The sequence below is a fragment of the Micromonospora lutea genome (genome assembly GCF_016863535.1).
Lineage (GTDB): Bacteria > Actinomycetota > Actinomycetes > Mycobacteriales > Micromonosporaceae > Micromonospora > Micromonospora lutea.
In genome coordinates, this window is the sequence record NZ_BOPB01000026.1 from 115344 (window position 1) to 163561 (window position 48218).

The 48218-nt window shown below is 71.2% G+C and carries 45 protein-coding genes (1 of these 45 only partly in view); 20 read left to right on the plus strand and 25 right to left on the minus strand.

The annotated features are described in order from the left end of the window. On the plus strand, positions 1-436 hold the 3' portion of the coding sequence (locus tag Vlu01_RS21485; RefSeq protein ID WP_204002446.1) for a TetR family transcriptional regulator. It extends 362 nt beyond the left edge of the window; only the last 436 of its 798 coding nucleotides appear in the window; the start codon falls outside the window, past its left edge; it ends in the stop codon at positions 434-436. Positions 437-505: 69 nt separating this feature from the next. Here Vlu01_RS21485 and Vlu01_RS21490 read toward each other — a convergent pair whose 3' ends face one another. Together Vlu01_RS21490 and glpK are read right to left on the minus strand one after the other, a co-directional pair. Continuing rightward, positions 506-1831, minus strand: coding sequence for a metallophosphoesterase (locus Vlu01_RS21490; protein WP_204002448.1), 1326 nt, complete (start codon positions 1829-1831; stop codon positions 506-508). A gap of 142 nt (positions 1832-1973) precedes the next feature. Continuing rightward, the gene (glpK, locus tag Vlu01_RS21495; RefSeq protein ID WP_204002450.1) at positions 1974-3491 is read right to left on the minus strand and encodes a glycerol kinase GlpK; all 1518 of its coding nucleotides are present in this window, start codon (positions 3489-3491) and stop codon (positions 1974-1976) included. Between the two features lie 277 nt (positions 3492-3768). On the opposite strand from glpK, the gene Vlu01_RS21500 reads away from it, so the two are divergent. Beyond that, positions 3769-4272 carry an ATP-binding protein gene (locus Vlu01_RS21500; RefSeq protein ID WP_204002452.1) on the plus strand — a complete coding sequence of 168 codons (504 nt, stop codon included), beginning with the start codon at positions 3769-3771 and terminating at the stop codon, positions 4270-4272. Positions 4273-4293: 21 nt separating this feature from the next. On the opposite strand, the gene Vlu01_RS21505 is transcribed toward Vlu01_RS21500, so the two are convergent. Beyond that, the gene (locus tag Vlu01_RS21505) at positions 4294-4614 is read right to left on the minus strand and encodes a TraR/DksA family transcriptional regulator (protein ID WP_204002454.1); all 321 of its coding nucleotides are present in this window, start codon (positions 4612-4614) and stop codon (positions 4294-4296) included. 466 nt (positions 4615-5080) lie between these two features. Between Vlu01_RS21505 and Vlu01_RS21510 the strand changes: the two genes are divergently transcribed. From Vlu01_RS21510 to smpB, 5 genes are all read left to right on the plus strand, one after another. Beyond that, a complete protein-coding gene (locus Vlu01_RS21510; RefSeq protein WP_204002456.1) occupies positions 5081-5524 on the plus strand; it encodes an SCP2 sterol-binding domain-containing protein in 444 nt (147 codons plus the stop codon). Further along, complete coding sequence (locus tag Vlu01_RS21515) at positions 5521-7566, plus strand: amylo-alpha-1,6-glucosidase (protein WP_204002459.1); 2046 nt, start codon at positions 5521-5523, stop codon at positions 7564-7566. Before Vlu01_RS21510 ends, Vlu01_RS21515 begins: the two co-directional genes overlap by 4 nt. A 52-nt stretch (positions 7567-7618) precedes the next feature. Next, entirely contained in the window at positions 7619-8125 is a 507-nt protein-coding gene (locus Vlu01_RS21520) for an NUDIX domain-containing protein (RefSeq protein ID WP_204002462.1), read from the plus strand. A 127-nt stretch (positions 8126-8252) separates the two neighbouring features. Continuing rightward, complete coding sequence (locus Vlu01_RS21525; RefSeq protein ID WP_204002465.1) at positions 8253-10613, plus strand: hypothetical protein; 2361 nt, start codon at positions 8253-8255, stop codon at positions 10611-10613. Positions 10614-10659: 46 nt separating this feature from the next. Then, on the plus strand, positions 10660-11169 hold the full coding sequence (smpB, locus tag Vlu01_RS21530; protein WP_204002470.1) for an SsrA-binding protein SmpB: 510 nt from the start codon (positions 10660-10662) through the stop codon (positions 11167-11169). A gap of 82 nt (positions 11170-11251) precedes the next feature. On the opposite strand, the gene Vlu01_RS21535 is transcribed toward smpB, so the two are convergent. The 3 genes from Vlu01_RS21535 to Vlu01_RS21545 all read right to left on the minus strand — a co-directional run bounded on the left by Vlu01_RS21535 (position 11252) and on the right by Vlu01_RS21545 (position 15548). Next, on the minus strand, positions 11252-11665 hold the full coding sequence (locus Vlu01_RS21535; protein WP_204002471.1) for a type II toxin-antitoxin system Phd/YefM family antitoxin: 414 nt from the start codon (positions 11663-11665) through the stop codon (positions 11252-11254). Between the two features lie 41 nt (positions 11666-11706). Next, the gene (locus Vlu01_RS21540) at positions 11707-12603 is read right to left on the minus strand and encodes an MHYT domain-containing protein (RefSeq protein WP_204002473.1); all 897 of its coding nucleotides are present in this window, start codon (positions 12601-12603) and stop codon (positions 11707-11709) included. Positions 12604-12770: 167 nt separating this feature from the next. Then, positions 12771-15548, minus strand: a complete 2778-nt coding sequence (locus tag Vlu01_RS21545) for a DEAD/DEAH box helicase (protein WP_204002475.1) — start codon at positions 15546-15548, stop codon at positions 12771-12773. 86 nt (positions 15549-15634) lie between these two features. Between Vlu01_RS21545 and Vlu01_RS21550 the strand changes: the two genes are divergently transcribed. Then, complete coding sequence (locus Vlu01_RS21550) at positions 15635-16387, plus strand: HAD family hydrolase (RefSeq protein WP_239096038.1); 753 nt, start codon at positions 15635-15637, stop codon at positions 16385-16387. 131 nt (positions 16388-16518) lie between these two features. Here Vlu01_RS21550 and Vlu01_RS21555 read toward each other — a convergent pair whose 3' ends face one another. Beyond that, a complete protein-coding gene (locus tag Vlu01_RS21555) occupies positions 16519-17451 on the minus strand; it encodes a diacylglycerol kinase (protein ID WP_204002477.1) in 933 nt (310 codons plus the stop codon). A gap of 242 nt (positions 17452-17693) precedes the next feature. On the opposite strand from Vlu01_RS21555, the gene lanKC reads away from it, so the two are divergent. From lanKC to Vlu01_RS21575, 4 genes are all read left to right on the plus strand, one after another. Continuing rightward, positions 17694-20282 (plus strand): class III lanthionine synthetase LanKC, encoded by a 2589-nt coding sequence (lanKC, locus tag Vlu01_RS21560; protein WP_204002481.1) that lies wholly within the window; start codon positions 17694-17696, stop codon positions 20280-20282. A 13-nt stretch (positions 20283-20295) separates the two neighbouring features. Next, positions 20296-20415 (plus strand): SapB/AmfS family lanthipeptide, encoded by a 120-nt coding sequence (locus Vlu01_RS21565; protein ID WP_093405935.1) that lies wholly within the window; start codon positions 20296-20298, stop codon positions 20413-20415. Between the two features lie 73 nt (positions 20416-20488). Next, positions 20489-22216: an ATP-binding cassette domain-containing protein gene (locus Vlu01_RS21570; RefSeq protein WP_204002483.1), complete on the plus strand. Its 1728-nt coding sequence runs from the start codon at positions 20489-20491 to the stop codon at positions 22214-22216. Next, positions 22216-23985, plus strand: a complete 1770-nt coding sequence (locus Vlu01_RS21575) for an ABC transporter ATP-binding protein (protein WP_204002485.1) — start codon at positions 22216-22218, stop codon at positions 23983-23985. Before Vlu01_RS21570 ends, Vlu01_RS21575 begins: the two co-directional genes overlap by 1 nt. 27 nt (positions 23986-24012) lie before the next feature. Here Vlu01_RS21575 and Vlu01_RS21580 read toward each other — a convergent pair whose 3' ends face one another. The 7 genes from Vlu01_RS21580 to Vlu01_RS21610 all read right to left on the minus strand — a co-directional run bounded on the left by Vlu01_RS21580 (position 24013) and on the right by Vlu01_RS21610 (position 30883). Next, on the minus strand, positions 24013-24591 hold the full coding sequence (locus Vlu01_RS21580; protein ID WP_204002487.1) for a response regulator transcription factor: 579 nt from the start codon (positions 24589-24591) through the stop codon (positions 24013-24015). Positions 24592-24777: 186 nt separating this feature from the next. Further along, positions 24778-25383, minus strand: coding sequence for a response regulator transcription factor (locus Vlu01_RS21585; RefSeq protein ID WP_239096039.1), 606 nt, complete (start codon positions 25381-25383; stop codon positions 24778-24780). A gap of 1727 nt (positions 25384-27110) precedes the next feature. Further along, a complete protein-coding gene (gene tatC, locus Vlu01_RS21590) occupies positions 27111-28061 on the minus strand; it encodes a twin-arginine translocase subunit TatC (RefSeq protein WP_204002489.1) in 951 nt (316 codons plus the stop codon). 18 nt (positions 28062-28079) lie between these two features. Next, on the minus strand, positions 28080-28367 hold the full coding sequence (gene tatA, locus Vlu01_RS21595) for a Sec-independent protein translocase subunit TatA (RefSeq protein WP_204002490.1): 288 nt from the start codon (positions 28365-28367) through the stop codon (positions 28080-28082). Positions 28368-28615: 248 nt separating this feature from the next. Beyond that, positions 28616-28864, minus strand: coding sequence for a hypothetical protein (locus tag Vlu01_RS21600; RefSeq protein ID WP_204002492.1), 249 nt, complete (start codon positions 28862-28864; stop codon positions 28616-28618). Between the two features lie 10 nt (positions 28865-28874). After that, on the minus strand, positions 28875-29897 hold the full coding sequence (locus tag Vlu01_RS21605; RefSeq protein ID WP_204002494.1) for a helix-turn-helix transcriptional regulator: 1023 nt from the start codon (positions 29895-29897) through the stop codon (positions 28875-28877). Next, positions 29894-30883: a helix-turn-helix transcriptional regulator gene (locus tag Vlu01_RS21610; protein ID WP_204002496.1), complete on the minus strand. Its 990-nt coding sequence runs from the start codon at positions 30881-30883 to the stop codon at positions 29894-29896. The genes Vlu01_RS21605 and Vlu01_RS21610 overlap by 4 nt, the downstream gene beginning before the upstream one ends. 200 nt (positions 30884-31083) lie before the next feature. Between Vlu01_RS21610 and Vlu01_RS21615 the strand changes: the two genes are divergently transcribed. Beyond that, positions 31084-32181, plus strand: coding sequence for a DUF3866 family protein (locus Vlu01_RS21615; protein ID WP_204002499.1), 1098 nt, complete (start codon positions 31084-31086; stop codon positions 32179-32181). Positions 32182-32256: 75 nt separating this feature from the next. On the opposite strand, the gene Vlu01_RS21620 is transcribed toward Vlu01_RS21615, so the two are convergent. Genes Vlu01_RS21620 through rfbA form a run of 4 tightly spaced genes read right to left on the minus strand, consistent with a single transcriptional unit; the run spans position 32257 to position 35438 of the window. Continuing rightward, the gene (locus tag Vlu01_RS21620) at positions 32257-32442 is read right to left on the minus strand and encodes a hypothetical protein (protein WP_204002502.1); all 186 of its coding nucleotides are present in this window, start codon (positions 32440-32442) and stop codon (positions 32257-32259) included. Between the two features lie 54 nt (positions 32443-32496). Beyond that, a complete protein-coding gene (pafA, locus tag Vlu01_RS21625) occupies positions 32497-33855 on the minus strand; it encodes a Pup--protein ligase (protein ID WP_204002526.1) in 1359 nt (452 codons plus the stop codon). A 57-nt stretch (positions 33856-33912) separates the two neighbouring features. Further along, positions 33913-34530 carry a dTDP-4-dehydrorhamnose 3,5-epimerase family protein gene (locus tag Vlu01_RS21630; protein ID WP_204002527.1) on the minus strand — a complete coding sequence of 206 codons (618 nt, stop codon included), beginning with the start codon at positions 34528-34530 and terminating at the stop codon, positions 33913-33915. Then, complete coding sequence (rfbA, locus tag Vlu01_RS21635; RefSeq protein ID WP_204002529.1) at positions 34527-35438, minus strand: glucose-1-phosphate thymidylyltransferase RfbA; 912 nt, start codon at positions 35436-35438, stop codon at positions 34527-34529. Before rfbA ends, Vlu01_RS21630 begins: the two co-directional genes overlap by 4 nt. A gap of 84 nt (positions 35439-35522) precedes the next feature. On the opposite strand from rfbA, the gene rfbB reads away from it, so the two are divergent. Genes rfbB through Vlu01_RS21665 form a run of 6 tightly spaced genes read left to right on the plus strand, consistent with a single transcriptional unit; the run spans position 35523 to position 40820 of the window. Then, the gene (rfbB, locus tag Vlu01_RS21640; RefSeq protein ID WP_204002531.1) at positions 35523-36521 is read left to right on the plus strand and encodes a dTDP-glucose 4,6-dehydratase; all 999 of its coding nucleotides are present in this window, start codon (positions 35523-35525) and stop codon (positions 36519-36521) included. After that, positions 36518-37402, plus strand: a complete 885-nt coding sequence (gene rfbD / locus Vlu01_RS21645; RefSeq protein WP_204002533.1) for a dTDP-4-dehydrorhamnose reductase — start codon at positions 36518-36520, stop codon at positions 37400-37402. The genes rfbB and rfbD overlap by 4 nt, the downstream gene beginning before the upstream one ends. Continuing rightward, entirely contained in the window at positions 37387-37800 is a 414-nt protein-coding gene (locus Vlu01_RS21650) for a DUF2304 domain-containing protein (protein ID WP_239096040.1), read from the plus strand. The genes rfbD and Vlu01_RS21650 overlap by 16 nt, the downstream gene beginning before the upstream one ends. Beyond that, on the plus strand, positions 37793-38494 hold the full coding sequence (locus Vlu01_RS21655; protein WP_204002536.1) for a glycosyltransferase family 2 protein: 702 nt from the start codon (positions 37793-37795) through the stop codon (positions 38492-38494). Before Vlu01_RS21650 ends, Vlu01_RS21655 begins: the two co-directional genes overlap by 8 nt. Beyond that, complete coding sequence (locus Vlu01_RS21660; RefSeq protein WP_204002538.1) at positions 38491-39795, plus strand: lipopolysaccharide biosynthesis protein; 1305 nt, start codon at positions 38491-38493, stop codon at positions 39793-39795. The genes Vlu01_RS21655 and Vlu01_RS21660 overlap by 4 nt, the downstream gene beginning before the upstream one ends. Beyond that, a complete protein-coding gene (locus Vlu01_RS21665; protein ID WP_204002540.1) occupies positions 39792-40820 on the plus strand; it encodes a glycosyltransferase family 2 protein in 1029 nt (342 codons plus the stop codon). The genes Vlu01_RS21660 and Vlu01_RS21665 overlap by 4 nt, the downstream gene beginning before the upstream one ends. 82 nt (positions 40821-40902) lie before the next feature. On the opposite strand, the gene prcA is transcribed toward Vlu01_RS21665, so the two are convergent. The 6 genes from prcA to arc all read right to left on the minus strand — a co-directional run bounded on the left by prcA (position 40903) and on the right by arc (position 47074). Next, positions 40903-41733, minus strand: coding sequence for a proteasome subunit alpha (gene prcA, locus Vlu01_RS21670; RefSeq protein WP_204002542.1), 831 nt, complete (start codon positions 41731-41733; stop codon positions 40903-40905). A 61-nt stretch (positions 41734-41794) separates the two neighbouring features. Further along, positions 41795-42634, minus strand: a complete 840-nt coding sequence (gene prcB, locus Vlu01_RS21675; protein ID WP_204002544.1) for a proteasome subunit beta — start codon at positions 42632-42634, stop codon at positions 41795-41797. Further along, a complete protein-coding gene (locus tag Vlu01_RS21680) occupies positions 42553-43224 on the minus strand; it encodes an endonuclease VII domain-containing protein (RefSeq protein WP_204002546.1) in 672 nt (223 codons plus the stop codon). Before Vlu01_RS21680 ends, prcB begins: the two co-directional genes overlap by 82 nt. A 5-nt stretch (positions 43225-43229) precedes the next feature. Further along, positions 43230-43445 carry a ubiquitin-like protein Pup gene (locus Vlu01_RS21685; protein ID WP_092380345.1) on the minus strand — a complete coding sequence of 72 codons (216 nt, stop codon included), beginning with the start codon at positions 43443-43445 and terminating at the stop codon, positions 43230-43232. Positions 43446-43560: 115 nt separating this feature from the next. Next, positions 43561-45078 carry a depupylase/deamidase Dop gene (dop, locus tag Vlu01_RS21690; protein ID WP_373307487.1) on the minus strand — a complete coding sequence of 506 codons (1518 nt, stop codon included), beginning with the start codon at positions 45076-45078 and terminating at the stop codon, positions 43561-43563. A 214-nt stretch (positions 45079-45292) separates the two neighbouring features. Further along, positions 45293-47074: a proteasome ATPase gene (gene arc, locus Vlu01_RS21695; protein WP_204002552.1), complete on the minus strand. Its 1782-nt coding sequence runs from the start codon at positions 47072-47074 to the stop codon at positions 45293-45295. A 178-nt stretch (positions 47075-47252) separates the two neighbouring features. Between arc and Vlu01_RS21700 the strand changes: the two genes are divergently transcribed. Next, positions 47253-47546: a ferredoxin gene (locus tag Vlu01_RS21700; RefSeq protein ID WP_099851377.1), complete on the plus strand. Its 294-nt coding sequence runs from the start codon at positions 47253-47255 to the stop codon at positions 47544-47546. A gap of 59 nt (positions 47547-47605) precedes the next feature. On the opposite strand, the gene Vlu01_RS21705 is transcribed toward Vlu01_RS21700, so the two are convergent. Beyond that, a complete protein-coding gene (locus Vlu01_RS21705) occupies positions 47606-48178 on the minus strand; it encodes a hypothetical protein (RefSeq protein ID WP_204002579.1) in 573 nt (190 codons plus the stop codon). Between the last annotated feature and the right edge of the window lie 40 nt (positions 48179-48218).

Genomic DNA, 48218 nt, shown 5'->3' on the forward strand with positions numbered 1-48218 from the left:
GCAGATCGCGATGCGGGCCAACGAGATCGTCGCCGGCCCGGACGCCGGCCGTCGGGAGCGGGTCCGGGCGGTCCAGGCGATCGCCATGTGCAGCGACCCGGTGGTCTTCCTGATCGACGTGCCCGCGTCGGTGCTCCGGGCCGACATGCTCGACGGCGTCCGCCGCCTGCTGGGTGAGACACCGCCCGGCGAGCAGGAGAGGCCCGGCGAGCAGGAGACGGCCGGCGACGCCGTCGGCGCGCCGTCCGGACGGGTGGGTCGGCGACGGCCGGGCCGACCCCGGTCGATGAGTCCGGAGCAGGTGCGGGCCGCCCAGCGGATGCATCTCGCGGGCACTCACTCGGCTGACGAGATCGCCGCCGAGTTCGGCGTCTCGCGCGCCACCGTCTACCGACATCTTGACGCGGTCGACGATAACGAGATAGTTCTAAGATAGTTTCGAGACAGGGTGTTGGTGTTCATCGGCGGTGGCGCGCGACACGTCCGCGAGCCACCGCCGACGGCGTCACCGCACCAGGCCGATCCCGGCGTACGCGCGCTCGTGCGCCGGGAACTCCTCGTCGGTGTGTGGCGCGTAGATCCAGGTACGCAGCGAGTTCGCCGCCGCGTCGATCTCGACCAGCCGCACCGGGTTGGTCCGCCGGGAGTGGAACGTCTGCAGGAATGAGTGGATCCGGTTGCCGTGCACGCCGGTGTCCACCCGGGCCGCCGCCGTCCCGGTGTGGCCCGAGAAGACGAATCGGACGTTGGGGTACCGCGCCACGAGGTTGTCGAAGAGGTACTGCGGGCTGGTGGAGCCGTAACCGGGCGACTGCCCGATCGTGGCGTCGCTCTCCAGGTAGTGGTGGGTGACGATCACGACGTTGTGTCGGGGATGTGCGGCCACCACGGCCTGCGCCCAGGCGACGGCCGCCCGGCGCGGCCACAGTTCCAGGTTCAGTACCAGCCACCGCACCCCGCCTGCGGTGTAGGTGGCGTACGTGTTGTCCACCTTGCCCGCCTCGAACTGACCACCAACCGCCCCGAACCGTCCAACCGTGAAGTACCGGTTGAACACCGTCGTGTCGCGCAGCAGCTGCCCGGCGGGACGGCGCAGCTCCCCGCCCGGACCAGCCGCCTGGGTGTCGTGATTGCCGACCGCAAGGGTGTACGGCATCCCGGCCGCCTCCAGCGGACGTAGGGCGGCACGCGCGCGCTCGTACTGCACGTGGTCGGGGGTGTCGTAGTTGACCACGTCGCCGGAGTGCGCCACGAAACGCAGGTCAAGGGCGGCGCGTTGGGCGACCAGCCAGTCGACGCGCTGACGCAGCCGGGCGTCGTCGGCGGTCAGCACCTCCTCCTGCGTGTCCGGGACCACGGCGAAGGTGAAGCTCGTGTCGGCGGTCGGGGGCGGCTGCGTCCGCACGTAGGCCAGGTGCGCGTTGCGATCGCACGTGCCCGTGTACCGGTCGTTGACCAGCTCGATCCGGACGTCGTGCCGGCCCTCCGGCAGCTCCGCGCCGACTGGATAACTTCCGTAGTCGGTGGCGCTGGCCACGGTGACCTCGCCGGCCAGGTCCCCATCAACCCTGACCCGCAGGATCGGCCAACCGTCGCAGTGGTCGCCGATCGCACCGAGGACCAGGCGACCCGCGCCCTGTACCGGAATGGTGGCGTAGCTGGCGTTGTGCCACAGCGTGGCGTGGGTGCCCGACGCCGGCCGCGGCGTGCCCGTCGCCGGCTGGATCGAGCCGTTGACCACGGTGAACGGTGACGCCGCCTGCGCCGCGCCAGCCAGTACGCCAGCCGACAGTACGACCACGACCGCCATGATCGCGCGCTTGATCCGCATGGATGCCCTCCCTGTCCGCGCCTCCGGCAGACGCCGGACATCGGGATGCTAAAGCAGACTGACCGGACATCCCGGCACCACGACATCGACACGCAGTGACATCAATTATCCGAAAAGTAATCGGATGGGACTGCCAGCTCGATCAGTCGACGTCGACCCAATCCAGGGTGCGCTGCACCGCCTTACGCCAGCCGGCATATCCGACCGCACGCTGCTCCGACGACCAGGACGGCTGCCAACGCCGGCTCTCGTTCCAGTTCTCCCGCAGTTCCTCGGTGTCCCGCCAGAACCCGACGGCCAACCCGGCCGCGTAGGCCGCGCCCAGGGCGGTGGTCTCGGCGACCACCGGCCGGCTGACCGGCACCCCGAGAATGTCCGCCTGCAACTGCATGCACAGGTCGTTGACGGTGACGCCGCCGTCCACCTTGAGGCACTCCAGCGTCACCCCCGAGTCCTGCGCCATCGCCTCGGCCACGTCGCGGCTCTGATAGCAGATGGCTTCCAGGGTGGCCCGGGCGATGTGCCCGTCGGTGTTGTAGCGGGACAGACCGACGATCGCGCCCCGGGCGTCGGAGCGCCAGTACGGGGCGAACAGACCGGAGAAGGCCGGTACGAAGTAGACCCCACCGTTGTCGTCGACCTGCCGGGCGAGATCCTCGCTCTGCCCGGCGCTACTGATGATCTTCAGCTGGTCGCGGAGCCACTGCACGGCCGAACCGGTGACGGCGATGGAACCTTCGAGAGCGTAGACCGGCGGTTGGCCGGCGAACTGGTAGCACACGGTGGTGAGCAGTCCCGCCTCGGAGCGGACGATCTCCGAGCCAGTGTTCAGCAGCATGAAGTTGCCCGTACCGTAGGTGTTCTTCGCCTCGCCCGGCGCGAAGCAGACCTGACCGACGGTGGCCGCCTGCTGGTCGCCCAGATCTCCGGTGATCGGGACGGCGCCGGCGAACGGGCCGTTCGGCAGCGTGACCCCGTAGGCGTCCGGATCGGACGACGGGACGATCCGGGGCAGCATGGCGCGTGGGATGCCGAAGAACGACAACAGTTCGTCGTCCCAGTCCAGGGTCGCCAGGTTCATCAGCATCGTTCGGCTGGCGTTGGTGGGATCGGTGACGTGCGCGCCACCGTCGGTACCACCGGTGAGGTGCCAGAGCAACCAGGTGTCGGTGTTGCCGAAGATCGCCTCACCGCGTTCGGCGGCGCTCAGTACCCCGTCGACGTTCTCCAGAATCCACTGGATCTTCCCACCGGAAAAGTAGGTCGCCGGCGGTAGGCCGGCCTTGCGCCGGATGACCTCGCCGCGCCCGTCACGCTCCAACGCCGAGGCGATCCGATCGGTTCGGGTGTCCTGCCAGACGATGGCGTTGTAGTACGGCCGACCGGTACGCCGGTTCCACACCACCGTCGTCTCCCGCTGGTTGGTGATGCCGAGGGCAGCCAGGTCACCCGCGGCCAGGCTGTTCGTGTTCAGCGCCGTACGAACCACGGTCTGGGTGCGTTCCCAGATCTCCAGCGGGTTGTGCTCGACCCAGCCGGCGCGCGGCAGGATTTGCTGGTGTTCGAGCTGGTGGCGACCGACCTCGTTGCCACCGTGGTCAAAGATCATGAACCGGGTGCTGGTGGTGCCCTGGTCCACGGCGCCGACGAAATCCGCCATCCGGGTCTCCTTGTCGTGGTCCTCGCTGCGGTGGCCTCGGGGTAGATCCTTCCCGATGTCCGCGCCGCTCACCACGGGCGACTGACGCGCCGGGCAGGTGGACACGCACACCCGGCGGTGCACCGACCGGTTCGGCGGCGCGGACCCGGCCGAGCGGCCGGCGGCGGAGGCAGACCGCTGGGCCGGTCCCGTGCTCCGACGCCGATGGCGGAACGACGTCGGATGGTTGCTCCGCTGCAACGGTCGCGGATGTCCGGGAACCACGTACTCTGCCTGCATGAACAACCTCGGATCGCCGGACGGTCGGGATTCCGGCGATCCCTCCCCCGGTGGCGACGAGGCAATCCCGCTGCTGTCCGAGCCGTTCACCGCGCAGACCGTGACGGCGCTGCGGCACCTGCTCAGCGCGCGGGTGGCCACCGCCGGTCTCACCGGCGACGTGGCCGAGGATCTCGTCCTTGCCGTGCACGAACTGGTCACCAATGCGGTGCTGCACGGCGGGGGTCGAGGGCGACTCGATCTGTTCCGGCGGGCCGACCTGCTCGTCTGCGAAGTCACCGATCATGGTCAGGAAAGCGGCGGGGACCTGCCGGTGCACTTGCCGGCGACGAACACCCCGGGTGGCCGGGGCCTCTGGCTCGCCCATCACCTGACCGGGGCGTTGACGCTGACCCGCCGACCCGACGGTCTGACCGCGACCGTCACCGCCAGTCTGCACACCAAACCGTCCGCCACACCCGAGTCGCCCGAGGTGGCCACGGACCGGCCGCCGCACCCGTGAGGCCGGCGGCCGGTCGCGTGGTCAGCGGTTCTGCTTCTGCTGGCACGGCACGCAGAACCGCGCGTGCGGAAGAATTTCCAGGCGCTCCCGAGGGATGTCCGTCCCGCACTTCTCGCAGCGACCGTAGCCGCCGGCGGTGAGGCGTCGCAGTGCCCCGGAGATCTGTTCGATGCTCTGCCGGGTGGCGGCGATCAGCGCGGCGTTGGTGTGTGCCTGCGCCGGGTCGCCGGTGTCGGCCGTCAGTTGCGTCAGCCGAGCCGTCTGGGCCTCGAACTCGTGGTTCAGCGTCAGCTCAAGGTTGGTGAGCCACTGCTGGTCGTAGGTGTCGGTCCGTTCGCTCATGTCGGTTCCTTCCCGGAAAAAGAAAAAGGGCCGAAGCTGTGCGCTTCGCCCTCGGCCGTCACTCTGTCGGTGAACGGTCTCCGGAGGGCTCCGACCGGCGGGGCGGGGCTGGCCCTGACCAGCCCGCGCCGGAACTCGACGCGCCCGGGTCGCCGCAGCCTGCCCGCGCAGCACAACCGGCGCCGCCGCCATGACGGCGGCGACGCGGGTGAGCAGCACGGCGGGTCGCATCAAACAACCATAGGCGGCGGCGCCCTGGAAACCAATGCCGATCTCCACCGCACCAGTCGAACCGGCACCGACGTCTACGAACCAGCACTAGAGCGGACCAAAGCCGTTAAAGTGACCACGGCGGAGGAGTTCGACCGGCGCTTCGCCGCCGGCTCGGGCCAGCCCAGAACCGGCCGCCGGCTCGGGCCAGCCCGGAGCCAGCCCTCGGCCGGGCACGGCCGTAGGAGGTTCCGGCATGTCGGAGGCTGTGCACGCCTTCTTCGACGGTCTGGTCAAGGGTGGGGGGCGGATGCTGCGCCAGGTGTCCGGCACCGTGCGCTTCGACCTGCGCTACCCCGACCGGGTCGACCACTGGACCGTCAGCATCGACCAGGGTCAGATCACCGTGGCGCACGGCGAGGCACCGGACGTCGACACGGTGATCTACACCGATGAGGAGCTTTTCCTGCGGATGGCGTACGGCGAAGTCAAGCCCGTGTCGGCGTGGCTGCGCAACGACTTCACCGCTGACGGCGAGTTCCGTCTCGTGATGCTCCTGGAGCGGCTGTTCGCGCCGCCGCCCAACGCTTACCACCCCCGCGAGGTGGCCGACTGCCGGCACTCCCGGACAGCGGCCGAGTGCCGGAACCCCCCGCGGGCCACGGCGGCGTCCGCGACCGATGACGGGGAACCGCGATGAGAGGGCTGGTCCGCATCCTCGACGGCAACATCTTCGCCCTGAGCGAGGAGAACGGCGACATGGTCTTCAGCCCCGCCAACCCGAGTGGATTCTTCGCCCTCGACACCCGCTTCCTGTCCACCTGGCGGCTGAGCCTTGACGGGCAGCAACTGCATCCGCTGGCCGTGCACGACGCGAGCTACTACAAGATCCGCTTCTTTCTCGTCCCCGGAAATCCGACCCACTACGTCGATGCGAAAGCCTCGGTGATCCGCGACCGGTGGATCTCCGACAGCGCCTTCATCGAGCGCCTGACCCTGCTCAACCACACAAACGAACCCGTCGACTATGTGCTGCGCATCGACGTGGACAGCGACTTCGCTCCGGTCTACAACGTGGTCTGGCCCCACGACTCGACGTTGCGTGGCTACCGGAAGGTGTCGGACGGTGGTCTGCGGCTCGGCTACCGACGGGAGAAGTTCCACCGGGTGACCGACGTGTCGAGCAGCGAGCCGGCCGAGCTGGACGAACGCGGGATGACCTTCCGGATCCAGATCCCCGCGCAGCAGCGGTGGAGCACGACGCTACGAGTGGAAGCGCGGGTGCTACGTCCGGACGGGGCCGACGTACGGGAACGGCTGGGACATCCGCAGGGCAGAGTGGGCGCCCCGCTGGACGACGACCTCAGCCAGTGGCTCGCCGACGCGCCCCGCCTGCGCTGCGACTGGGAGCAGGTGACCACGACGTACCAGCAGGGCCTGGTCGACCTGGCCGGCCTGCGCTTCTCCCCCCTGGCTCTGCCGAACGAGACCATGCTCGCCGCCGGGCTGCCCTGGTCAGCCACCATCATCGGACGCGACAACATCCTCACCTGTTTCCAGACACTTCCGTTCGTCCCCCGGATGGCGGCGACCACGCTGCGTCTGCTCGCCCTGGACCAGGGCACGGTGCTCGACGACTTCCGGGAAGAGGAACCCGGGAAGATGCTCAACGAGTTCCGGTACGGGGAATTGGCCGCTTTCGAACATCGCCCCCAGTCGCCGTACTACGGCGCCGCCGACGTGACACCGCTGTTCGTCGTGCTGCTCGACGAGTACGAACGCTGGACCGGCGACGCCGCGCTGGTGGGGGAACTGGAGGACGCCGCCCGCGCGGCGTTGCACTGGATCGACGAGTACGGCGACCTGCGCGGCGACGGCTATCTCTGGTACCAGCCGCGCAACGACGAGAGCGGGGCACAGAACCACTGCTGGAAGGACAGCCCGGAGGCGATCTGCTACCAGGACGGCCGGGTGCCCGGACTACCGCGCGCCACCTGCGAGTTGCAGGGCTACGCGTACGACGCGAAGCGACGCGGGGCACGGCTGGCCCGCGAGTTCTGGGGCGACCCGGCGTACGCCGACCGGCTCGAACGGCAGGCCGAGGAGCTCAAGCAACGGTTCAACCGGGACTTCTGGATCGACGGCAGCCGGTATTTCGCGTTGGCGCTCGGCCCCGACGGCGACCAGGTGGACGCACTGGCATCGAACATGGGGCACCTGCTGTGGAGCGGCATCGTGGACCCGTCCCGGGCCGCCGCGGTCGCCGACCACCTGCTCGGGCCACGCCTCTTCTCCGGCTGGGGGGTACGGACGCTGGCCACCGGGCAAATCAGCTACAACCCGCTCGGCTACCACGTGGGTACGGTGTGGCCGTTCGACAACTCACTGATCGCCTACGGGCTACGCCGCTACGGCTTCCTCAAGGAGGCGGGGGCCATCGCCGAGGCCGTCTTCAGGGCGTCCCAGCAGTTCACCGGACGGATGCCGGAAGCCTTCGCCGGCTACGAGCGCGAGTTGACCCGCTATCCGGTGCCCTACCCGGCCGCGAACAGCCCCCAGGCCTCCGCGACCGGCGCCACGTTCCTGCTGCTGCGTACCGTTCTCGGGTTGGAGCCGTACGGCGAGCATCTGGTGGTGCGCCCCGCGGTCCCGTCGAGCTTCGGCCGGATCGAGCTGCTGAACATCCCCGGACGCTGGGGTCGCCGGGACGCGATCGGCAGTCCCCGCGCAGCCGCGTCCTGATCGGGTCCGGCGGTGACCACCCGCCGGGCCGGGCGAGGTAACGTGCTGCGGCATGACCGGCGTGGCGTACTCACATTGTTCGTACTGTGGCGCGGTCTACCCGCCGCAGTCCGGCTGGCCCCGGCTCTGCACGACCTGCGGTCAGCAGGTCTGGCGTAACCCGTTGCCGGTGGCGGTGGCGGTGCAGCCGGTGCAGACCGCCACCGGCCTCGGCGTGGTCGTCGTCCGGCGCGACATCGAACCCGCCCGTGGGCTGCTCGCGCTGCCCGGCGGTTTCATCGAGTACGGCGAGCAATGGCAGGACGCGCTGGTCCGCGAGCTGCGCGAGGAGACCGGGCTGCGCGCCGACGCGACCGGGGCGAATCTGATCACGGTCCTCAGCGCGCCGGCCGGCGGCACCATGCTGATCTTCGGGGAGCTGCCGGTACGTCCCGCCGAGGAGCTTCCGCCATCGACGCCGACGGCGGAGGCCACCGAGTGGCTGGTGGTGACCGAGCCGACCGAGCTGGCCTTCTCCACCCACACCCAGGTCCTGGCTGACTTCCTCGCGCGTCACTGAGCCTCGCCCGGCTACCCGCGCGCAGGCGTGCCCAGCCGCTGCGCGGGTAGACGGGCGAGGCCGCACCGGGACGCCGGCGTGCCGGGTCTGCGCCGGGCGGGTCTGTTGACACGTGCCGGGGGTGCCGATGACCAGCGAACCGGAGGCGCCGGACGACGACGTCGTGGAGCTACGGGTGCACGGGGTTTCCGGCGCCAACGCCGAACAGATTCTCGACCGCCCGCACAGTCGCCAGGTGGCCGGGGACCGCAGCGGCGGGTTCTACCGGCCGCGCCCAGGCTATCCGGACACCAAGGGCGCGGCGGGCGTGACGCTGGAGGCGTACCGCTGGAGCGACCTGCCCTCCGGCACCACCATCCGGACCCTGTCGCTGATGTTCCTGCTGCCCTTCATGCTCTGCAACGTCGCGTTCTGGATGAGGCCGACCCGCCGCGACAGCAGCTCCGGTGCGGTACTGAAGGCGATCTGCCGGCTACTCGCCCTCACCCTCACGATGCTGTACGTGCTCGCGGCGATGGGCGTGGCGTTGGACCTGATCGCCTGGCGGTGTATGCCGAACCCGTCCTGTCTGGCCGGACGGCCCTGGCTGTCGTGGATCGGTGACCGCCCCACCGGTCTGACGCTGGCCACCTTCGCACTTCTACCGGCGGCTGCGCTCGGGCTGGTCTGGCGGCTCGCTGCCCGCCCCGGCCGCGACTTCGACGCCTTCCACACCTCCGCCACCGCCTCGGGGGCCCATCAGCTCAGCGCGGTAGCCCAGTGGGACGGCGCACCGACCGTGGGCAGACTGCGCTCACTGCATGTCGCCGCCGGCCTGATGACCCTCAGCATCGGTCTCGTCACGGCCCGGATCAACTCGGGTCCGTCGAACCTCGGCGTGGCCCTGGCCATCGTCACCGGGGCGCTGCTGTTGACCTGCATCGTGATGGTCTGCGTTCACTCGTTGATCGACCTGGTTCCGGTCGACTCGTTCGCGGATCGGTTCGTGCGTGGGCTGCGCACCCTGGCCTGCGTACTGGCCGTGGTGGTGCTGGTGGCGGTCGCGGTCGATCCGACCCCGTGGCGGGTCAGTGAGGGGCTGCCCGGCTACGCGACCGCCGTTGGGCTGACCATCCTCACCCAGACGATCCTGCTGTTCGCGCTCGGCGCCGGCGCGCTGCTCAATCGGAATCAGGTGAGCCGCGGCCACGCCGCGACCGCTGGCGCCGCCCGAGGTGCCGGACCGTCCGACCGCCGTCGCGCCGGTCCCGATCCGACACCCGCCGTCGGCATCGAGCCCGACGAGGTGAGGCGCGGGATCGGCCACGACGGGCTCAACGCGGGGCCGCTGCGAGGGCTCGGTGCGCCCGTGATGGCGGCCGTCGCCACCGGTCTGGCAGTGGCGATCTCCGCGGACCTCGTGTACCGGGTCGCCGACCTGCTCAACCGTCGCGCCAGCGTCGGCAATGACCGGGCGATCAGTCCACCCCTCGGTTACAAATGGGCCGTCTTCGTGTTCCTCGTGGCGGCGGCGACCACCCTGGTGTCAGCCGTCATCATCATCCTGGTCAGCCGTCACGCCCGGATACGCACCGCCCGGGCCACCGTCGCACACGACTACCCCGACGCACCGCCGGCCGCCGGATACCGGCTGCGTCAGATCGAGCGGATGATCGCCCGGGCGAGGTTCACCGAGCGGATCGAGACCATCGCGGTGGTCTACGCCTGTGTCGTCGGGGTGGGCATGCCCAGCAGCCTGCTCGGCATGTTGGAGCTGGCACCGAACACCACGGTGCAGCGGTTGACCGGAATTCCGGCTGCGGCGATCGACTTCGCCATCCAGGTCGGCAGTTTCGTCATCGCGGCCGTCGTACTCGCGCTGCTGGTCGGCGGCATCTTCGCCTACCGTACGTCCGAATTCCGCAGGTACGTCGGCGTGCTGTGGGACCTGGGGACATTCTGGCCACGGGCAGCGCACCCCTTCGCGCCGCCCTGCTACGCCGAGCGCGCGGTCCCGGAGCTGACCCGCCGGATCGTGCACCTCACCGGGCAGGGACACGGGGTGCTGCTCACCGGGCACAGCCACGGCTCCGTGCTGCTCGCCGCCACGATCCTCCAGCTTCCGCCCAACGTGTGCAGCCGGTTGGCCCTGCTGACGTACGGCTCACCGCTGCGCCGGATCTACACGCGGCTGTTCCCGGCCTACGTCAACGAGGCGGTGCTCTGCGAGGTGGGCAACCGGGTCCACTGGCGGTGGATCAACCTGTGGCGGGACACCGACCCGATCGGCGGCTGGGTCTTCTCGCCGCACCGGCCGGGTCGAGCGCCAACCGTGTCCGGGCCCGCAGACGGGGTGGACCGCCGGCTACGCGACCCGGTCGACGTCGTTCCGCCTCCCGGTGACAGCGTCCCGCCTCCGATCGTCGGACACTGGCCCGGCGAATCCGATCCGCGCTTCGCGGTCGCGGTGGCGGAGTTGGCCGGCCGGCTGCGGAACCGGCTGCATTGACCTGAGCGCGGTACGCGCGGCCGAACAGCGCGGCTATCCTTCCCGGATGGGCACCTCCCCCAGCGCCGAGCGGACCCTGATCGCGTCGAACCGCCGAGCCCGCCACGACTACACGGTGCTCAAGACCTACGAGGCCGGCATCGTGCTCGCCGGCACCGAGGTCAAGTCGCTGCGGGCGGGACGTGTCTCGCTGGTGGACGCCTTCGCGCAGGAACGCGACGGGGAGATCATGCTGTACGGCCTGCACATCGCCGAGTACGGCTACGGTAGCTGGACCAACCACGCACCTCGGCGTACCCGCAAACTGCTGCTGCGCCGGGTGGAGATCGCCCGGATCCTCGACCGCGTCCGCGAAGGCGGGATCACCCTGGTGCCGCTGTCGATGTACTTCTCTGGCGGCTGGGCCAAACTCGAACTGGCACTGGCCAAGGGACGCCGGACCTACGACAAACGGCAGGCGCTGGCCGAACGCGACGCGAACCGGGAGATTGCCCGCGAACTGGGCCGCCGGCTCAAGGGGCGCTCGGCACGCGAGGGCCGCTTGGCGCGCGGCTGAGCCGGGTCGTGGCTCAGCCGCACGCCAAGGCTCCGCTCGGGTCGGGTGGCGCGGCGCAGACCCGCACCGGGCCGGGGACGACTCAGCCCGCGAGCAGATGGGCGTGGGCCGCACGCAACCGGGTCAGCGCGGGATCGGTGCCCGGTGGGGAGCGGCGATCCAGCTCGGCCCAGACCTCGGCCAGCGCCGCGGCCACCGTCCGCAGCTCGGCGGCGTGGCGTTGACGGCTCTGCTGCCGCTGGGCGTCGAGCCGTCGGGACCACCCGGCGGTGACCTCGGCCAGGCGCCCGGCATCGGCACGAGCCTCCGCGACGGTGCGAGCGGCCGCCGCTGGCACGATCGCGGCGACCGGCCGAGGATCACCATCGCGGGTGACCACCGTGACCGTGTCGGTCAGTTCCGCCATGGCGACGAGTTGGCTCAGTCGGGTGCGCGCCTCGCGAAGGGGCAGCGAGCGCGCCGGGGCGTTTCGCGGAGTGAGGGCGGGGACAGCCATGAATACATGGTCCGTGCCGGGTACGACACTTTCCGCGACCGTCAGCGCGGCGGATGGTCCCGGCGGGACGGAAACTGGGCGCCGGGGCGGGCCAGCGTCGACCGGGCGCGCAGCCCTACCGGATCGGGGGCGGTGACGTCGGGCGGGCCGCCGGCCGCGGCCGTGGACGGCTCCGTCCGCCGGGCGTCCAGGTACGCCAGCGCGGCCTTGTCCTCGTCGTCGGGTGCGGCGAGCAGCGCGTACACCAGACCGACCACGCCGAAGATCACCAGCAGCACGATCGGGATCAGCAGCGTGCCGACGCCGGCTCCGGTGATCTCGGCCGGTTCCTCGTGCAGGTGCACCGACAGGGCGCTCATCCCGGTGAAGTGCATTCCGTTGACCGCCACGCCCATCACCAGCGCCGACGCGAAGATCGCCATCGGCTTGCGGACGGTCACCGCGAGCCAGAGCGCGACGGAGGCCGCGACCACGGCGATCAACACCGACAACCCCACCCGGAGGTTGTCGTAGAGCAGCCGGCCGTCCAACCGCATCGCCGCCATGCCCGTGTAGTGCATCGCCGCCACCCCGAGGCCGGTGAACAGGCCGCCGCCGAGGATCCGCCCGACCGAGAGCCGACCGGTGCCCACGATCGCCAGCCCGATGCCGACCGCCACCACAGCGATCAGCGCGCTGCCGACCGTGATCGGCACGTCGTACCGGATCCGCGTTCCGTCCACGGCGAAGCCCAACATCGCCATGAAGTGCATCGTCCAGATCGCCGTGCCGCCGAGCGCCCACGCAGCGAGGCTGCCCCACCAGAGCTTCTGCCCCGTGCTGGAGGCGGTGCGGATGCGGCCGGCACAGACCAGGCCGAGAATCGAACCGAGCACCGACAGGGCGTAACTCAACGCCGGTGTGATCCAGCCGTACTCGAAGTGATTGATGTCTGCCACGTGGGCTCCCCCCAGAGCTGCTACCGGCGCGTAGCTCACGCGCCGATGACATGATCCGGGACGCTCTCACCAGGCACAACACGGCCCCCCGAGCACTTCGCGCCGTGCCGCCGCAGTGACACAGCGATGCGTCGGTTGACGACTCGACCGACCGCCGTCGGGCCGGTTCAGGCCGGCGAGTGGTATGCCAGCACGCCCCGGTTGACCGCGGTGATCGCCTGCCGTGCGGTGGCCCGCAACTCGGTCGACGCACCACCGGAGTCGGCCAGTTGGCCGAGCAGGTCCACCACCTGGCGGGCCCACCGGACGAAGTCACCGGCCGGCATCTCACCATCGAGCTCATGTCCGCTGGTCAGCACCTTGGCCAACGCCTCGCCCCGAGCCCAGCGGTAGACCGGCCAGGCGAAGCCGAGATCCGGCTCGCGAGTGACCGCGAGCCCGCGCGACGCCTCGTCAGTCTCGATCTCGCTCCACAGCTTCAGGGTCGCGTCGACCGCATCGGCGACCGCGCCACGCGGCAGCGAGGCCCGTTCGTCGACGTCCCGGCGGGCCTCGAAGACCACCACCGAAACCGCGGCAGCCAGCTCGGCCGGTGACAGGCCGTCCCAGACACCTCGCCGCAGGCACTCCGCCACGAGCAGGTCCGCCTCCGTCCAGATCCGCCCGAGCATTCGACCGGCGTCGGTGACGGCGCCGTCGGCAGCGAGATAACCGCGCGCGGTGAGCAGCGCGACGATCCGATCGAAGGTACGCGCCAACGACCCCGTGCGGCCGGCGACGCGCTCGCGCAGTTCCTCGGTGTCCCGCTCCAGCCGCCGGCGGCGCTCGGCCCAGCGAGCGTGCTCCTCCCGCTCCGGGCAGGCGTGGCAGGGGTGCCGACGCAGCTCGGTACGGAGCTGGCTGAGCTGCTGGTCCTCCCCCGACCGCCCGCCTCGGGACCCCCGGCGGGAGTGCCGGTCCAGGCCGGTGCCGCTGACCTGAGCCGCCAGGTCACGGCGGGCGGCCGGATTGCGATGGTTGAAGTGCTTGGGCACCCGGATGCGGGCCAGCACCTCGGCCGGCGTGGTGAAGTCGCCGGGGCTGATCCGGCCGGCCCAGCGGTCCTGGGTGAGCACCAGCGGACGGGGCTCGCTGAACCCTCCGGCCGCCGGGTCGAGCACCACGGCCAGCCCGGCCCGACGTCCGGACGGCACCCGGATCACGTCGCCCACCCGTAGCCGCTCCAGGGCCGTCACCGCTGCCGCCCGACGCTGGCTCTGCCCCTGCCTGGCGATGGCCCGCTCCCGGTCGGCGATGGCGACCCGCAGGGCGAAGTACTCGTCGAAGTCACCGTGGTGGCATTCCGCCTCGACGCCGTACGCCTCGATGGTCTCGGTGTTGCGCTGCACCTGCCGCGCCAGGCCGACCACCGAGCGGTCCGCCTGGAACTGGGCGAACGACGACTCCAGCAGCACCCGGGCCGGCTCCGCGCCGACGCTGCCGACGAGGTTCACCGCCATGTTGTACGACGGTCGGAAGCTGGACCGCAGCGGATACGTCCGGGTGGAGGCCAGACCCGCCACGTGCCGGGGATCGGTCTCCGGGGACCAAACCACCACGGCGTGCCCCTCCACGTCGATGCCCCGACGCCCGGCCCGCCCGGTGAGCTGGGTGTACTCCCCCGGGGTCAGGTCGACGTGCGCCTCGCCGTTGTACTTCACCAGGCGTTCCAGCACCACGCACCGGGCCGGCATGTTGATGCCCAGCGCGAGGGTCTCGGTGGCGAAGACCGCCTTGACCAGACCTCGGACGAACAGTTCCTCCACCACCTCCTTGAACGCCGGCAGCATCCCGGCGTGGTGGGCGGCCAGCCCGCGCTCCAGGCCGTCGAGCCACTCCCAGTAGCCGAGCACCGACAGGTCCTCGCCGGGGATCGCCGTCACCCGGGACTCCACCACCCGGCGGATCTCCGCCCGCTCCTCGGGTGAGGTGAGCCGCAGCCCGGCGGCGAGGCACTGCTGCACCGCCGCGTCGCAGCCGGCCCGGCTGAAGATGAACAGGATCGCCGGCAGCAGCCCCTCGCGGTCCAGCCGGTCGACGATGTCGGGGCGCATCGGCCCGCGCCAGCGCGGACCACGCCGCCCACCCCAGCCGGCGGCGCGGCCCTCACCGAGGTCGAGCCGGCGCAACGTGTCCCGCGTGTAGCGCAGCAACTCCGGGTGCACGTCGTGTTTGCGCGCGGCGGCGGCATCGTGGAACAGGTCGAACATCCGCTTGCCGACCAGCATGTGCTGCCACAACGGCACCGGCCGGTGCTCGCTGACCACCACCGTGGTCTCGCCCCGAACTGTGATCAACCAGTCGGCGAACTCCTCGGCGTTGGACACCGTCGCCGACAGCGACACCAGGGTCACCGAGGCGGGCAGGTGGATGATGACCTCCTCCCAGACCCCGCCACGGAACCGGTCGGCCAGGTAGTGGACCTCGTCCATCACCACGTACGCCAGGCCTTCGAGGGTGGCCGAGCCGGCGTAGAGCATGTTGCGCAGCACCTCGGTGGTCATCACCACCACCGGAGCGTCGCCGTTGATGGCGTTGTCGCCGGTGAGCAGGCCCACCTGCTCGGCACCGTACCGGTCGACCAGGTCGTGGTACTTCTGGTTCGACAGCGCCTTGATCGGCGTGGTGTAGAAGCACTTGCGCCGGGGGCCGTCGGCCGGTTCCGGCCGCCCGGGCGCACCCCGCAACGCGAGGTGTACGGCGAACTCGCCGACCACCGTCTTGCCGGCCCCGGTCGGCGCGCAGACCAGCACACCGCTGCCCCGCTCCAGGGCCTGACACGCTTCCCGTTGGAAGTCGTCGAGGTCGAACCCCAGGTCAGAAGTGAACTCTTCCAGCGCCGGAAACTGTGAGGCCTGGGCGGCCCGGCGGCGCGCCGCGGCGTACCGCTCGGCGGGGCTCGACATGTCCCCAAGATTAGTGCGTGTCCCTGACGAGCACCCGGCAAGGCCGAGCGTCGGGGTGGTCGGGGTGGGTCGGTAGGGTGCACGACGTGCCGGATCATGCCGAACCGACCAATCCCGTACCCGACGTCACTCGGGACCCGTCCCGTCGGCAGGTGCGGGCAGTGCTGTTCGACTTCCACGGCACGCTGGCCCAGGTGGAGGAGCCCAGTCAGTGGGTGCTGGCCGCCGCGGCGGCGTGCGGCGTGGAACTGGACCGGGCCCGCGCGACGGCCCTGGCCGATCGGCTGCTCACCGCCGGCCGCGCCGGCGGGCCGCTGCCCGCCCGGGTGCCGCCCCACCTGGCCGAGCTGTGGGCCGACCGGGATCTCTACGAGCACGCCCACCGGGGCGCCTACACCGGGTTGGCCGACACGGTCGACGCCGGCATCGACGGCTTCGCCGAGGCGCTGTACGAGCGGATACTGACGCCGCAGGGGTGGGTGCCCTACCCCGACACCGCGCCGACCCTCGCCGCGCTACGGGCCGCCGGCGTACGGGTGGCGGTGGTCAGCAACATCGGCTTCGACATCCGACCACTCTTCGACACCTGGGGACTGGCCGACCTGGTCGACGCCCACGTGCTGTCGTACGAGGTGGGCCGGTGCAAGCCCGACCCGGCGATCTTCTGGCGGGCCTGCGGCATGCTCGGCGTCGACCCCGAGGAGTCCCTCATGGTCGGCGACACCCCCGCCGACGCCGGTGCCGTCGCCGCCGGCTGTGCCGCGCTGATCCTTCCCGCCGCCAACCCCGGCCACCCCAACGCCCTAGGCTCCGTCCTAGACCTCCTCCCCACCCCCTAACCCCTAACCCCCCACCCCCACCCCCTGACCCCCGCGATCATGCAGTTGTGGCACCCGCCTCACCCGGATATGCCGCTTTTGTTCGGTACCACAACTGCATGATCGACGAGATGTGGGGGTTGGGGTGGGGGTCAGCGGAGGAGGTGGAGGGCTTGGGGGACGGCGGTGATTGTGAGGGGGAGGGTTAGGGAGCGCTCGCCGTCGGCGTAGGTGGTGATGCCCTGCGCGGCGAGGGTGACGGTGCGGGCCCGGTAGGTCCGCACGAGCGGGTGGGCGACGTGGGTGCCGGCATAGATGCGCGGCTTGACCCGGATCAACGTACGCCGGTCGAACCGGCCGCCGACCACCACGTCGAGCAGGCCGTCGGTCGGGTCCGCGTCAGGGCAGATCCGCATGCCGCCGCCGTAGCTGGGCCCGTTGCCGACGGCCACCAGCACCGAGTCGACCTCGACCCGCTCACCGTCGAGAGTGAGGGTGTACCGGCGCGGGCGCAGCCGGGCCAGTTCCACCAGGATGGCCAGGTCGTAGCGACGGGGACCGCGCGGCCAACGCATCCGGTTGGCCCGCTCGTTGACGATCGCGTCGAAACCGGCCGCGAGCACCGCGCCGTACCAACGGACGGTGCCGTCCGCCCCGGTCATCCGGGCCAGGTCCACCGGCCGGGTGCGCCCCTCGCGTAGCGCTGTCGCGATGACGTCGACCGCCGCTCGCGGGTCGGCCGGGAAGCCGGTCTCCACCGCGAAGTCGTTGCCGGTGCCCGCCGGGACCGGCCCGAACGGCACCGAGGTACCGGCGACTGCCTGCATGGCCCGGTGCACCGTGCCGTCGCCCCCCACCGCGACCAGCGCGCCGGCCCCCTCGGCCACAGCGGCACGGCAGGCCGCCTCGGCCCCCGTCGCACTGTCGGCCCGCAACAGCCGCACCGGCCGGCCCGCCGCAGCGAGCCCGTCCAGCAGATGCGGCAGCCGTCCTCGGTGCCGGCCACGCCCGGCGGTCGGGTTGGCCAGCACGGCGACGGGCCCGACGGGCGCCGAAGGGTGATCGTCTGAGGTCACGGCGAGCACCGTACTGCCTGGACCGGCGCAAACGCGAGCATGCCGCCCCGTCGCCCGACGCCGCCGCACGTGCTGTCGACGCGACCGGGAACAGCGCCACGGCCTGCGCCGCAACTGTCATTTGTCATGACCGGTCGTGCGGCACGCATTCATCTCCATGACCGAAAGCACTGGAGACGCCATAGGCCGAACGGACAGACTCGAATCCATCAACAGGACCACACCGGCGGACGGATGGGAGGGGAGACACAGTGGACGAGCGCTACGACAGCTACTGCGCCGCCGACCCGCTGTTCTACGACTCCCTCGGCAGCGCCGTCGCGCAGCCCACCTTCGCCGCGGCGCGCCGGCCGCTGCCACCGGGCTGGCGGCGGGAACCACTCGACGACTGGCTCATCCAGGCCCCGGACGGCGAACGCCTGCCGCAGCAGGGCTGGAAGGTGCACGTGTCGGCCACGATCGCCAACGCCGAGCGGGTTCTGGACATCATCTGGGACTACTGCGTCCCCCGGGGCCTGTCCTTCAAGTTCCTGCGCGGCCCCCGTACCCTGCTGCTGCGCAACTCCAAGTACGCCACCCGCGCGGCCAGCGGCAAGTTCGTGACCGTCTACCCCCGCGACGACGCCGAACTCGAACTGGTCTGCAAGGAACTCGACGAGCTGCTCACCGGCCAGGCCGGCCCGTACATCCTCAGTGACCTGCGGTACGCCGCCGGACCGGTGTACGTCCGCTACGGTGGCTTCGCCGCCCGGTACTGCCACTCGCCGGACGGCCAGGTGGTCCCGGCCATCGAGGACGCCGACGGAACCCTGGTGCCCGACCGCCGCGACCCGGTCTTCCACGTGCCGTCCTGGGTGACGCTGCCCGAGTTCCTCACTCCGCACCTGGCCGCTCGCAACGCGACCAGCACGGACGAGGTGCCGTACCGGATCGACAAGGTCATCCACTTCTCCAACGGCGGCGGCCTGTACGTCGGGCGCGACCTGCGTACCGACACGCAGCTGGTGTTGAAGGAGGCCCGCCCGCACGCCGGCCTGGACGCCGACGGCACCGACGCGGTCACCCGGCTCGCCCGGGAGGCAGCCGTGCTGCGCCAGCTCGCCGACCTGCCGCAGGTGCCCCGGGTGCACGACGAGTTCACCCTCGGCGACCACCGGTTCCTCGCCCTGGAGTTCATCGAGGGCCGCCCGCTGAACAAGGTCCTGGTCGACCGCTACCCGCTGATCGACGCCGACGCCACCGACGACGACCGCGCCGCCTACGCGAGCTGGGCACTGGACGTGCACCGCCAGGTCGAGGAGATCGTCCGGGCGATCCACGATCGCGGTCTGGTCTACGGCGACCTGCACCTGTTCAACATCATGATCCGTCCGGACGACCGGGTCGCGCTCGTCGACTTCGAGGTGGCCGCCCCGGTCGACGGGCACCGCCGCCCAGGCCTGCGCAACCAGGGCTTCGCCGCACCCCGGGGACGGACCGGCGTGGCGGTCGACCACTACGCCCTGGCGTGCCTACGGCTGGCCCTGTTCCTGCCGCTGACCCAGCTGGTCCGGCTCGTTCCGGCGAAGGCGGCACACCTGGCCGAGATCATCGCCGACACCTTCCCGGTGCGGAGGGAATTCCTCGACGCGGCGGTAGCGGAGATCACCGCCCCGGAGTCGCACTCCGATGAGCGCGTCCCACCCACCGCTGACGTGCCACCCGTCGACCGGGAGCGGCTCGCTCGCGCCGTCCTCGCCAGCGCCACACCTGAGCGCTCCGACCGGTTGTTCCCCGGCGACATCGAACAGTTCCGCAGCGGCGGGCTCAACCTCGCCCACGGCGCCGCCGGCGTGCTGTACGCGTTGCACCAGGGCGGTGCCGGCCGGTGGCCGGAACACGAGCAGTGGCTGGTCCGCCAGGCCACCTCACCCCCGTCGGGCACCCGCTGCGGCTTCTACGACGGCCTGCACGGCGTCGCGTACGCCCTGGAGGTGCTCGGTCGCCGGCAGGACGCTCTCGACGTGCTCGACATCTGCCTACGCGAGTCGACAGCCGGGCTGGATCACAGCTTGGCCGGTGGACTGGCCGGAATCGCCCTCAACCTGGCCGAACTCGGTGGACGTACCGGCGAACCGGCGCTGCGGGAGGCGGCCTGGCGGGTCACCGGGCAGTTGGTGGATCGACTCGCCGACGACCCCGGCGGCGACCTCAGCGGCGGACGGCACCCGTACGCCGGGCTGCTGCGCGGCCGGACCGGAGCGGCGTTGCTGCTGGTGCGCCTGTACGAGCTCAGCGGCGACCCGGTGCTGCTCGACCACGCCGCCACCGCGCTGCGGCAGGACCTGCGCCGCTGCGTCGTACGCCCCGACGGCGCGCTGGAGGTCAACGAAGGCTGGCGGACCATGCCCTACCTGGGGCAGGGCAGCGTCGGCATCGGACTCGTCCTCGACCAGTACCTGCGCCACCGCGACGACGAGCAGTTCGCCGAGGCCAGCGCCGGGGTGCGTCGCGCCGCCCGATCACCGTTCTACGCGCAGTCCGGCCTCTTCGCCGGGCGGGCCGGCATCATCGTCTACCTCGCCGCCCAACCCGACGACCCGCAGCTGCGACCCGAGCTGGAGCGGCAGATCCGGCGGCTTGACTGGCACGCCCTGCCGTACCAGGACGGCACCGCCTTCCCCGGCGAGCAGCTGCTGCGGCTGTCCATGGACCTCGCCACCGGCACCGCAGGGGTACTGCTGGCCCTGGCCACCGCCCGACCCGACCGGCCGGCGACCCTGCCCTTCCTCGCGCCCCTCACCGGCGCACCAGACTCCCCCGCGACGGCGGGGGCGACAACTGACCCCGACGCCCGATAGGAGGTGACACGACATGGCGCTCCTCGACCTTCAGGGACTGGAGGCGGCTCCGGCCGACCGTACCGGCGGTGGTAGCCGGGCGAGCCTGCTGCTCTGCGGCGACAGCTCGCTCTCCGTCACGACCTGCAACTGATCGGATCGCACCACCCGTGGCCCTGGACGGTGACCTGACCGTCCAGGGCCACGCCGTACGACCGGGAGGACCGATGCGAACGCTGGCCGGCGAGGACCGCCTGCTGTTCCAGGTGGTCCGCGACGGTGGCGGCTGGACCGCCACGCTGGTGGTGGTGGCGCTGGCCGGCGCAGCCGCCGAGCTGGCCCTGCCCGCGGTGCTGGGGCTGGCGGTGGACGCCGCCGTCGGCGGCGACGCCTCCCCTCGCTGGCCCGTGGTCGCCTGCGGTCTCGTCGTCACCCTGCTGGTCACCGACATACTCGGCGACCTCGCCGGCGGGTACGGAGCCGCCCGGGCCACCGCCCGGCTGCGCCGACGGCTGCTGCGGCACCTGTTCGCGTTGGACGTGCGGGCCGTCCGCCGCTACCCGGTCGGTGATCTCGTCGGCCGGCTCGCCGGGCAGGCCGCCGACGCAGGGCAGGCCGGCACCGCCGTGGCGCTGGGCGGGATCGCCGTGCTGCCCCCGCTGGGCAGCGTCGTGGCGCTGATGCTGCTGGAGCCCGTCCTCGGGCTCACCCTGCTCGCCGGTCTGGCCGTGTTGACCGTCCTCATGGCCACCTTCGTCACCGATGCCTCGGCGGCCGTCACCGGGTACCAGCGGGTGCTCGGCACGATCGCCGGCCGACTACAGGAGGCACTCGGCGGTTCCCGCACCATCGCCGCAGCCGGCACCATCGACGTGGAACGCGACCGGGTGCTGGCGGCGCTGCCGCAGCTGCAGAGTCACGGCCGGCTCGGCTGGCGGCTGTTGGCCCGAGCGAACGCCCGGGTCGCGGCCGTGGCGCCGCTGCTACAGGTCGCTGTCGTCGCCGTCGGCGGGTACGCGTTGACCGTCGGCTGGCTCACCCCCGGGCAACTGGTCGCCGCCGTCCAGTACGCCGCGCTCGGCGCCGGGCTGGGCGCGGTACTGGCCACCCTCAACCGGCTGGTCCGCAGCCGCGCCTCGGCCCGCAGGATCGCCGAGCCGCTGGCGTGCCCGGCGCACCCCGACGGCGACGAACCACTGCCGCCCGGCGACGGTCACCTGCGGTTGCGGGGAGTCGGTGTCCGCGCCGACGACGACCGGCCGGTCCTGGACGCCATCGACCTGGACATTCCCGCCGGGGCCACGGTCGCCGTCGTCGGGCGTTCCGGCGCCGGAAAGTCCGCCCTCGCCGCCGTCGCCGGCCGACTGTACGACCCGGACACCGGTGAGGTGCGGCTGGACGGGGTGCCGCTGACCCGCGTCGACCGGACCGCGCTGCGTCAGGCGGTGGGCCACGCCTTCGACCGTCCGGTGCTGGTCGGCGAGACCGTGCACGAGGCGATCGGCCTCGGCCTACCCGAACGGTCGGCCCGGCCACCGTCTACCGGCGCGCCCGCCACCCCCGCCGTACTGACGGCGGCCCGGGCCGCGCAGGTCGACGCGGTCATCGAGCGGCTCCCCGACGGATTCCGCACCCCGACCGTGGACGCGCCGCTGTCCGGAGGTGAGATACAACGGCTCGGACTGGCGCGGGCGTTGCACGCCGAACGGCTGCTGATCCTCGACGACGCGACCTCCAACCTGGACACCGCCACCGAACACCGGATCGCCCGCGCGCTGACCAACCCGGATGCGGGGCGTACCCGTCTGGTGGTCACCCACCGGGTGGCGACGGCGGCCGCCGCCGACCTGGTCGCCTGGCTCGACGGCGGCCGGCTGCGCGCCCTGGCGCCGCACCGGCGGCTCTGGGCGGACCCGAACTACCGGGCAGTGTTCGCCGCCGACGGTGTCCCCTGATGAGCGGCTCCGACATCGGCCGGACGACCTGGCGGGCGCTGACAGCCCGTCGCGGGGACGTCGGTCGGCTCGCCGCCTGGTCGTTGGTCGAGTCCCTGCCAGCGTTGCTCGCCGGGCTGCTGGTCGCCCGCGCAGTCGACCAGGGCTTCCTGGCCGGCCGGTTCTCCGTCGGTCTGACCTGGCTGGGCGGGCTCGCCGTGGCTGTCCTGATCGGCGCGACCGCCACCGGGCGGGTGTACCGCAGCCTGGGTGCCGTGGTGGAGCCGTTCCGCGACCACCTGGCCCGCCTCGTGGTCGACGGCGCGCTGCACGACGCCACCCGGGCCGGCGCGCATCCGGACAGCGCCCCGGTGGCCCGCCTGACCCACCACGTGGAGATCGTCCGGGACACCTTCGGCGGCCTGGTCATGGTGGTGCGCGGTTTCCTGTTCACCGCCGGAGCGGCCCTGCTCGGCCTGCTGGCACTGGATCCGATGGTCGCCGCGCTGGTGGCGACTCCGTTGCTCGCGGGACTGGTGGTCTTCGCCGCCGCGTTACCGGCGATGCTGGCGCACCAGCGGGCCCAGGTGACCGCCGGCGAGGCGCTCGGCCGGTCGGCAGCGACCGCGCTCGCCGGTCACCGCGACGTGCGCGCCTGCGGCGCCGAGGAGCGCACGGTGGCCGAGGTCGACCGGAGGGTCAGCGACCACGCCGAAGCCGAGCGGACGCTGGCCCGGATGTCCGCGCTGCGCAGCCTCAGCCTCGGGCTGGGCGGCTGGCTGCCGGTGCTGGTCCTGCTGCTCGGCGCGCCCTGGCTGGTGCGGCGCGGGCTGAGCACCGGCGCTGTGCTCGGCGCGCTCGTCTACGTCACCACCAGCCTGCAGCCGGCACTGCACGCCCTGGTGCAGGGCCTCGGTGGCGGAGGGCTGCGCTACGCCGTCACCCTGGACCGGATCCTGCGTACCGGCCGCACCCCGACGCACGGCGACCCGCCAGCCGACCCGACGCCGGGCGTGCCCGACCCTGCGCCGCCAGCGGTCCGGCTGGCGGGCCTGACCTTCCGGTACGGCCCACGTGCCCGACCGGTCCTGCATGACTTCTCGATGACGCTGCCCGAGGGGGAACACCTCGCGGTGGTGGGGCCCAGCGGCACCGGAAAGTCCACCCTGGCCGCGTTGGTCGCCGGAATGGTCGTGCCGGAACGCGGCACGGTCCACCTCGCCGGGCGGCCGGTGGCCACGGTCGCGCCCACCGGCCTGGCCGGGCTGCGGGTGCTCGTGCCGCAGGAGGCGTACGTGTTCAGTGGCTCCCTGGCCGACAACCTTCGCTACCTGCGCCCGGACGCCGACGACGCGACCATCGAGACCGCGCTGGCCACACTGGGCGCTGACGATCTCGCCCGGCGGCTGGGCGGCCTCGCCGCCACGATCGACCCCGCCACGCTCTCCGCCGGCGAGCGACAACTGATCGCCGCGGTGCGCGCCTACCTGGCCCCCGCACCACTGGTCATCTTGGACGAGGCCACCTGTCATCTGGATCCGACGCGGGAGGCGACGGTCGAGTGGGCGTTCGCGCGACGACCAGGCACCCTGATCGTCATCGCCCATCGGATCAGCTCCGCCGTCCGGGCCCGACGGGTGCTGGTGTTCGACGAGGACGGACCACTGCTGGGCAGCCATCACGACCTGCTCTCCCACTCGTCCGCCTACCGCGACCTGGTCGGGCACTGGGACGGTGTCGCGGCGACGCCCGGTGGCGCCGCCGCCGCGGTCACGTCCCGTCTCGGCTGACCCCGGTTCCGAACCAGGGGACGCGGGTCAGATCCACCCCGCCTCGCGGGCGACCCGGACCGCCTCCACTCTGGTGCGGGCCTTCGCCTTGCGAATGATCCGGGCGAGATGGTTGCGCACGGTGCCGGGGGCGAGACCGAGCGATCCGGCCACCTCCGCGACCGGCGCGCCGCCCGCCGTCAGATCGAGGATCTGCTCCTCACGCGGGGTCAGTGGGCTGTCCCGGCTCAGCGCCGCCAGCACCAGGTCCGCGTCGACCACCGGTTCTCCACGAGAGAGCCGGCGGATCCCGTCGACCACCCGCTGCGGCGCGACGTCGCTGCCGAGGATGCCGACGGTCCGGGAAGGGGTGAGCCTCGTGGGCAGGCTTCCGGCCCGGCGCGGCTCGGCGAGGACCAGCAGCGGACAGGCGTCGGCCACCGGCAGTCCCTCGACGAGGTCGAGGTCGACGACTGCCACGTCCGGGCGACGCGTGCGGATCGTCCACGTGACCGCGTCGCCGCGATCGACCTCCGCCACCACGCTGATGTCGTCCTCCGCGGCGAGCACGAGAGACAGGGCACCCCGGACCAGGGCCCCGTCGAGAGCGAGCAGAGTGCGGATCACCGTAGCTCCCCGAGCATCGTCGGCTGCATCACGGACCGTCAGCATTCAAACACGTACCCACCGGTTCCGCCTGTCGACGGTCAGCCGTCGGGAAGGTCTGGGCCCGAGGGTTTTCCTACCGGCTGTTCGCGGTGTCCGTGCCGACCGCACGCGGTCAGGCCGACGTGCGGTCGGCACGACCAGATGTCACATCCAGCCCTCGCGGCGCGCGAGCAGGACCGCCTCCATCCGGTTTCGGGCACCGGTCTTGCGCATGATCGCCGACAGGTGGTTACGCACCGTGCCGTGTGCCAGGAACAGCCGACTGGCGATCTCCTTCAGCGGCAGTCCCTCGGCGGCCATCCGCAGCACCTCGGCCTCCCGTGGCGTCAGCGGCCCGGTGGCGGGCCGGAGCGCCGTCGCGGCGGCGGCCACGTCGATGACCCGGTCCCCCGCCGCGAGCGCCCGTACGGCCCGGACCAACTCGTGCAGCGGCTCGTCCTTACCGACCAACCCTTTCGCCCCGGCCGCCAGTGCCTCCTCCACCAAACTACGGCCCCACCGGGCACTCAACGCCAGAACCGCCGTCGCGGGTGCCGCCTCCGTGATCGCGCTGACCACTTTCACCGACTCGGGGGTGCCCGATGCCAGATCCACCAGCACCACGTCCGGCAGGTGCCGGCGCACCATCGCCGGCAACTCGCCGGTGCCCGGCACCTCGCCGACGACCTCGATGTCCTCCTCACCGGCCAGTGCCGCGCACAGCGCACTGCGCAGCAGACCCATACTTTCGCCAACCACAACGCGGATCACCACGTAGCTCCGATCTCAGGTACGCGCTGCAGCCCTTTCGGTCTCGTCAACGAGACCACGCCGGCCGAACATGCGCGAACGGACTGGGCCCGGCCCGTGACACGTCGGTTGCGACGGCCACGGGCACCCGTATGACCAGCCGGCGGAGCGTGGGTAGCTCCGGCGGGCGGGTCAGGGTGGACTCAGCCGGGTCGGGCGGCCACGCAGGGGAAGCGGCCCGCGCGTCCGTGACGCGCAGCGACGTCGGCGCGGGCGTTGGCGGTCGCCGGCACGTGCCACCCGTCGATGGTCACCCCGCGTAACGGCCCGAACCCACCGTCAGCGCTGGTGACACCGTCTCCACCGGGTATCGACGGGCGGTGCGGGAGGGTGGGCGGCGGCGCGGGCGTCGATCCCGGCCTCGCCCATGACGGGCCGGTCGAGGAACGGTGCCAGCCGGGTGCCGCCCCGGTCACGGACGCGGCAGGCGTCACCTCCGCCGGAGATGCGGCGCGCGGCGCTGTCGCGGGCGGCGGTGCGGTGGGCGGTGGGTCCGGTGCCAGGGATCGGCCTGGCGGCCCGACCTCCGCAACACCCGGCGCGGGAGCGGTCCCCGGCCACCGAGGTGTCGGTCTCTCCACGATGGACGTACCCGTGCCAGGACATCCCGACCCGGCGGGAAGCGCAGGTACGACCAGGTCCACCACCCGCGCGATCGGTGTCACCACCGCCGTCGCGCCGGACGACACGGTCGCGACGACCGTGGCCAGCACCGGCCGCGCGACGGCCGTCGCGGGCACGATGATGGTTTCCGCCGGTCGCGTCGCCAGGCCCGTCACGGTTTGGGTCAGCTCGGTCAGGGATGGCGGCTCGAGCTGCCCGCCGGGAGTCGGCGTCGCGTCAGCGGTGATCGGTACGCTCGACCGGCTCGGCGGTTCCATCGGCGCCCGCCGGCTCACTCCGGTGTTCTCCGGTGAACGGAGACCCGGAGAACGGCCATCCAGCGAACGGTCGGCCGGATAACGGTCACCGGGTGCACGGCCGGTCGGTGGGCCACTCGTCGCAGGCGTTCGACCGGCACGGGCGGTCGAAGGTGAATGCGCCGGACGGTCCTGATCCGACCGGCCGCGCGGCGACGTGCCTTTCCCCGCGCTGGCCTCGTCAGCCGGCCGGCCGGTCACCGCTGAGCCGCGCCTCGGGGCTCGGCCCGGGTCGGGCTGCCGGGCCTCCGGTCGGTCGACGAGCCCGGCGATCAGATCGTCGACCGGCAGGGCCGGCCCCGCACGTTCCGGGCCCCGTTGAGCCGCGCCGGTCGACGCCACGTCTGCGATGTCCACCCCGACCGACGGCAGGTCTCCGATGTCCGCGCTGGCCGGGTCGCTCGACAGGGCGCCGACGAGGAATCCGATGCCCACGGCTGCGGCTCCGATCAGCGCGAAGCGGGCGACAGGGGCCCCCCACCGTGCTGCCGGTGCGTGCGCCTTCCACCGGGCGGCGGGGGGACGGCGGAACGTCGGATGACGCACGAGGCCCCTCTCTCGCCAAGGACGTTGACATATCGTATTGAGTCGCTTACCCGGTTGCAGGCCGTGCAGCACCCGTTGACGGATTGCCGACTATCCGGCTGACGGCGGCGCTGCTTACCGCTAAGGCGGTCACCGAGCGTCCATCGCCGATCGAACCAGCGAACGCAGCAAGCCTTCCACCTCTGGAAGGCTTGCCGCGTTGTTCCGTGTGAGGGTGTCGCGTCAGGTGACGTCGTCGTAGCGTCGCTCGATCGGCAGCGGCCGGGTCACCGGCTCGGGAGCGTCGAGCGGGCTGACCGCGCTGACGGGCTGCCCCGCCTCCACCGGCTCCCGGTCGAACTCCAGCGGGGACGCCTCGTCGTCGTCGACGCCGGCGTAGATCTCCTTGCCGCGTCCCTTCCGCTTGTCGTTGAGGAACGCCACCCCGACCGCGATGAAGTAGAGCAGCGACAGACACAGCGCCAGCAACGTCATGCCGAACGGCCCCGGGTCGGGCGTGGCCACCGCCGCGAACGCGAAGCAGACGAACACCACGACCCGCCACCAGCTGAGCAGTCGCCGGGCGCTGACCACGCCCGTGAAGTTGAGCATCAGCAAGGTGAGGGGAAATTCGAACGCCACCCCGAAGAGCAGGATCATGGTGGTGACGAAGCTGATGTAGCGGGTCACTTCCAGCTGCGAGTCGGTACCGGTGACACCGGCCTCCAACAGGAATGCCAGGCCCTTGTCGACGACCAGGAAGGCGAGGACCGCGCCGGCGGCGAAGAGCGGCGCCGCGATCGTCACGAAGACGTACGCCCATTTGCGCTCGTGCCGGTGCAGCCCGGGAGCGATGAACGCCCAGAGTTGGTAGAGCCAGACCGGACCGCCGAGGATCAAACCGATCCAGAGCGCCAGCTTGAGCTTGAGGATGAAACCGTCCGCCGGGGCCAGCATCAGGAACTGCTGGCACTCGCCGTCGACCATCATTCCCGGCAGTCGACAGTACGGCTGGCTCAACAGGTCGAACGCCGGCTGTGCGAGAAGGTACCCACCGACCAGCCCGACGAGAATCGCCAACGCGGCACGGAACAGCCGGTCACGCAACTCGCGGATGTGCTCGACGAGGGTCATCGAGCCGTCGGCGGCCCGCTCGAAGTTGCTCGGTCCGCGCTTGCGGAGTCCGAAGGCCACGGTTACCGGACCCGGGGGTCAGTTCTCGCGGACGCGCTGCACCGGGTCGACCGGCGGCTGCACGGTGCCCTGGTAGGGCTGCTGCTGCGGTGCCGACTGCTGCGGCGGGTACGGCTGGTAGCCGGCCTGCGCGTCGGCCTTGCCGGCGAGGTCACGGTCGTCGTCGGCCAGGCTCTTCGTCTCGGCCTTGATGATCCGCAGCGAGCGACCGAGGGAGCGGGCGGCGTCCGGGAGCCGCTTCGCGCCGAAGAGCAGGATCAGCACGACCACGAGTACGGCGATGTGCCACGGCCTGAGGGCACCCATGTGAAGCTCCAGTCGCTTGTGCCAACGGGGGTGGTTCCGCAGCCCATCGTACGTGCGACGAAGGCCCTTGCCACCCGCCGGGGCGGTAGGGGTTCGTCCCGGTGGGTGAAGTCTCGGGCAACCGCAACTGTCCCGTCAACCAGGCGGCTGGATCATTCTGCGCGAAGTCGAGCCGCCACGAGCAGCAGAACGCACCGTGCGGGCAGGAACGCGCACCGCGCCGGGGTTGGCCGCCGGTAAACCGCGCCTCAGTCGCCCCGGCGCGCCCGGATCAGGGTGAGCCGCTGTTCGGTCGTCTCCAACCGGCTCTGCAGCCCCTCCGCCCGCTGCTGGAGGCTCTCCGCCGCCTCCTGCAACGCCGTCGCCTCGTCGACGCGCCGCTGCAACGCCAGCGCCGCCCGACGCAGCCGGGGCAGCCGCGCCAGCACAGGTCGTACGGCGAGGGCGAGCAGAATCAACGGCACCAGCACCAGCGCGAGCACGATCCACTTCAACACGCGGGCCAGCCTACTGCCTGTCCCCGACCGCCGCCGGGTCCGCGCCCGCCGGCACCGGCCGCGCGTACGCCTCCAGGGCCGCCGCCGCCGACTCGCGGATCTGCTCGGCCAGCTCGGCCGGCGCGACGACCTCGACGTCCGGGCCGAGGCCGAGCACGAACCGGCGGGCCCAACCCAGATCGGTGACGCGCAGCGACACCACCCACCGTTCACCGTCGGACTCGACCCGCTCGCACGGGTAGTACTCGGTGATCCACCGTTCGCCCCGACCGATCCGCAACGTGATCAACGGCAGGTCGGGTGAGGGCCGGAACGCCCCCTCGCGCAGGTCGTGCGGTCGGGCCTGCGGCGGCACCACGGCGGGTTCGGTCAGCTCGGTCACCGCGTCGATCCGGTCGGCCCGGAACAGCCGCACCGCCTCGGCGCGGCGGCACCACGCCTCCACGTACGTCCGGCCACCCACCATCAGCACCCGCAGTGGGTCGATGACCCGCTCGGTGGTCTCGTCACGGGCGGCCGCGTAGTACGTGATGCGCAGGGCGCGACCACCCTCCACCGCGGCACGCAGCTGCTCGACCCGCTCGGTGTCGCCGGGCAGCCGCACCTCCACCGGCGCGGCGACCAGGTCACCGGCGGCGTCCTCGATCTTCGCCAGGGCCCGCTCGACCGCGTCCCGGTTGGCCACCCCGGGTGTCTCGGCCAGCATCCGCAACGCCACCACCAGCGCCAGCGCCTCGTCCGGGGTGAGCCGCAGCGGCCGGTCGATGCCCGCGTCGTAGGTGATGGTGACCCGGTCACCGTCGAACGCCATGTCGATCAGGTCACCCGGGCCGTACCCGGGCAGCCCGCAGACCCACAGCAGTTCCAGGTCTTCCCGCAGCTGCCGCTCGGTGACGCCCAGGTCACCGGCCGCCTCGGCGATCTCGATGCCGGGCCGGGCGAGCAGGTACGGCACCAGGTTCAGCAGTCGGGCCAGCCGGTCCGCGGAGGCACGGGAGCCGGCGCGCGCCGCCGGCCGGGTCGTGCCGCTCACGGGATCACCGCCAGGGTGTCGTGTCGGGCGGCGATCTCCTTGAGCCGCTGGATGACCGCCTCCCGCACCTCGGGCGGGTCGAGCACCCGCACGTCGGGCCCGTAGCCGACGAGGTGACCCGCCAGCCAACAGGCGTCGCCGTACGGCAGGACCAGCCGGTCCGCCTCCGGCCCGGCGGTGACCTCCACCGCCCAGCGGCGCAACCCGGCGGCACGTCCCGGAGCGACCAGCACGGTGGCCCGACCAGGTCGCTCCACCGGGCCGGACCAACGAGCCACGTGACTGATCAGGTCGACTCCGGTCGGCGGCTGGTAGGCGCCCGGCTCACCGGTGACCCGCACCTGGCCCACCACCCGCGACAGGCGGAAGCAGCGGGTGGCGTCACGGTCGAGGTCGTGACCGACCACGTACCAGCGGCCCCGCCAGCAGACCACACCCCACGGTTGCAGCCGACGCCGGGCGGGCGCGTCGCGGTCCGGAATCCGGTAGTCGAAACGGACCTCCCGCCGGTCACGGGCGGCCGCGGTCAGCGGAGCGAACGCCGGGTCGACCGTGACCATCGGCTCCAGGCCGAGGGTGGCCTGCGGGTCCACGTCCACACCGGCGGCGCGCAGCTTCGCCAGGCCCGACGAGGCGGCGGCGGCCAGGCCGGCGTGCTGCCACAGTCGAGCGGCGATGCCGACGGCGGCTGCCTCGTCCGGCTTGAGGGGGATGTCGGGCAGCGCGTACTCCCGGCGGGCGATCCGGTACCCGAGCTCCGCGTCGAAGGCGCTCGCCGTCCCGGTCTCCAGTGGTACGCCCAATTCCCGCAGCTCGGCCTTGTCCCGCTCGAACTTGCGCTGAAATGCCTCGTGCTCCCGGGCGTCGTCCGGATCGTGCTCGTAACCGGGCACGGTCGCGGCGATCTGCGCGGCGGTCAGGAACCGCCGCGTGGACAGCAGGCAGATCACCAGGTTGACCAGCCGTTCGGTGCGACTACGCGACACCCGGTAGACGCTAGCAGCCCCCACCCCCCACAAAGCCACCCCACACCACGCCCCCTCACTCCCACCCACCCCGTCTCGCCGATCATGCAGTTGTGGTCGTCGTAATGTACTTTTTGCCCGCTTATGTTCCTGCCACAACTGCATGATCGGCGGTGGCACCCGGTGGGTGGGGGCGGTGGGGTGGGGGTTAGCGTGCGGGGGTGGTGCGGTGGCGGGCGGGTGTGGTGACGCGGGTGCGTCGGCGGTGGGTTGGGGCGGTGGAGCTGGATGTCGAGGTGGATGACGGGGCCTCGATGCGGGCGCTGGCCTATCCGGCGCTGGTCGGTGAACCCGAGCCCGGGGATCGGGTGCTGCTCAACGCCGGTGCGCTGCTGATGGGCCTGGGTACCGGTGGGTACGCGCTGGTCGTGGCGCTGCCGGAGCGGCTGCCGGCCGACCCGCCGCAGGCTCTCGACTCCCGCGACGCGGGACACCTGGTCAAGGCCCGCTACACCCCGCTGCAGCCGATCCTGCTCGGTGTCGACGAGGAAGCGTCACCGCACCGGGAGGTGCTGGCCGCCGCCGACGACCTGGGCGGTCTGCCGGTGGTGACCGCCGACCTGCACTCCGCGCTGCCGGCGATCCTCGCCGGGGTCCGCGTCGACGCGCCCCAGGCCCGGGTGGCGTACCTGCTCACCGACGGCGGGGCGCTGCCCGCCTGGTTCTCCCGCACCCTCGCCGGGCTGCGTGACGAACTGGTCGGCACGATCAGCGTCGGGCAGGCTTTCGGTGGCGACCTCGAGGCCTCGACGCTGCACAGCGGGCTGCTCGCCGCCCGGCACGTGCTCGACGCCGATGTGGCGGTGGTGGCGCAGGGACCGGGCAATCTCGGCACCGGCACCCGGTGGGGGTTCTCCGGGGTGGCCGTCGGCGAGGCGGTGAACGCCGTCGCCGCCCTGGGTGGTCGCCCGATCGGCTCCCTGCGGATCTCCGCCGCCGACCCACGTGCGCGGCACCGGGGCGTGTCGCACCACAGCCTCACCGCGTACGGCCGGGTGGCGCTGGCCCGCGCGGAACTGGTGGTACCGGCGGACCTCGACCCGACGCTGGCCGCCGAGGTCGACGCCGCAGTGGCCCCGCTCGCCGAGCGGCACACGCTGGTGCGGGTGGACACCGCCGGGCTGGACGCGGCACTGCGGCGCAGCCCGGTACCGCTGTCGACGATGGGGCGCGGGCTCGACGCCGATCACGCCTACTTCATGGCCGCCGCCGCGGCCGGCCGGCACGCCGCCCGCCTGCTCGCCGCCGACACGGCCTGAGCCCAACCGGGCGTACGCGTTAACAAGGGGCCCCTGCTCTACCGCAGGCGTTAAGAAGGTGCCCTTCCTTACACCTCAGGCGAGGATGATCAAGGCGAGCCAGGCGCCGACGATCAGGGCCAGCGCTGTCGCCAGCACCCAGGTCGGGACGGTGTACTCGCCTCGGCGATTGCGCTCGATCTCGGCGCGGACCTTGTCACGACGCCGTTCGAGCCAGCCCTGCCGCTGCGCACCGGAGGTGGAAGGTTCGGAAGGAAACATGGTCCGGCCAGCCTACCCGGGCCCGCCCGCAGCGGACGGGCCCGGTGCAGCCGGTCACATGCTGGCGATCAGCCGCTCCACCCGCTCGTCGTACGCCCGGAACGGGTCCTTGCACAGCACGGTCCGCTGCGCCTGGTCGTTGAGCTTCAGGTGCACCCAGTCGACGGTGAAGTCCCGCCGCTTCTCCTGGGCGTGCCGGATGAACTCGCCGCGCAGCCGGGCCCGGGTGGTCTGTGGCGGCGTCTCCTTCGCCTCGAAGATCTCCGGATCGGTGGCCACCCGGTCCACCGCGCCGCGCCGCTCCAGCAACGCGTACAGGCCCCGTCCCCGGCGCAGGTCGTGATACGCCAGATCCATCTGCGCCACCCGGGGGTGCGACAGCGGCAGGTCGTGCTTGCGCTGGTACCGCTCGATCAGGCGCAGCTTGGTCACCCAGTCGATCTCCCGGGAGACCGGTTCCAGGTCGCCGGTCTCCACCGCCCGCAGCACCCGACCCCAGAGCTCGACCACCCGCTTGGCGGTCTGATCGCCGCCGCGGCGCTCGACGAACTCGGTCGCCTTGGCGAGGTACTCCTGCTGGATCTCCAGGGCGCTGATCTCCTTACCCGAGGCCAGCCGCACCTTCCGCCGACCGGTGATGTCGTGCGACACCTCCCGGATCGCCCGGATCGGGTTCTCCAGGGTGAGGTCGCGCATCACCACGCCGCCCTCGATCATCCGCAGCACGATGTCGGCGGTGCCGACCTTCAGCAGCGTGGTGACCTCGTTCATGTTGGAGTCGCCGACGATGACGTGCAGCCGGCGGTACCGCTCCGCGTCGGCGTGCGGCTCGTCCCGGGTGTTGATGATCGGACGGCTGCGGGTGGTCGCCGAGGAGACACCCTCCCAGATGTGCTCGGCCCGCTGGGACAGGCAGTAGACCGCGCCGCGCGGGGTCTGCAACACCTTGCCGGCGCCGCAGATCAGTTGCCGGGTGACCAGGAACGGGATCAGGACGTCGGCGAGCCGACCGAACTCACCGTGTCGGGACACCAGGTAGTTCTCGTGGCAGCCGTACGAGTTGCCGGCCGAGTCGGTGTTGTTCTTGAACAGGTAGATCTCACCGGCGATGCCCTCGTCGTGCAGCCGCTTCTCCGCATCGATGAGCAGCCCCTCCAGGATCCGCTCGCCGGCCCGGTCGTGGGCGACCAGGTCGACCACCGAGTCGCACTCCGGGGTGGCGTACTCGGGGTGTGAGCCGACATCCAGGTAGAGCCGAGCGCCGTTGCGCAGGAAGACGTTGCTCGACCGACCCCAGGACACGACCCGGCGGAAGAGGTACCGGGCGACCTCATCAGGGGACAGTCGCCGCTGTCCGCGGTAGGTACAGGTGACGCCGTACTCGGTCTCCAGACCGAAGATTCGCCGTTCCATGATGAGACATTAGCCGTACGGAGGCCCTGTTCGTCACTGTCGGGGCAGGTGCCGATCTCAGGCGTCGGTGGAATTCGCCGCGGCGGCGAGCGTCTCGGCATACCGCTGGCAGGTGTCGTACGCCGGCAGCAGCCCGGCGGCCCGGGCCTGTGCCAGGGTCGGCGCGGCGGCGTCGCGGGCGGACAGTTGCGGCACGGCGGCCGGCCAGTCGATGCCCAGCTCCTCGTCCAGCGGATGCACCGCGTGCTCGGCCGACGGGTTGTACGTGGTGGAGCAGAGGTAGGTCAGCGTGGCGTCGTCGGTCAACGCGCAGAACCCGTGGCCGAGCCCTTCGGCTAGGTAGACCGCACGCCGGTCCACGTCGTCCAGGCGTACGCCCTCCCACCGGCCGAAGGTGGGCGAGCCGACCCGCAGATCGACGACCACGTCGAGCACCGCACCCCGGACACAGGTGACGTACTTCGCCTGCCCCGGCGGCACGTCGGCGAAGTGGATCCCCCGCACCACGTCGCGGGAGGAGACGGAGAGGTTGCCCTGCGCCAGCCACAGCGGATGCCCGACCGCCTCGCTCAACCGGTCGAAGCGGTACCACTCCAGGAACAGCCCACGCGGGTCACCGTGCTGCTGCGGGGTGGCCTCCCAGGCGCCCGCGACGCTCAGCGGCCGCAGCTTCACCGCGCCACCCCCGCCCCGCCGAACTCGCCGGTCGGCTCCTGCCGGCCACCGGCGAGCAGGTCGAGCAGGTAGTCGCCGTAGCCGCTCTTGGTCAACGGCTCGGCCAGAGCGCGCAACTGCGCGTCGTCGATCAGCCCCGCCCGCCAGGCGGCCTCCTCCACACAGCCGATCTTCAGGCCCTGCCGTTCCTCGATCACCCGAACGAACTCGGCGGCCTGCATCAGCGAGGTGAAGGTGCCGGTGTCCAGCCAGGCGGTCCCCCGGTCCAGCACCGTCACCGACAGCTCCCCCCACTGCCGGTACGCCTCGTTCACGGCGGTGATCTCCAACTCGCCCCGGGCGCTGGGGGTGAGCCCTCGGGCGATCTCCACCACCCGGTTGTCGTAGAAGTACAGGCCGGGCACCGCGTACCGGGACGTCGGCCGTTGCGGCTTCTCCTCGATCGACAGCACCCGACCGTCGGCGTCGAAGTGCACCACGCCGTACGCCTGCGGATTGGCCACCGGATAGGCGAAGATCCGGCCACCGACCGGATCACCCGCCGCGGCCAACTGCCGGCCCAGGCCCACGCCGTGGAAGATGTTGTCGCCGAGGATCAGCGCCACCGACTCGTCGCCGATGAAGTCCGCGCCGAGCACGAACGCCTGCGCGATGCCCTCCGGCCGGGGCTGGGCGACGTACTCCAACCGGAGCCCGAACTGGCCGCCGTCACCGAGCAGCCGTTGGAACTGACCCTGTTCCTCCGGCGTGGTGATAACCAGGATCTCGTGTATCCCGGCCATCACCAGGGTGGAGAGCGGGTAGTAGATCATCGGCTTGTCGAAGACCGGCATCAGCTGTTTCGACACCGCCCGGGTGATCGGCCAGAGCCGGGATCCGGTGCCACCGGCGAGCAGGATTCCACGCACCCGGGGAGCCTACCGGCAAGCCGACGAGCAGCCGCGCCTCGCCTGCGCTGCACAAGTGGCCGTTTCGCGTAGACTTCCGGACCCGTGAGGATCCTGGTCACCGGCGGTGCCGGTTTCATCGGTTCGGAGTACGTCCGGACGCTGCTCGGTGTCCCCGGCGGCAGCGCGGCCGGAGTGCCGGCACTGGAACTCGCCCACGTCACCGTGCTCGACGCGCTCACCTACTCCGGCAACCTGACCAACCTCGCGCCCGTGGCCGACGACCCGCGCCTACGATTCGTCCACGGTGACATCCGTCACGCCGATGTTGTCGACCAGGCCGTCGCGGGGCATGACGTGGTCGTGCACTTCGCCGCCGAGTCCCACGTCGACCGCTCCATCGCCGGCGCCGCGCCCTTCGTCACCACCAACGTCGTCGGCACCCAGCATCTGCTCGACGCCGCGCTACGCCACGGCGTCGACCGGTTCGTGCACGTCTCCACCGACGAGGTCTACGGCTCCATCGACGAGGGTTCCTGGACCGAGGACTGGCCGCTGACCCCCAACTCCCCCTACTCGGCGTCGAAGGCCGGCTCCGACCTGCTCGCCCTGGCCTACCACCGCACCCACGGCCTCGACGTGGTGGTGACCCGCTGCTCCAACAACTACGGGCCCTACCAGTACCCGGAGAAGGTCATCCCGCTCTTCGTCACCAACCTCCTCGACGGACACACCGTCCCGCTCTACGGCGACGGCGGCAACGTACGCGACTGGCTGCACGTGCACGACCACTGCCGTGGCATCGCCCTCGTCCAGCACAAGGGACGCGCCGGCGAGATCTACCACATCGGCGGTGGCACCGAACTGACCAACAAGGAACTCACCGCCCGACTCCTCGACGCCTGCGACGCCGACTGGGACCGCGTGACACCCGTCGCCGACCGCAAAGGACACGACCGCCGCTACTCCCTCGACATCACAAAGATCAGCAATGAGCTCGGGTACGCCCCCAGCATCAGCCTCGACACCGGTCTCGCCGACACCGTCCGCTGGTACCGGGACAACCGGGCCTGGTGGGAGCCGCTGAAGGCGGCCGCCGCATGAGGTTCCTGGTGACCGGCGCCGGTGGGATGCTCGGCCGAGATCTGGTCGACATCCTCGCCGCGCGGCCACAACACCGGGTCACCTCCGCCACCCGCGCCGACCTGGACATCACCGACGCCGCCGCCGTGCACGCCGCCGTCGGCGGCCACGATGTGGTGGTCAACACCGCCGCCTGGACCGATGTCGACGGCGCCGAGACACGCGAGTCGGCCGCCACCGCCGTCAACGGCGACGCGGTCGCCCACCTCGCCGCCGCGTGCGCCGCACACGACGCCCGCCTGCTGCACCTGTCCACCGACTACGTCTTCGACGGCACCGCCATCACCCCCTACCCGGAGGACGCGCCGACCGCCCCGATCAACGCGTACGGTCGGAGCAAGCTCATCGGGGAACAGGCCGTGACCCGGCTGCTACCCGACACCGGATACGTGGTGCGCACCGCCTGGCTCTACGGCGCCCACGGCCGAAACTTCGTCGCCACCATGCTCGACCTGGCCGACCGGCACGACACCCTCGACGTCGTCGACGACCAGCGGGGCCAACCAACCTGGTCCCGCGCCCTGGCGCGCCACCTGGTCATGCTCGCCGAAGCCGCGCACACCGGACACGCCGCGCCCGGTGTCTACCACGGCACCTGCTCCGGCGAAACCACCTGGTACGGCCTGGCCCGTGCGGTGTTCGCCCACCACGGGCTCGACCCGGAACGGATCCGACCCAGCACCAGCGCCCGGTTCGTGCGACCTGCCGCGAGACCGACGTACAGTGTGCTGGGGCACGGCCGGTGGGCCGAGGCCGGGCTGCCGCCCCTGCCGGACTGGCACGCCACCCTGGCCGACGCGTTCGCCCCCGCCGCTCCACTCTCCCCGTGGAAGGTCGTATGAAGCTCACCCTGGTCACCGGCCTGACCGGTCTGGTCCTGCTGGCCACGATCGTCGAGCTGCTGCGCCGCCGGCAACTCCGCGAGAAGTACGGCATGCTCTGGCTCGGCCTGCTGTTCGTGGTGATCCCGCTCTCACTGTTCCCCCGGCTGCTCGACGGCGTCGCGGACCTGCTCGGCGTCGCCTCCGGCGTCAGCCTGGTGCTCTTCCTCGGCATCGTCTTCCTGCTGCTGGTCTGCATCCACCTCAGCTGGGAGGTCAGCGCGCTGGAGGAAGAGACCCGCACCCTCGCCGAGGAATTCGCCCTGCTCCGCGCCGAAGTCGAAGCCGAACGAGCGGAACGGACGCAATGGGCTGCCCGCCACCCGGACCACACGGAACTGGTGTCCCGCGATGGTTAACGGCAAACGACTACTGATCATCATCCCGGCGCTCAACGAAGCCGCCTCCATCGGCGACGTCGTCGGCGAGATTCGCGGCGAACTGCCCGGCGTGGACGTGCTCGTCGTCGACGACGGCTCCACCGACCACACCGCCGCCGTCGCCGCCGCCGCCGGTGCCCGCGTCGCCCGACTGCCGTACAACCTCGGCGTCGGTGGTGCCATGCGCCTTGGCTACCGCTACGCCCAGGAGCACGACTACGACGCCGCGGTGCAGGTCGACGCCGACGGGCAGCACGACCCCCGGTACGTGCCGAAGCTGATCGACCTGCTCGACGACTACGACCTGGTCATCGGGGCCCGGTTCGCCGGCGAGGGCGAATACACCGTACGCGGACCCCGCCGCTGGGCCATGGGCATGCTGTCCCTGGTGCTGTCCGGCCTCTCCGGCGCCACGCTGACCGACACCACCTCCGGCTTCCGGGCCGCCAACCGACGAATGATCGACATGTTCGCCCGCTGGTACCCGGCCGAGTACCTCGGTGACACCGTCGAGACGCTCGTGCACGCCGCCCGCCGCGGCTACCGGATCCAGCAGGTCCCGGTCGCCATGCGCCGCCGGATGGCCGGCACTCCCAGCCACTCCCCCGCCAAGGCGATGATCTACCTCGGCCGGGCCCTGGCCGTCCTCACCCTCGCCCTCATCCGCCGGTGATCCGCCGCCTGCTCCGTCTCGTCCCGCCCGGCACCCTCCCCGTCGGTATCGGCCTCGCCGTGGTCGGGCTGGCCTCGTACGTCCACCTCGCCCTGGCCGGGCACAACCTCGACGCCGCCGACTACTCCTCGCTGTCGGTGCTCTGGTCCGTCGTGTTCACCCTCGGCATCGGCGTGTTCTTCCCCGTCGAACAGGAAGTCGCCCGCCTCGTCGCGGCCCGCCGCACCCGCGGCCTGCCACCCGGACCCGTACTGGCCCGGGGCGCCGCCGTCGCCGTCGCCCTGCTCGGCCTGCTCATCCTGCTCACCATCGGCACCGCCGACACCCTCACCGAGCAGCTCTTCGGCGGCGACCCCACGATGGTGCCTGCCCTTGCGGGCGCGCTGGCCGCACTGGCCGTGGCACACACCACCCGTGGTGTGCTCTCCGGCCTGCGCCGCTTCGGCTGGTACGGCACCCAACTCGGCCTCGACGGCGGACTGCGCATCGGCCTGGTCACCGCCCTCGCCGTCACCGGTGTCGACTCACCCGTGGCCTACGCGCTGGTGCTGGTCGCGGCACCACTGGTCGCCGTCGTGCTCACCGCCGTACCGGTCGCCCGGACGATCGGTCGAGGACCGACGGTCCCCTGGCCGGCACTGCTACGCGGGCTCTCGCTGCTCACCGTCTCCAGCCTGCTCGCCCAGGTGGTGGTCAACGTGGGCGTGATCAACGTACGGCTGCTCGACCCGTCCGACATCGCCACCGCCGGCGCGCTGCTCTCCGCGCTGGTGCTGGTCCGCATACCCCTGTTCGTCTTCGGCTCGATGCAGGCCGCGCTGCTACCCGGCCTCTCCACCGCCGCCGCCACCGGCGACGAACCGGCCTTCCGCGCCCTGCTGCGCCGATCCCTGGCCGTCGTCACCGCCCTCGGGATCCTCGGCGGCATTCTCGCCGCCCTGCTCGGCCCGTGGCTCGTGCGGATCCTCTTCGACACCCCCGACGTCCTCGGCCACGACGACTTCGCCTGGCTGTCGGTGGCCACCCTGGCCTACCTGTGGGCGATGGTGCTCGGACAGGCCCTCCTCGCCCGCGACCGGCACCACGCCCAGGCCCTGGCCTGGACCATCGGCGTCGCCGCGCTGGCCGTGGCGACCCTGCCCCCGCTGCCCGTCGCGCTGCGCGTCGAACTCGGCTACACCGTCGGTTCCGTGGTGACCGCCGCCGTCATGGTCACCCTGCTGCGCCGCCACCGCAGGCCCCCGCCCACCCCACCGGTCGCGGCCCCGATACCCGCCACCACCAGCGGAGGAACCCCATGAGACCGCCCCGCGTCACCGCCGTGATGCTCGCCTACGGTGCCGAGCCCTGGCTGGTCGACGCCGCCCAGGCCCTGCTCGCCAGCACCGGCGTCGACCTCGACCTGATCGTGGTCGACAACGGCTGCACCGGCGACGGCATCGACGTCGTCAAGGGCCTGCCCGGCGTACAGGTCATCCGGCCGGAGGCGAACACCGGCTACTCCGGTGGCTGCAACATCGGTGCCGCCGACGCCACCGGCGACTGGTTGGCCTTCGTCAACTCCGACGCCATCGTGACCCCCGACGCGCTCGCCAAGGTCGTCGCGGTGGCCGCCGAACCGGGCGTCGGCGCGGCGATGGCCTCCATCCGGCTCGCCCACGACCCCGAGCTGATCAACACCTCGGGCAACCCGCTGCACTTCACCGGCCTGTCCTGGGCCGGTGGCAACGGTGAGCCGGCCAGTGCCCACGCCGAGCGCACCGTGGTGCCGTCGTTGAGCGGCTGCTGCTTCGTCATCGACCGCCACCGCTGGCAGGAACTCGACGGCTTCCCCGACCAGTACTTCGCCTACCACGAGGACACCGAACTCAGCCTGCGGCTGTGGCAACGCGGCCTGCGGCTGGAATACGTACCCGACGCCGTGGTCCTGCACCACTACGAGTTCTCCCGCAACGACCTCAAGCTCTACCTGGTCGAACGCAACCGCCTGCTCACCCTGCTCACCGCGTACCAGGGCCGGACCCTGGCACTGCTGGCGCCGATGCTGGTGCTCACCGAGGTCGCCATGCTCGCCGCCGCGCTCGCCGGCGGCTGGGGACGCCAGAAGGTCCGCGGCTGGAACTGGCTGTGGCGTCACCGGGACTGGATCCGCGTCCGACGGAGCCGGCTACAGGCCGAACGCACCGTCGGCGACGGCACCCTCGCTGACCTGATGACCGCCCGGGTAGCGCCGTCGAACGTTGCCGCACCACCCGGGATGGGCGTCTTCAACGCGGTCGCCACCGCCTGGTGGGCACTCGTGCGGCCACTACTCAACCGCCACTGACCCGCCGGAAAGCGAAGCGGCGCCCAGCCGGTCGAAACCGCTCAGGCGCCGCCCCTGCCCGGTCCGAGGCCCGGGGTGAGACTCAGCTGTCGGACTTGTCGCCCGGCTTGTCCTCCAGGTCGGCCGAGCCGGCCGAGGTGGTCGGCTTGTGCGCCTCCTCCGTCGGCGTGCTCGGCGTCTGCGCCCGGTCGCCCTCCACCGCCCCACCGTCCGCATCGCCATCCAGCAGCGAGGTCAACGCGGCCCCGGTGATTCGCCGGAAGGTGCGACCCACCCGGTTGCGGTCCAGGACCGCGACCTCCAACTGGTTGGCGGCGATCGTACGGGCGGCACCACCCTCGCCACCGACGCTGCTCAGCGCCTGCACCGCCACCTTCACCGCCTCGCCGAGCGACATGTCCGGCCGGTGGTTCGACTTGAGCACCCCGGAGATCGCCTCGGCCTGACCACCCATCGCCATCCGGCCCGGTTCATCGGTCACCGAACCGTCGTAGGTGTTCCGGTAGAGCGAATCGTCATCGGGGGTGGCACCCACCTCGGCCACACAGATCTCCACCTCGAACGGCTTCGACTGCTCGGTGAAGATGGCACCGAGGATCTGCGCGTAAGAGTTGGCCAACGCCAGACCGGTCACGTCACGGCGGTCATAGCTCAGACCGTTCAGGTCGGCCATCCGCACGCCTGCCCGGCGCAGGTTCTCGAACTCGTTGTACCGGCCCACGGCCGCGAACCCGATCCGGTCGTAGATCTCACTGACCTTGTGCAGGGCGCTGGAGAGATTCTCGGCAACGAAGAGCACCCCACCGGCATAGCTCAGGACCACCGTGCTGCGCCCCCGGGCGATGCCCTTGCGGGCCAACTCGGAACGGTCGCGCATGATCTGTTCGGGCGAGGCGTAGAACTGCATGGCCACGGCGGCGGCTCTCCTTCGGGCGCGTACTCAGGGAAACGGGGATCAGCTGCGGGTGGGCGGCTCAGCCACCCGGATTCTCCATCCGGCCGGCGACCACGCTCTCCGCGATCACCGAGGTCTCCGCGTCGGTCAGTCGGTGCGTACCCTCCGCCGTCGCGGTCATCACCACCGGGTAGATCCGCCGCGTCAGGTCGGGCCCGCCGGTCGCGGTGTCGTCGTCCGCGGCGTCGTAGAGGGCCTCCACCGCCAGCCGCACCGCGTCCTCGACGGTCAGCCCGGCCCGGTACCGCTTCTTCAACGCCGACTTGGCGAACAACGAACCCGAGCCGATCGCGTCGTAGCCGGTCTCCTCGTACGGGCCGCCGGTGACGTCGAAACTGAAGATCCGCCCGGCCCGTGCCGGGTCGCTGGTTGCCAGGTCGAAACCGGCGAAGAGCGGAATCACCGCCAGCCCCTGCATCGCCGCACCCAGATTGCCGCGGATCATCGAGGCGAGCCGGTTCGCCTTGCCGTCGAGCGAGAGCATCGCGCCCTCGATCTTCTCGTAGTGCTCCAACTCCACCTGGAACAGTCGCATCAGCTCGATGCCGACACCGGCGGTGCCAGCGATGCCCACCAGCGAGTACGCATCCGCGGGGTGCACCTTCTCGATGTCCCGCTGGGCGATCAGGTTGCCCATGGTGGCCCGCCGGTCACCGGCCATCACGACGCCACCGGCGGCAGCGATGGCCACGATCGTGGTGGCGTGCGGGGCCATGTCAGCGGCCATGCCCGGGGGCAGCGCTCGTCGGCCCGGCAGCAGCTCGGGGGCCGCCTTGCTCAGGAATGCCGTGAAGGAGGACGTCCCCGCGTTGGTGAACACATCTGGAAGACGCCCGGATGGATCAAAACCCGCTGCCACGTGGTTCCTCTCAGGTACGTGATCGCCCTGGCCAGCCTCGTCGGACTGTCACGGAACTGGCCAAGACCACCGTTGCAGTTGAAGCAGAGTATCCCGCGCACCCACCCGGTGCGATGATCGTGGTCCACATGTTCCGGATCGGGGTCACCGCACACCGCGCACACCCCGCCCTGCTCGGCCAGCAACTCGTCGAACTCCCGCTGCCCGATGCCGTACCGCCGCCGCAGGTGGTACTCGCGGCTACCGCCGTAAAGTCGCTGGACGGTTTCCTTGCCTCGTGCGTTGTGGCAGGGCTTGCAGTAACTGTGCCGGCCGCTCGCTCTCCGGGTGGTGCTCCGAAACTCTTCCAACGCCTTGACCTGCTCGCAGTCCGGGCACCACTTCAGCCCGTGACCCACCGGCTCTGCCGGCTTTCGCGCGGGTGCCACACCGCGTCTGCGGCGGCTGGCCGCCGAGCGTGCGATCGCACACGCCTTGCAGCAATAGCCGAGACCGTCGGCCCGACGGCGGTTGCGGTGAAACTCGGTGACGGGGAGTGAGCGTTTGCATTGGGGGCATACTTTGCCCGACCGATCGGGCAAAACGGACATATGCCCTACTCCCCCCCCTTCTGGACATATCCCCTCACGAACTCTTCGGCGTTTTCTTCGAGGACGGAGTCGATCTCGTCGAGCAGGTCGTCGACATCCTCGGTGATCTCGGCGTGCCGCTCGGCGACCTCCGGGTTCGCCTCGACGGTGACGTCCTCGACCTCTTCGCCCTGACGGGACTTGCCCGACTGCGACTGACCGCCGCTGTCACGAGTGGCCATTGTTGCCTCCTCCACGATCTCCCTGCGATGAACTTACCTCGCGGGAACGACGAAACGACCCCCGCGCGCCAGTACCGACGCGCGGGGACGGACACACCTGGACGCGGCCGGCGGCTCAGCCGCCGGTCAGGGTCTCCAACAGATCCTTCGCGCTGACACAGCGGTCGAACAACGCTCCGACGTGCCGCCTGGTGCCGCGCTCCGGCTCCATCATCGGCACCCGTACCAGCGACTCCCGGCCAACATCGAAAATCACCGAGTCCCAGCTGGCGGCGACCACTTCGGAGGCGTACTGAGCCAGGCAGCGACCCCGGAAGTAGGCGCGGGTGTCCTCCGGAGGCTCGGTCATCGCCGTACGGCTCTCGTCGTCGCTGAGCAACGTCTTCATCGACCCACGGGAAACCAGCCGGTGGTAGAGACCCTTCTCCGGGCGTACGTCGGAATACTGGAGGTCGACCAGTTGGAGCTTGTGCGAGCCCCAGCCGAGTTTCTCCCGTTCCCGGTAGCCCTCCAGCAGTCGCAGCTTCGCCACCCAGTCCAGCTCGTCGGCGCAGAGCATCACGTCGCGCCCCAGCCGGTCGAGCACGCTCTCCCACCGGTCCAGCACGTCGGCGGTCTGCTCGTCCACGTCGTCGCCGTACCGGTCGTCGACGAAGGCGCGCACCCGCTCCAGGTAGGCCCACTGCACGTCCATCGCGGTCAGCCGACGGCCGTCACGCAGCCGCATCAGGTGCGACAACGACGGATCGTGACTGACCGCGCGCAACTCCCCGACGGGGTCGGCGATGCCGAGGTCGGGGCCGAGCGCCTTCTCCTCGATCATCGTGAGGATCAACGCGGTGGTGCCCACCTTCAGGTAGGTGGAGATCTCCGAGAGGTTGGCGTCGCCGATGATGACGTGCAGGCGGCGGTACTTGTCCGCGTCGGCGTGCGGCTCGTCGCGGGTGTTGATGATCGGCCGCTTGAGGGTGGTTTCGAGGCCGACCTCGACCTCGAAGAAGTCGGCGCGCTGGGAGATCTGGAAACCTGCCTGGCCGCCGTCCTGGCCGATGCCGACGCGGCCGGCGCCGCAGACGACCTGCCGCGTCACGAAGAACGGCGTCAGGTACGCCACGATGTCGGCGAACGGCGTCTGCCGGCGCATGAGGTAGTTCTCGTGCGCGCCGTAGCTGGCGCCCTTGTTGTCGGTGTTGTTCTTGTAGAGGTGGATCGAGGCCGTGCCGGGAATGGTGGCGGCCCGGCGCGCCGCTTCCGCCATCACCCGCTCTCCGGCCTTGTCCCAGCGGACGAGGTCGCGGGGGTTGGTCACCTCGGGGGTGGAGTACTCCGGGTGCGCGTGGTCGACGTAGAGCCGTGCCCCGTTGGTCAGGATCACGTTGGCCAGGCCGAGGTCCTCGTCGGCGAGCGCCTCGGCCGGGTCGTAGACCGCGCCGGAGTAGGTGAAGCCGCGGGCGTCCCGCAGCGGTGACTCCTCCTCGTAGTCCCAGCGGGCCCGGCCACCGCGGTTCAGCTCCGGGCGGGCACCGTAGGCGTTCACCACCTGGGAGGAGGTGACCATCGGGTTGGCTCCGGCCTGGCCGGGCACGGAGATTCCGTACTCGACCTCGGTGCCCATGATTCGTCTTACGCTCATCGACCTACCCGCTTCGTTTTTGCCCGACCGGTCCCGTCATGTCGAGGGTAGTCGCCCCTCGACCCACCAGGGGCGTGGCGGGCCCCGGGGGTCGCACCTGCCGGTTGCGCCGCTTGTCGATTCGAGGATGGCCCGGGTGACCTTGGTGAGGGGCGCGGGCCTACGGGTGGGGCCCGCGACGCGTGGCGTCACGGGCCCCGGTGGCGCGTACCGGTCAGAGGTACTGACCGGTGTTGCTGGCGGTCTCGATGGAGCGCCCGGCCTCGGTGCCCTTGCCACCGGAGACGAGCGTGCGGATGTAGACGATCCGCTCGCCCTTCTTGCCGGAGATGCGGGCCCAGTCGTCCGGGTTGGTGGTGTTGGGCAGGTCCTCGTTCTCGCGGAACTCGTCGACGCAGGCGTCGAGCAGGTGTTGTAGGCGCAGCCCTTTGCGACCGGAGGTGAGGAACTCCTTGATTGCCATCTTCTTGCCTCGGTCGACGATGTTCTGGATCATCGCGCCGGAGTTGAAGTCCTTGAAGTACAGGACCTCCTTGTCACCGTTGGCGTAGGTGACCTCCAGGAAGCGGTTCTCCTCGGTCTCGGAGTACATCCGCAGCACCACCGCGTCGATCATGGCGGCGACGGTGGCTTGGGGGTCGCTGCCGTGTTCGGCCAGGTCGTCGGCGTGCAGCGGCAGGCCGGGGAGGATGTACTTGGAGAAGATGTCCTTGGCCGCCTCGGCGTCGGGACGCTCGATCTTGATTTTCACGTCAAGTCGTCCCGGGCGCAGGATCGCCGGGTCGATCATGTCTTCCCGGTTGGATGCACCGATGACGATGACGTTCTCCAGCCCTTCGACGCCATCGATCTCGCTGAGCAGCTGCGGCACGATGGTGTTCTCCACGTCGGAGGAGACACCGGAGCCGCGGGTGCGGAAGACCGAGTCCATCTCGTCGAAGAAGACGATGACCGGCGTGCCTTCACCGGCCTTCTCCCGGGCTCGCTGGAAGATCAACCGGATGTGCCGCTCGGTCTCGCCGACGTACTTGTTGAGCAGCTCAGGACCCTTGATGTTGAGGAAGAAGCTGGTGTGCTTCTCCTCGCCTCGCCGCTCGGCGATCTTCTTGGCGAGCGAGTTGGCGACCGCCTTGGCGATCAGCGTCTTGCCACAGCCCGGCGGACCGTAGAGCAGGATGCCCTTTGGCGGGCGCAGCTGGTGCTCTCGGAACAGGTCGGCATGCAGGAACGGCAGCTCCACCGCGTCGCGGATCTGCTCGATCTGGGAGTGCAGGCCACCGATGTCGCCGTAGTCGACGTCCGGCACCTCCTCCAGGACCAGTTCCTCGACCTCGCTCTTCGGAATCCGCTCGTACGCGTACGCCGAGCGAGGTTCGATCATGAGCGAGTCGCCGGCCCGGATCGCACTGCCGATCAGGGTGTCGGCCAGATGCACGATGCGTTCCTCGTCGGAGTGCGACACCACCAGCGCCCGGTCGCCCGGTGCGCCGTCGGGGCCCGCGAGGATCTCCTTGAGCATGACCACCTCGCCGACCCGCTCGTAACCGAACGCGTCGACGATGTTGAGCGCGTCGTTGAGCAGGACCTCCTGGCCACGGCGCAGTTCGTCGACGTCGAGCGAGGGCGAGACCGCTACGCGTAGCTTGCGTCCGCCGGTGAAGACGTCGACCGTGCCGTCGTCGTGTCGGGCCAGGAAGACGCCGTAGCCACTTGGAGGTTGAGCGAGCCGGTCGATCTCCTCCTTGAGCGTCACGATCTGCGCGCGAGCTTCCTTCAGGGTGCTCACGAGCCGTTCGTTGTTCTCGGTCAGCCGCGCCAACTGCGCCTGGGTGGCGGCCAGCCGCTCTTCGAGCTGCCGGACGTGTCGGGGGCTCTCGGTCAACTTGCGCCGCACCAGAGCGAGTTCCTCTTGAAGGAACGCGACCTGCGTGGAGAGATCGTGGGCCTCCTTCTCCCACCGTGCGGCGCGCGAGTCCGCGTCGTCGCTGCGTGCCACGTCCCACCTCCCCGGGGGGCTTGAACGTTCTGACCTAACACTAGCCGCTATGAGCCCGATTCGGTCCTCCGCAACGCGCCCGTCACCGAAGCTTGATCGCCAAGGGTGGGTCGACGGGCGGGTACGGGCATTCGGGTACCGTCGAGGGGTGGGACGGGAGAACATGGGGGGTGCACCGGTGGCCGAGGTCGCGACCGACCAGCTGCAGGTCTGGGTCGACCAGGATCTGTGCACGGGCGACGGTCTGTGCGTGCAGTACGCGCCGGAGGTCTTCGAGTTCGACGTCGACGGGTTGGCGTACGTCAAGGGCCCGGACGGCGAGCTGGTGCAGGCGCCGGGCGGCCGGGTGGACGTGCCGGAGCACCTGCGTCTTGAGGTGATCGACTCGGCGAAGGAGTGCCCCGGCGAGTGCATTCACGTCGTACGCGGCAGCGACGGCGTCGAGGTTGCCGGCCCGGAGGCCGACGACTGACCCGGCATCCCGGCTGATCAGCGGGATCACCCACCTGGGCGGCGACGCGCAGAGGGCCGCTACAGCAGCGGGCGGCCGACCACCGAGGCGACCAGCCGGGCGAATTCCTCCAACCGGGCGATCTGCCCGGTGCCGCCGTCGTCGAGGGTCTTGCCGAAGCGCAGCGCGTCGTGCCGCGGCCCGCCGGCGGTCTCCTCGCCCGGCGGCGACTCGTCCAGCGAGGTCAGCAGCAGGTAGACGTCGATGCTGTCGACCCGGATCTCGCCGTTGTCGTGCCGGAACAGCCGGCGTCGGCAGCCGACCTCGGTGACCGAGGAGACCGGTACCACCCGCAGCGACGAGGTCATCGAGCCCGGCGGTCCCTCCCCCGGTGGCACGTCCTCGCCGTGCCAGAGCACCAGGCGGCTGCCGTCGCAGACGACGACCTCCTGCCACACACCGTTCACCTCGTTGACGAAGCGTTCCAGGGTGAAGCCGAGCACCGACGCGCCACGCAGGACGCCGCCGAGCGCCTCCAGGGCGACGTCGGGGTCACGCAGGTAGGCCCGCGCCGCCGATTCGAGGTCGGTGTACGGCGACCAGTCGGGAAAGACCGCCGGCAGGTCGCCACCGCCGAAGCCGGGACGGCTCATGCCGGCCCTCCGCTGCGCTGCGGGCCACCATGAGGCACCA

Excerpts from the sequence above, each read along its gene's own strand:
- Vlu01_RS21545 (WP_204002475.1), bottom strand. The coding sequence starts at position 15,548 with ATGTCGAGCCCCGCCGAGCGGTACGCCGCGGCGCGCCGCCGGGCCGCC.
- Vlu01_RS21535 (WP_204002471.1), bottom strand. The coding sequence starts at position 11,665 with ATGGCTGTCCCCGCCCTCACTCCGCGAAACGCCCCGGCGCGCTCGCTG.
- Vlu01_RS21570 (WP_204002483.1), top strand. The coding sequence starts at position 20,489 with ATGCGAACGCTGGCCGGCGAGGACCGCCTGCTGTTCCAGGTGGTCCGC.
- Vlu01_RS21505 (WP_204002454.1), bottom strand. The coding sequence starts at position 4,614 with ATGAGCGAACGGACCGACACCTACGACCAGCAGTGGCTCACCAACCTT.
- glpK (WP_204002450.1), bottom strand. The coding sequence starts at position 3,491 with ATGGCGGATTTCGTCGGCGCCGTGGACCAGGGCACCACCAGCACCCGG.
- dop (WP_373307487.1), bottom strand. The coding sequence starts at position 45,078 with ATGAGCGTAAGACGAATCATGGGCACCGAGGTCGAGTACGGAATCTCC.
- tatA (WP_204002490.1), bottom strand. The coding sequence starts at position 28,367 with ATGGGTGCCCTCAGGCCGTGGCACATCGCCGTACTCGTGGTCGTGCTG.
- Vlu01_RS21500 (WP_204002452.1), top strand. The coding sequence starts at position 3,769 with ATGAACAACCTCGGATCGCCGGACGGTCGGGATTCCGGCGATCCCTCC.
- pafA (WP_204002526.1), bottom strand. The coding sequence starts at position 33,855 with ATGGAACGGCGAATCTTCGGTCTGGAGACCGAGTACGGCGTCACCTGT.
- smpB (WP_204002470.1), top strand. The coding sequence starts at position 10,660 with ATGGGCACCTCCCCCAGCGCCGAGCGGACCCTGATCGCGTCGAACCGC.
- Vlu01_RS21665 (WP_204002540.1), top strand. The coding sequence starts at position 39,792 with ATGAGACCGCCCCGCGTCACCGCCGTGATGCTCGCCTACGGTGCCGAG.
- Vlu01_RS21510 (WP_204002456.1), top strand. The coding sequence starts at position 5,081 with ATGTCGGAGGCTGTGCACGCCTTCTTCGACGGTCTGGTCAAGGGTGGG.
- Vlu01_RS21490 (WP_204002448.1), bottom strand. The coding sequence starts at position 1,831 with ATGCGGATCAAGCGCGCGATCATGGCGGTCGTGGTCGTACTGTCGGCT.
- Vlu01_RS21565 (WP_093405935.1), top strand. The coding sequence starts at position 20,296 with ATGGCGCTCCTCGACCTTCAGGGACTGGAGGCGGCTCCGGCCGACCGT.
- Vlu01_RS21620 (WP_204002502.1), bottom strand. The coding sequence starts at position 32,442 with ATGTTTCCTTCCGAACCTTCCACCTCCGGTGCGCAGCGGCAGGGCTGG.
- Vlu01_RS21685 (WP_092380345.1), bottom strand. The coding sequence starts at position 43,445 with ATGGCCACTCGTGACAGCGGCGGTCAGTCGCAGTCGGGCAAGTCCCGT.
- Vlu01_RS21575 (WP_204002485.1), top strand. The coding sequence starts at position 22,216 with ATGAGCGGCTCCGACATCGGCCGGACGACCTGGCGGGCGCTGACAGCC.
- Vlu01_RS21525 (WP_204002465.1), top strand. The coding sequence starts at position 8,253 with ATGACCAGCGAACCGGAGGCGCCGGACGACGACGTCGTGGAGCTACGG.
- rfbD (WP_204002533.1), top strand. The coding sequence starts at position 36,518 with ATGAGGTTCCTGGTGACCGGCGCCGGTGGGATGCTCGGCCGAGATCTG.
- Vlu01_RS21705 (WP_204002579.1), bottom strand. The coding sequence starts at position 48,178 with ATGAGCCGTCCCGGCTTCGGCGGTGGCGACCTGCCGGCGGTCTTTCCC.
- Vlu01_RS21655 (WP_204002536.1), top strand. The coding sequence starts at position 37,793 with ATGGTTAACGGCAAACGACTACTGATCATCATCCCGGCGCTCAACGAA.
- Vlu01_RS21520 (WP_204002462.1), top strand. The coding sequence starts at position 7,619 with ATGACCGGCGTGGCGTACTCACATTGTTCGTACTGTGGCGCGGTCTAC.
- Vlu01_RS21515 (WP_204002459.1), top strand. The coding sequence starts at position 5,521 with ATGAGAGGGCTGGTCCGCATCCTCGACGGCAACATCTTCGCCCTGAGC.
- Vlu01_RS21680 (WP_204002546.1), bottom strand. The coding sequence starts at position 43,224 with ATGTCCGTTTTGCCCGATCGGTCGGGCAAAGTATGCCCCCAATGCAAA.